The 55,441-nt window shown below is 70.1% G+C and carries 56 protein-coding genes and 1 riboswitch (2 of these 57 running past the window's edge); of the genes, 30 read left to right on the plus strand and 26 right to left on the minus strand.

From position 1 onward, the window contains the following. On the minus strand, positions 1-429 hold the 5' portion of the coding sequence (locus H6900_06030) for a FliI/YscN family ATPase (protein ID MCC0072832.1). Its footprint begins 882 nt before the window's first position; the window shows 429 of its 1,311 coding nt (coding positions 1-429); it begins with the start codon at positions 427-429; the stop codon falls past the left edge of the window. 101 nt (positions 430-530) lie between these two features. Between H6900_06030 and H6900_06035 the strand changes: the two genes are divergently transcribed. Genes H6900_06035 through H6900_06075 form a run of 9 tightly spaced genes read left to right on the plus strand, consistent with a single transcriptional unit; the run spans position 531 to position 5,041 of the window. Further along, positions 531-878, plus strand: a complete 348-nt coding sequence (locus H6900_06035) for a flagellar biosynthesis protein FlgB (protein ID MCC0072833.1) — start codon at positions 531-533, stop codon at positions 876-878. Between the two features lie 12 nt (positions 879-890). Next, positions 891-1,292, plus strand: a complete 402-nt coding sequence (gene flgC, locus H6900_06040) for a flagellar basal body rod protein FlgC (GenBank protein ID MCC0072834.1) — start codon at positions 891-893, stop codon at positions 1,290-1,292. 12 nt (positions 1,293-1,304) lie between these two features. Continuing rightward, positions 1,305-1,598, plus strand: coding sequence for a flagellar hook-basal body complex protein FliE (gene fliE, locus H6900_06045; protein MCC0072835.1), 294 nt, complete (start codon positions 1,305-1,307; stop codon positions 1,596-1,598). Then, on the plus strand, positions 1,598-1,864 hold the full coding sequence (locus H6900_06050; GenBank protein ID MCC0072836.1) for a flagellar biosynthetic protein FliQ: 267 nt from the start codon (positions 1,598-1,600) through the stop codon (positions 1,862-1,864). Before fliE ends, H6900_06050 begins: the two co-directional genes overlap by 1 nt. Before the next feature lie 3 nt (positions 1,865-1,867). Continuing rightward, positions 1,868-2,584, plus strand: coding sequence for a flagellar hook-basal body complex protein (locus tag H6900_06055; GenBank protein ID MCC0072837.1), 717 nt, complete (start codon positions 1,868-1,870; stop codon positions 2,582-2,584). 9 nt (positions 2,585-2,593) lie between these two features. Continuing rightward, complete coding sequence (flgG, locus tag H6900_06060) at positions 2,594-3,379, plus strand: flagellar basal-body rod protein FlgG (protein MCC0072838.1); 786 nt, start codon at positions 2,594-2,596, stop codon at positions 3,377-3,379. Continuing rightward, positions 3,379-3,792 (plus strand): flagellar basal body P-ring formation protein FlgA, encoded by a 414-nt coding sequence (gene flgA, locus H6900_06065; GenBank protein ID MCC0072839.1) that lies wholly within the window; start codon positions 3,379-3,381, stop codon positions 3,790-3,792. Before flgG ends, flgA begins: the two co-directional genes overlap by 1 nt. Before the next feature lie 11 nt (positions 3,793-3,803). Continuing rightward, a complete protein-coding gene (locus H6900_06070) occupies positions 3,804-4,520 on the plus strand; it encodes a flagellar basal body L-ring protein FlgH (GenBank protein MCC0072840.1) in 717 nt (238 codons plus the stop codon). A gap of 11 nt (positions 4,521-4,531) precedes the next feature. Next, on the plus strand, positions 4,532-5,041 hold the full coding sequence (locus tag H6900_06075; protein MCC0072841.1) for a flagellar basal body-associated FliL family protein: 510 nt from the start codon (positions 4,532-4,534) through the stop codon (positions 5,039-5,041). Between the two features lie 218 nt (positions 5,042-5,259). Here the strand turns inward: H6900_06075 and carB are convergent, their stop codons facing one another. The 5 genes from carB to H6900_06100 form a co-directional block, all read right to left on the minus strand. Next, the gene (gene carB, locus H6900_06080) at positions 5,260-8,589 is read right to left on the minus strand and encodes a carbamoyl-phosphate synthase large subunit (GenBank protein ID MCC0072842.1); all 3,330 of its coding nucleotides are present in this window, start codon (positions 8,587-8,589) and stop codon (positions 5,260-5,262) included. A gap of 136 nt (positions 8,590-8,725) precedes the next feature. Beyond that, on the minus strand, positions 8,726-9,310 hold the full coding sequence (locus tag H6900_06085; GenBank protein ID MCC0072843.1) for a hypothetical protein: 585 nt from the start codon (positions 9,308-9,310) through the stop codon (positions 8,726-8,728). A gap of 97 nt (positions 9,311-9,407) precedes the next feature. After that, positions 9,408-10,766, minus strand: coding sequence for a glutamine synthetase (locus tag H6900_06090; protein MCC0072844.1), 1,359 nt, complete (start codon positions 10,764-10,766; stop codon positions 9,408-9,410). Positions 10,767-10,952: 186 nt separating this feature from the next. Continuing rightward, positions 10,953-11,762, minus strand: coding sequence for an N-formylglutamate amidohydrolase (locus H6900_06095; protein ID MCC0072845.1), 810 nt, complete (start codon positions 11,760-11,762; stop codon positions 10,953-10,955). A 49-nt stretch (positions 11,763-11,811) separates the two neighbouring features. After that, positions 11,812-12,597 (minus strand): prepilin peptidase, encoded by a 786-nt coding sequence (locus tag H6900_06100; protein MCC0072846.1) that lies wholly within the window; start codon positions 12,595-12,597, stop codon positions 11,812-11,814. Positions 12,598-12,684: 87 nt separating this feature from the next. Here H6900_06100 and gspG point away from each other — a divergent pair, with 87 nt between their 5' ends. The 8 genes from gspG to H6900_06140 are packed head-to-tail and all read left to right on the plus strand — an operon-like array spanning position 12,685 to position 17,416. Beyond that, a complete protein-coding gene (gene gspG / locus H6900_06105) occupies positions 12,685-13,152 on the plus strand; it encodes a type II secretion system major pseudopilin GspG (protein MCC0072847.1) in 468 nt (155 codons plus the stop codon). Continuing rightward, positions 13,121-13,630, plus strand: a complete 510-nt coding sequence (locus tag H6900_06110; GenBank protein ID MCC0072848.1) for a GspH/FimT family pseudopilin — start codon at positions 13,121-13,123, stop codon at positions 13,628-13,630. The genes gspG and H6900_06110 overlap by 32 nt, the downstream gene beginning before the upstream one ends. Continuing rightward, positions 13,621-13,977, plus strand: coding sequence for a prepilin-type N-terminal cleavage/methylation domain-containing protein (locus H6900_06115; protein MCC0072849.1), 357 nt, complete (start codon positions 13,621-13,623; stop codon positions 13,975-13,977). The genes H6900_06110 and H6900_06115 overlap by 10 nt, the downstream gene beginning before the upstream one ends. Beyond that, entirely contained in the window at positions 13,977-14,492 is a 516-nt protein-coding gene (locus tag H6900_06120) for a prepilin-type N-terminal cleavage/methylation domain-containing protein (protein ID MCC0072850.1), read from the plus strand. The genes H6900_06115 and H6900_06120 overlap by 1 nt, the downstream gene beginning before the upstream one ends. Further along, a complete protein-coding gene (locus H6900_06125) occupies positions 14,489-15,337 on the plus strand; it encodes a general secretion pathway protein GspK (GenBank protein ID MCC0072851.1) in 849 nt (282 codons plus the stop codon). The genes H6900_06120 and H6900_06125 overlap by 4 nt, the downstream gene beginning before the upstream one ends. Then, entirely contained in the window at positions 15,337-16,461 is a 1,125-nt protein-coding gene (locus H6900_06130) for a hypothetical protein (protein ID MCC0072852.1), read from the plus strand. The genes H6900_06125 and H6900_06130 overlap by 1 nt, the downstream gene beginning before the upstream one ends. Next, positions 16,458-16,952 (plus strand): type II secretion system protein M, encoded by a 495-nt coding sequence (locus H6900_06135; GenBank protein MCC0072853.1) that lies wholly within the window; start codon positions 16,458-16,460, stop codon positions 16,950-16,952. Before H6900_06130 ends, H6900_06135 begins: the two co-directional genes overlap by 4 nt. Continuing rightward, positions 16,949-17,416: a hypothetical protein gene (locus H6900_06140; protein ID MCC0072854.1), complete on the plus strand. Its 468-nt coding sequence runs from the start codon at positions 16,949-16,951 to the stop codon at positions 17,414-17,416. Before H6900_06135 ends, H6900_06140 begins: the two co-directional genes overlap by 4 nt. On the opposite strand, the gene H6900_06145 is transcribed toward H6900_06140, so the two are convergent. The 4 genes from H6900_06145 to H6900_06160 form a co-directional block, all read right to left on the minus strand. After that, complete coding sequence (locus H6900_06145; GenBank protein ID MCC0072855.1) at positions 17,406-18,611, minus strand: type II secretion system F family protein; 1,206 nt, start codon at positions 18,609-18,611, stop codon at positions 17,406-17,408. The genes H6900_06140 and H6900_06145 overlap by 11 nt on opposite strands. Further along, positions 18,608-20,047 (minus strand): type II/IV secretion system protein, encoded by a 1,440-nt coding sequence (locus H6900_06150; GenBank protein ID MCC0072856.1) that lies wholly within the window; start codon positions 20,045-20,047, stop codon positions 18,608-18,610. Before H6900_06150 ends, H6900_06145 begins: the two co-directional genes overlap by 4 nt. 3 nt (positions 20,048-20,050) lie before the next feature. Continuing rightward, positions 20,051-21,973: a type II secretion system protein GspD gene (locus H6900_06155; GenBank protein ID MCC0072857.1), complete on the minus strand. Its 1,923-nt coding sequence runs from the start codon at positions 21,971-21,973 to the stop codon at positions 20,051-20,053. Positions 21,974-22,046: 73 nt separating this feature from the next. Further along, the gene (locus H6900_06160) at positions 22,047-22,781 is read right to left on the minus strand and encodes a hypothetical protein (protein ID MCC0072858.1); all 735 of its coding nucleotides are present in this window, start codon (positions 22,779-22,781) and stop codon (positions 22,047-22,049) included. A 102-nt stretch (positions 22,782-22,883) separates the two neighbouring features. Between H6900_06160 and H6900_06165 the strand changes: the two genes are divergently transcribed. The 3 genes from H6900_06165 to H6900_06175 all read left to right on the plus strand — a co-directional run bounded on the left by H6900_06165 (position 22,884) and on the right by H6900_06175 (position 24,542). Continuing rightward, on the plus strand, positions 22,884-23,417 hold the full coding sequence (locus H6900_06165) for a hypothetical protein (GenBank protein ID MCC0072859.1): 534 nt from the start codon (positions 22,884-22,886) through the stop codon (positions 23,415-23,417). Between the two features lie 92 nt (positions 23,418-23,509). After that, complete coding sequence (locus H6900_06170; GenBank protein ID MCC0072860.1) at positions 23,510-24,028, plus strand: hypothetical protein; 519 nt, start codon at positions 23,510-23,512, stop codon at positions 24,026-24,028. 10 nt (positions 24,029-24,038) lie between these two features. Next, positions 24,039-24,542, plus strand: coding sequence for a hypothetical protein (locus tag H6900_06175; GenBank protein MCC0072861.1), 504 nt, complete (start codon positions 24,039-24,041; stop codon positions 24,540-24,542). A 45-nt stretch (positions 24,543-24,587) separates the two neighbouring features. Here H6900_06175 and H6900_06180 read toward each other — a convergent pair whose 3' ends face one another. The 11 genes from H6900_06180 to H6900_06230 all read right to left on the minus strand — a co-directional run bounded on the left by H6900_06180 (position 24,588) and on the right by H6900_06230 (position 35,432). After that, complete coding sequence (locus H6900_06180; GenBank protein ID MCC0072862.1) at positions 24,588-24,812, minus strand: formate dehydrogenase subunit delta; 225 nt, start codon at positions 24,810-24,812, stop codon at positions 24,588-24,590. Beyond that, the gene (gene fdhD / locus H6900_06185; GenBank protein ID MCC0072863.1) at positions 24,802-25,623 is read right to left on the minus strand and encodes a formate dehydrogenase accessory sulfurtransferase FdhD; all 822 of its coding nucleotides are present in this window, start codon (positions 25,621-25,623) and stop codon (positions 24,802-24,804) included. The genes H6900_06180 and fdhD overlap by 11 nt, the downstream gene beginning before the upstream one ends. Further along, positions 25,620-28,505: a formate dehydrogenase subunit alpha gene (gene fdhF, locus H6900_06190; protein MCC0072864.1), complete on the minus strand. Its 2,886-nt coding sequence runs from the start codon at positions 28,503-28,505 to the stop codon at positions 25,620-25,622. Before fdhF ends, fdhD begins: the two co-directional genes overlap by 4 nt. A gap of 106 nt (positions 28,506-28,611) precedes the next feature. Next, positions 28,612-30,138 (minus strand): NADH-quinone oxidoreductase subunit NuoF, encoded by a 1,527-nt coding sequence (locus H6900_06195; protein ID MCC0072865.1) that lies wholly within the window; start codon positions 30,136-30,138, stop codon positions 28,612-28,614. Beyond that, the gene (locus tag H6900_06200) at positions 30,138-30,617 is read right to left on the minus strand and encodes a formate dehydrogenase subunit gamma (GenBank protein MCC0072866.1); all 480 of its coding nucleotides are present in this window, start codon (positions 30,615-30,617) and stop codon (positions 30,138-30,140) included. Before H6900_06200 ends, H6900_06195 begins: the two co-directional genes overlap by 1 nt. Before the next feature lie 98 nt (positions 30,618-30,715). Further along, positions 30,716-31,594, minus strand: coding sequence for a LysR family transcriptional regulator (locus H6900_06205; protein ID MCC0072867.1), 879 nt, complete (start codon positions 31,592-31,594; stop codon positions 30,716-30,718). Positions 31,595-31,633: 39 nt separating this feature from the next. Continuing rightward, entirely contained in the window at positions 31,634-32,716 is a 1,083-nt protein-coding gene (modC, locus tag H6900_06210; protein ID MCC0072868.1) for a molybdenum ABC transporter ATP-binding protein, read from the minus strand. Then, positions 32,713-33,408, minus strand: coding sequence for a molybdate ABC transporter permease subunit (gene modB / locus H6900_06215; GenBank protein ID MCC0072869.1), 696 nt, complete (start codon positions 33,406-33,408; stop codon positions 32,713-32,715). Before modB ends, modC begins: the two co-directional genes overlap by 4 nt. Further along, positions 33,408-34,154, minus strand: coding sequence for a molybdate ABC transporter substrate-binding protein (gene modA, locus H6900_06220; protein MCC0072870.1), 747 nt, complete (start codon positions 34,152-34,154; stop codon positions 33,408-33,410). The genes modB and modA overlap by 1 nt, the downstream gene beginning before the upstream one ends. A gap of 61 nt (positions 34,155-34,215) precedes the next feature. Next, positions 34,216-34,569, minus strand: coding sequence for a LysR family transcriptional regulator (locus tag H6900_06225; protein MCC0072871.1), 354 nt, complete (start codon positions 34,567-34,569; stop codon positions 34,216-34,218). Beyond that, positions 34,566-35,432 carry a 2-oxo acid dehydrogenase subunit E2 gene (locus H6900_06230; GenBank protein ID MCC0072872.1) on the minus strand — a complete coding sequence of 289 codons (867 nt, stop codon included), beginning with the start codon at positions 35,430-35,432 and terminating at the stop codon, positions 34,566-34,568. Before H6900_06230 ends, H6900_06225 begins: the two co-directional genes overlap by 4 nt. Before the next feature lie 112 nt (positions 35,433-35,544). Here H6900_06230 and H6900_06235 point away from each other — a divergent pair, with 112 nt between their 5' ends. From H6900_06235 to rnd, 3 genes are all read left to right on the plus strand, one after another. Next, positions 35,545-37,662 carry an MMPL family transporter gene (locus tag H6900_06235; GenBank protein ID MCC0072873.1) on the plus strand — a complete coding sequence of 706 codons (2,118 nt, stop codon included), beginning with the start codon at positions 35,545-35,547 and terminating at the stop codon, positions 37,660-37,662. Next, positions 37,659-38,126: a hypothetical protein gene (locus tag H6900_06240; GenBank protein MCC0072874.1), complete on the plus strand. Its 468-nt coding sequence runs from the start codon at positions 37,659-37,661 to the stop codon at positions 38,124-38,126. Before H6900_06235 ends, H6900_06240 begins: the two co-directional genes overlap by 4 nt. A 79-nt stretch (positions 38,127-38,205) precedes the next feature. Beyond that, positions 38,206-39,363 carry a ribonuclease D gene (gene rnd, locus H6900_06245; protein MCC0072875.1) on the plus strand — a complete coding sequence of 386 codons (1,158 nt, stop codon included), beginning with the start codon at positions 38,206-38,208 and terminating at the stop codon, positions 39,361-39,363. 104 nt (positions 39,364-39,467) lie between these two features. On the opposite strand, the gene H6900_06250 is transcribed toward rnd, so the two are convergent. Beyond that, positions 39,468-39,848, minus strand: coding sequence for a GFA family protein (locus H6900_06250; protein ID MCC0072876.1), 381 nt, complete (start codon positions 39,846-39,848; stop codon positions 39,468-39,470). 4 nt (positions 39,849-39,852) lie between these two features. Then, positions 39,853-41,799, minus strand: coding sequence for a lytic transglycosylase domain-containing protein (locus H6900_06255; GenBank protein MCC0072877.1), 1,947 nt, complete (start codon positions 41,797-41,799; stop codon positions 39,853-39,855). A gap of 134 nt (positions 41,800-41,933) precedes the next feature. On the opposite strand from H6900_06255, the gene H6900_06260 reads away from it, so the two are divergent. Beyond that, positions 41,934-43,595: a thiamine pyrophosphate-binding protein gene (locus H6900_06260; protein MCC0072878.1), complete on the plus strand. Its 1,662-nt coding sequence runs from the start codon at positions 41,934-41,936 to the stop codon at positions 43,593-43,595. Here H6900_06260 and H6900_06265 read toward each other — a convergent pair. After that, positions 43,579-44,601, minus strand: a complete 1,023-nt coding sequence (locus H6900_06265; protein ID MCC0072879.1) for a zinc-binding dehydrogenase — start codon at positions 44,599-44,601, stop codon at positions 43,579-43,581. The genes H6900_06260 and H6900_06265 overlap by 17 nt on opposite strands. Before the next feature lie 184 nt (positions 44,602-44,785). Here H6900_06265 and pobA point away from each other — a divergent pair, with 184 nt between their 5' ends. The 4 genes from pobA to H6900_06285 all read left to right on the plus strand — a co-directional run bounded on the left by pobA (position 44,786) and on the right by H6900_06285 (position 51,375). Next, positions 44,786-45,955, plus strand: coding sequence for a 4-hydroxybenzoate 3-monooxygenase (gene pobA, locus H6900_06270; protein ID MCC0072880.1), 1,170 nt, complete (start codon positions 44,786-44,788; stop codon positions 45,953-45,955). A gap of 64 nt (positions 45,956-46,019) precedes the next feature. Then, positions 46,020-46,733: an alpha/beta fold hydrolase gene (locus tag H6900_06275; protein ID MCC0072881.1), complete on the plus strand. Its 714-nt coding sequence runs from the start codon at positions 46,020-46,022 to the stop codon at positions 46,731-46,733. A gap of 162 nt (positions 46,734-46,895) precedes the next feature. Then, complete coding sequence (locus H6900_06280; GenBank protein MCC0072882.1) at positions 46,896-48,074, plus strand: aminotransferase class I/II-fold pyridoxal phosphate-dependent enzyme; 1,179 nt, start codon at positions 46,896-46,898, stop codon at positions 48,072-48,074. A gap of 7 nt (positions 48,075-48,081) precedes the next feature. Further along, positions 48,082-51,375 carry a DNA translocase FtsK 4TM domain-containing protein gene (locus tag H6900_06285; protein MCC0072883.1) on the plus strand — a complete coding sequence of 1,098 codons (3,294 nt, stop codon included), beginning with the start codon at positions 48,082-48,084 and terminating at the stop codon, positions 51,373-51,375. Here the strand turns inward: H6900_06285 and H6900_06290 are convergent, their stop codons facing one another. Together H6900_06290 and H6900_06295 are read right to left on the minus strand one after the other, a co-directional pair. Further along, on the minus strand, positions 51,376-52,296 hold the full coding sequence (locus H6900_06290; protein MCC0072884.1) for an alpha/beta hydrolase: 921 nt from the start codon (positions 52,294-52,296) through the stop codon (positions 51,376-51,378). Positions 52,297-52,510: 214 nt separating this feature from the next. Then, a complete protein-coding gene (locus tag H6900_06295) occupies positions 52,511-52,945 on the minus strand; it encodes a hypothetical protein (protein MCC0072885.1) in 435 nt (144 codons plus the stop codon). A gap of 178 nt (positions 52,946-53,123) precedes the next feature. Beyond that, a riboswitch (SAM riboswitch) is annotated at positions 53,124-53,200 on the plus strand. Positions 53,201-53,266: 66 nt separating this feature from the next. Between H6900_06295 and metZ the strand changes: the two genes are divergently transcribed. Both metZ and H6900_06305 read left to right on the plus strand, forming a co-directional pair. Continuing rightward, complete coding sequence (gene metZ, locus H6900_06300; GenBank protein MCC0072886.1) at positions 53,267-54,460, plus strand: O-succinylhomoserine sulfhydrylase; 1,194 nt, start codon at positions 53,267-53,269, stop codon at positions 54,458-54,460. A gap of 105 nt (positions 54,461-54,565) precedes the next feature. Then, a protein-coding gene (locus H6900_06305; GenBank protein ID MCC0072887.1) for a GTP cyclohydrolase I FolE2 crosses the window boundary here: on the plus strand, positions 54,566-55,441 show its 5' portion. It continues 231 nt past the right edge of the window; the window shows 876 of its 1,107 coding nt (coding positions 1-876); the start codon lies at positions 54,566-54,568; the stop codon falls past the right edge of the window.

Genomic DNA, 55,441 nt, shown 5'->3' on the forward strand with positions numbered 1-55,441 from the left:
GGACAACCGCCCGCCCAGCCGCTTGCGCCGCGTGGGCGAGGGTGGGGGCATCCGCAACGCGCGGGGGCGCGCGCCCTGTGCCAGCGGGCGGCCGTCCAGTGGCGTGCCATAGGGGTCGATGACCCGGCCGATCCAGCTGATGTCGGGCGCGATGGTGTTGCGGCCCAGGTGTTCGACCCGGTCGCCGATGGCCAACCCCTCGACCGGCGATTCGGGCAAGACCTCGGCCCCGTCGCGGTTCAGCGCCAGGATCTCGCCCCCGATCGCGCGGCCGTGCGGGTCCGCGATCATCACCCGGTCCCCCAGGCGCGCGCGCTTGGACAGGCCCTGCGTCATCAGCGTGGCGGCGTGCAGGGTTGTGACCTGGCCGAAATGGCGGACCGGGCGGACCTCGGCCAGTTCGGCCATCAGGGTTTCAAACACGGTCATGGGGCCCTCCTGGCGCAACGGGCGTTCTGGTGACGCTCGATTACGGTTTCTAAACGAATCACCCTTAAAGCTTCGTGTAGGCCAGCCGAGGGAGAAGCCCCATGTTTCAGAGCCTGGACATACTGCGCATGGCGCAAGCCTATGCGACCCATGCCGCGACCCGCCAGCAGGCGATCGCGCAGAACGTGGCGAACGCCGATACGCCCGGTTACAGGGCGCGCGACGCCGTGCCCTTTTCCGACTATTGGCAGGCCGTGCAGCGCGGCGATCCGGATACGCAGGCGATGATCCGCGCCGATGCCACGCCGGTCACGATGGCGCCCGATGGCAACACCGTGTCGCTGGAGTTCGAGATGATGCGCGGGGTCGAGGCCCGGCAGCAGCACGAAACCGCGCTGGGCATCTATTCCATGACGCGCGACCTGATGCGCGCCGTGATCGGCCGATAAGGAGATCCCGCAATGAGCACCATGGACCGCACACTGGCGCTGTCGGCCTCGGGGATGCAGGCGCAGGCCATGCGTCTCAGGCATGTGTCCGAAAACATCGCCAACGCCGACACCCCCGGCTACCGCCGCAAGACCATCGCCTTCGAGCCCCTGTCATTGCCCGGCGACGGCATGGGCGAGGCCACCGGCGTGCGCGCGGGCCGCGTGAGCCTGGACCGCACCGACCTGACGCAGATCTACGACCCCGGCAACATTCTTGCCGACGAGACCGGCCATTACCTCGGTTCGAATGTCGATGTGATGGTCGAAATCGCAGACGCGCGCGAAGCGCAGCGTTCCTACGAGGCGAACCTCAGGATGTTCGATCAGGCGCGACAGATGTCGCAAAGCCTGATCGGACTTCTGCGCAGATAAGGAGAGACCAGAATGGACATCGCCGCATCGCTTGCCGCCCGTTCCTACGGCGCGGCCCGACCCCTCACATCCCCCGAACCCGACGTCGCCGGCGGCCCCGGCGCCAGCCTGAGCCAGGCCGCGCAAAGCTTTGCGCAGGTTCTCGACCGCGCCGACACGACCGCGCAGCAGGCAATGGCGGGCAACGCCGATCCCCATGCCCTGGTCGCCTCGCTGTCCGAGGCCCAGATGGCCGTCGAAACCGCCGTCGCGGTGCGCGACAAGGTGGTCGAGGCCTATCTCGAAATCCTCAGGATGCCGGTGTGATGACCGAGGCCGCGTTTTTCGACATCCTGCGCCAGGGCCTGTGGACCGCGGTGGTCATGTCGGCCCCGCTGCTGGGCGTTGCGCTGGTGGCGGGCGTGGTCGTCGGCCTGTTCCAGGCCCTGACCTCGGTGCAGGAGATGACCCTCACCTTTGTGCCCAAGATCCTGGCGATGTTGGCGGTCTTCTGGATCTCGATGAGCGCGATGACCGCGCTGTTGGTCGATTTCTTCCAGCGGCAGGTGATCCCCGCCATGATCGGAGGCTGACGCATGGACAACGCGGGCTACACGCAGATCACCCGGCAATCCGGTCTCCTGCGCGAATTGCAGGCGATCGCCAACAATATCGCCAACATCTCGACCTCGGGTTTCCGGCGCGAAGGGATCGTGTTCTCGGAATACGTCCGGCGCCTGGATCGGCAGGAGGACACGCTGTCGATGGCCGCCGCCAACGCGCATCAGACCTATCTGACGCAGGGCGGGCTGACGATGACCGGCGGCGCGCTGGATCTGGCGATCGAGGGCGAGGGTTTCTTCACCATCGAGACCCCGCAGGGCCAGGCCTATACGCGCGCCGGGCACTTCACCCCGAATGCCGCCGGCGAACTTGTGACGGTGGACGGCCTGCGGTTGCTCGATTCGGGGGGCGCGCCGGTCTTCGTGCCGGCCGATGCGGGCCCGGTCGCGGTGTCGCGCGATGGCACGATCTCGGCTGGCGGGCAGCCGCTTGCCCAACTGGGCCTTGTGGTGCCGGACGATCCGTCCGAACTGCGCCGCTCGACCGGCGTCCTGCACGAGATCAACGGCGAGACCCGGCCCGTGGCCGAGCCCGTCATCCTCCAGGGCTTTCTGGAGGATTCGAATGTCAACCCGATCACCGAGATGGCGCGCATGATCGAGGTCCAGCGCGCCTATGAGGCCGGGCAGAAATTCCTGGACCGCGAGGATGAGCGCATCCGCAACGTGGTCTCAACCCTCGGCCGATAGGAGAACCCCATGCGTGCCCTTCAGATTGCCGCCACCGGCATGAGCGCCCAGCAGATGCGGGTCGATACCGTGGCGAACAACCTCGCCAACATGTCCACCACCGGCTACAACGCCCGCCGCGCCGAATTCGCCGATCTGCACTATCAGCAGCACACCCGCGCCGGCACGATCAGCGCCGCCGATGGCACCATCGTGCCCACCGGCGTGCAACTGGGGCTGGGCGCGCGCCCGGCCTCGGTCGCGATGATGGTGCAGCAAGGCGTCGTCACGGCGACCGGCGGCGATCTCGATGTCGCGATCGAGGGGCGCGGCTGGCTGGAGGTGACGTTGCCGGACGGTCGCGCGGCCTATACCCGGGACGGCGGGCTGAAACGCAACGGCGAGGGGCTGATCGTCACCTCGGATGGCTACGAAGTCGCGCCCGGCCTGACGATTCCCGTCGATGCGACGCAGATATCGATCAACGCGCAAGGCGAGGTCTGGGCCTATTTCGCCGACCGCGTCACGCCGGAACGGCTGGGGCAACTGACGCTGGCCGGCTTCACCAACGAACGCGGCCTCGAGGCGCTGGGATCCAACCTGTTCGTCGAGACCGAGGCCTCGGGCCCGGCGCTGGCCTCGGTGCCCGGACAGGACGGTCTGGGCACGCTGCGCCAGGGCTATCTCGAGGAAAGCTCGGTCGATCCGGTGCGCGAACTGACCGAAATGATCAAGGCCCAGCGCGGCTATGAACTGAACGCCAAGGTCATCACCGCCGCCGACCAGATGCTGGCGGCCACCACGCAGGTGCGGTGATGCGCGTCCTGATCCTTCTGCTGGTCCTCGCCGCCCCGGCGCAGGCTGATGTGCTGCTGGCGGGCCGCACGTTGCGCGCCGGCACGTTGGTCGAACCGGCCGATGTGGTGATCGCCAGCGATTCCGCCCCACCGGGCGCCGCCACCACCCCCGACGAAGCGATCGGTCTCGAGGCCCGCGTCACGCTCTACGCCGGCCGGCCGATCCCGCTGGCCAGCCTGGGTCCGCCGGCCGTGGTGGAACGCAACCAGCTGGTCACGCTGATCTTCCGGCGCGGGGGCCTGGATATCCGCGCGGATGGCCGTGCGCTGGGCCGCGGGGCCGAGGGCGACGCGATCCGCATCATGAACCTGGGCTCGCGCAGCACGGTGTCCGGCACGGTGACCGGTCCCGGGCTGGTGAGCGTGCCATGAAAGGGCAATCCATGCGCCGCCTGCTTCTGATCCTTCCGCTCGCCGCCTGTTCGGACCTTGCCGAGGTCGGGCGCCCGCCCGCGTTCTCGCCGCTGGACCCGCAGCTCGAACACCACGCGCTTTACAACGTCCCGCTGCCCGAGGTGACCGAGCGCGCGCGCGCCGTGGACACGGCTTCGTTGTGGACGGCCAGCCAGCGGTCGCTGTTCGGCGACAGGCGCGCCAGCCAGCCGGGCGACATCCTGACCGTGGTGATCGAGATCAACGATTCCGCGCAGATTTCGAACTCCAGCCAGCGCGGGCGCAGCGGGTCGCAAAGCATGGGCGTGCCCCAGTTCCTGGGCATTCCCCAGGCGATCGACGCGCAGCTACCGACCGGCGCCAGCATGGCGAACGCGGTATCGGTCGATTCCGCCACCAACTTTCAGGGCCAGGGCAGCGTCAGCCGGAACGAACAGCTGACCCTGCGTGTCGCCACAACGATCATCGAGCGCCTGCCCAACGGTGTGCTCAGGATCGAGGGCAGCCAGGAGGTGCGGGTGAACAACGAACTGCGCGAGTTGATCGTCACGGGCTACATCCGCCCCGAAGACATCTCGCGGCGCAACGAGATCGCCTATGACCGGATCGCCGGCGCGCGCATCAGCTATGGCGGGCGCGGCCAGATCTCGCAGATGCAGCAACCCGCCTATGGCCAACAGATCGCCGACATCATCCTGCCGTTCTGAGGGGAAAGCCGATGAAAAAGCTCCTGCCCATCCTGTTGCTTCTGGTCGGTCTCGGCGCCGGGGGGGGTGTCGGATGGGTCCTGAGACCCGCGACGGATCACACCCCCGCGGCCGCCGCCCACGGCGAGACCGAAGGACACGCCGCCCAGGCCGAGAGCACCGGGCATGACGCGCCTGTCTATCAGCCCGCGCCCGCCGACACCGAGACCGTCCGCCTGCCCAACCAGTTCGTGGTGCCGGTGATCGTGGACGGGCGCGTGACCTCGATGGTGGTGATCGGCCTGGCGCTGGACCTGGCCCCGGGGCATGATTTCAACCTGTCACGGGACGAACCGCGGCTGAGGGCGGTGTTCTTGCAACTGCTGTTCGATCACGCGAACATCGGCGGCTTCAACGGCCTCTTCACCTCGGGCGAGGCGTTGCTGGCGCTGCGCCGCACCCTGATCGAGGCCGCCCGGCGCGAGATCGGCCCCGCGGTGCACGACGTGCTCATCACCGAATTGCTCAGACAGGAGAGTTGACCCACGGGCCCCGGGGCGGCGCCCCGGACCGGCACATAGGCGACCCGAGCGCGACAGACGCCCTGCACGGAAACGGACCGGCGCCGGACGCAAGCGGGCGTTCAGCCCCGTTCAGCCCCTTGGAAAAGGGCCGCGAACGGCCCCTTTCTGGTGACGGACGCGGCGGCCGATCCGCGCTTTGCCGATCCTCGCCGTGCCGACCCTCGCCCCGCGCGGCGTCAGCCCTGAAGGGTCCGCACCCCGTAGCCCTCGCGCCGGGCCAGCATCGCTGCGGTGGCGGCGATGGCGCCGGCGGCGGTGGTGAAATAGGGGATCTTGTCCATCAGCGCGACACGCCGGATGTCGCGGCTGTCCTCGACCGCCTGCGCGCCTTCGGTGGTGTTGAAAACCAGCGCGATATCGTCGTTCTTCAACCGGTCCACGATGTTCGGCCGGCCTTCGTAGACCTTGGCGACCAGGGTCGTCGCGATGCCCTCGGCGTCCAGCCATTTCGCGGTGCCGCCGGTTGCGACGATCTCGAATCCCAGCCCGGCGAGATCGCGCATCGCACCCGCCAGGGCCACCGTCTTGTCGGCGTCACGCACCGAGACGAACACCCGCCCGTCCTCGGGCAGATGCGTGCCGGCACCCATCTGCGCCTTCAGAAAGGCCAGCGCAAAGGTGCGGTCCCAGCCCATCACCTCGCCGGTCGAGCGCATTTCCGGCCCCAGCAACGTGTCCACGCCCGGGAAGCGTGCAAAGGGCAGCACCGCTTCCTTGACGCTGAACCAGGGGGTGATCGGATCGGCCAGCGTGTTCGGGTCGGCCAGCGGCATCGGGCTGTCGGGGCCCACGCCGGCGGGGTAGGGCGCGCGCAGCGGGAAGGCCGACATCGGTTCGCCAGCCATCAGCCGCGCGGCGATCGAGGCGATGGCGCTGTCGGTCGCCTTGGCGACGAAGGGCACCGTGCGCGAGGCGCGCGGGTTCACCTCGAGCACATAGATCACGCCGTCCTTGATCGCGAATTGCACGTTCATGAGGCCGATGACACCCAGCGCCCGCGCCATCTGTTCGGCCTGCCGCTTCATTTCGTCCACCAGGTCCGCACCCAGCGAATGCGGCGGCAGGCAGCAGGCCGAATCGCCCGAATGGACGCCCGCTTCCTCGATGTGTTCCATGATGCCGGCGACATGCACGGTCTTGCCATCCGACAGCGCGTCCACATCGACCTCGATCGCGCCGGACAGATAGCTGTCCAGCAGCACCGGGTTCTTGCCCGAAACATCCACGGCGGTGGTGATATAGCGTTTCAACTGATCCATGTCGCGCACGATTTCCATCGCCCGGCCGCCCAGCACATAGCTGGGGCGGATGACCAGCGGGAAGCCGATGCGCTCGGCTATGGCGATCGCCTGTTCGTCGGACGAGGCGATGCCGTTGATCGGCTGTTTCAGACCCAGGTCGTTCAGCAGCTTCTGGAACCGCTCGCGGTCCTCGGCCAGGTCGATGGCATCGGGCGAGGTGCCGAGGATCGGGATCCCCTCGTCGTGCAGCGCGTTGGCCAGCTTCAGCGGGGTCTGGCCGCCGAATTGCACGATCACCCCGTGCAGCGTGCCGTTCGACTGTTCGACGCGCAGGATTTCCAGCACATGCTCCAGCGTGAGCGGCTCGAAATACAGCCGGTCCGAGGTGTCGTAGTCTGTCGAAACCGTTTCAGGGTTGCAGTTGACCATGATCGTCTCATAGCCGGCGTCGGTCAGCGCATAGCAGGCGTGACAGCAGCAATAGTCGAACTCGATCCCCTGACCGATCCGGTTCGGACCGCCGCCCAGGATCACCACCTTCTTGCGGGTCGATGGGCGCGCCTCGCATTCGACCTCGCCCATCGCGGGCATTTCATAGGTCGAATACATATAGGGCGTCTGGGCTTCGAATTCGGCGGCGCAGGTGTCGATGCGCTTGAACACGGCGGTCACGTTCGCGGCCAGGCGCGCGCGGCGCACCTCGGTCTCCGACTTGCCGGACAACGCGGCCAGCCGGGCGTCGGTGAAGCCCATCATTTTCAACGCGCGGATGCCGTCGGTGTCGGTGGGCAGGCCGTTGGCGCGCACCGTGTCCTCGGTCTCGACGATTTCGCGGATACGGGCCAGGAACCAGGGGTCGAAGGCGGTGATTGCCAGGATCTCGTCATCGGTGAACCCGTGCCGCATGGCCTGGGCGATCACCCGCAGCCGGTCGGGCGTGGCCTTGGACAGTGCGGCCGAGATGGCGGCCCGGTCCGGCGCGCCGGGGATTGCGATCTCGTCAAAGCCCGCCAGCCCGGTCTCCAGCGAGGCCAGCGCCTTTTGCAGCGATTCGTGGATTGTGCGGCCGATGGCCATCGCCTCGCCCACGGATTTCATCGCCGTGGTCAGGTCGGGTTTCGAACCGGGGAATTTCTCGAACGCAAAGCGCGGGATCTTGGTCACGACATAGTCGATGGTCGGTTCGAAGCTGGCCGGCGTCACCTTGGTGATGTCGTTGTCCAGCTCGTCCAGCGTGTAGCCCACCGCCAGTTTCGCCGCGATCTTGGCGATGGGGAAGCCGGTGGCCTTGGACGCCAGCGCCGAGGATCGCGACACGCGGGGGTTCATCTCGATCACGACCATGCGGCCGTCTTTCGGGTTGATCGCCCATTGCACGTTCGACCCGCCGGTTTCCACGCCGATCTCGCGCAGCACGGCGATCGAGCCGTTGCGCATGATCTGGTATTCCTTGTCCGTCAGCGTCAGCGCCGGGGCGACGGTGATCGAATCGCCCGTGTGCACGCCCATCGGATCGACGTTTTCGATGGAACAGACGATGATCGCGTTGTCCGCCTTGTCGCGGACGACCTCCATCTCGTATTCTTTCCATCCCAGCAGGCTTTCGTCGATCAGCACCTGCGCCACCGGCGAGGCATCGAGGCCCGAGCGCACGATGGCTTCGTAATCGTCGCGGTTGTACGCCACGCCGCCGCCCGTGCCGCCCAGGGTAAAGGCAGGGCGGATGATCGCCGGCAGGCCGATATGGTCGAGGTCCACCATCGCCTGACGCACGCCCGCCGAAACATCGTATCTTCCGTTCGGCAGCTTGGGCGCCGCCACGATGGTCGCCTTGGGGTTTTCCAGCCCGATTCGGTCCATCGCCTCGCGGAACAGCTTGCGGTCCTCGGCCATTTCGATGGCCTCGCGGTTCGCGCCGATCAGTTGCACGCCGAACTTGTCCAGCACGCCCAGGTCCGCCAGGGCCAGCGCGGTGTTCAGGCCGGTCTGCCCGCCCATCGTCGGCAACAGCGCGTCGGGGCGTTCCTTTTCGATGATCTTGGCGACGACTTCGGGGGTGATCGGCTCGATATAGGTGGCATCCGCAAGTTGCGGGTCGGTCATGATCGTGGCCGGGTTCGAGTTGACCAGGATGACCCGATAGCCTTCCTCGCGCAGCGCCTTGCAGGCCTGGGCGCCCGAGTAGTCGAACTCGCACGCCTGACCGATGACGATGGGCCCCGCGCCGATGATCATGATGGACGAGATATCGGTTCTCTTCGGCATGTCGGACCCCGTGCGTGCGTGGGCGCGCCGGTCCCTTTTGTGGGCAGCGCGCAAATTGAGCCGGGTTATAGCCCGCGCCCCAACCGGCGCAACCCCCGAAACAACATTCGGGGATGTGTCCCGCGCCGGGGTCCGGTCAAGGGTTGGTGCGCCGAGGAACCGACCCGCAGATGCCGAGGGCTTGCTGGCGGCCGCAGTCGATGCGGTAGCGGGTGTCCAGATCGTCCTGATCGACGGTTTCGTATCGCCCGCCGGCGCTGCCGCTGCACCCGTCATCGCCGGTGATGCCGTAGCGCACCCGCACGTGGACCACGTCGAAGCGGCGGGTCGGGCAGCAGGCCTCGCGGCGGATGCGGTCCACCAGGCTGTTCGGGCCATGCGGCAGATTCGGCGAGATTCCGACCCAGCGGGTCCAGTTCATGCGCCCGCTCCCGCCCATGCCGGTCTGGCAAGCGGCGGGGATTGCGTGGTTGCCGCGCCCCACCCACAGCGCGCCGATGCAGGCCCTGAGGGTCTGGTGCGCGCGCAGACGGCACTGGTTCGGTTGCGTGCGGCGACAGGTGCCGCTGGCGTCCATTTCGATCAATCGCTGGAGGTTCGCGGTGATCTCGGGCCCCATCACCATGATCGAGGCGCGGCAACCGCGGGTGATGTCGGCGCGCGCCGGCGAGCCGAGGGCAAGGGCAAAAAGCCCCAGCAGCAGCAGCGGGAAACGGGTCATGATCTCCATCCTCGGTTGTGCCCGGACGGGGCTCCAAGGGCCCCAGCATAGCAGGAAATGCCCCCAGAACCCAGCCGCACGGGCCGGGTCGGCCGGTTCAGGCCCGCTCCAGCCCGCGCTTGAGATCCCAATCGGTGACGGCGCGGTCGGCTTCGGCGATTTCCCAGCGCGCCGCGTGGACGTAGTGATCGACCACGTCATCGCCCAGCGCGCCGCGCAACCAGTCCGACGCGTCGGCAATTCCGGCCGCCTCGCGCAGGGTGGCGGGAATCTCGGGGACGCCTTGCGCGGCATAGGCGTCGCCGGTCTGCGCGGGGCCCAGCGGCAGGCGCCGCTCGATCCCGTCCAGCCCCGCCGCCAGCAGGGCGGCCAAGGCGGTATAGGGGTTCAGGTCCGCGCCTCCGATCCGGCATTCCACCCGCACCGCGCCGGTTCCGGCCCCGCAGACCCGGAACCCTGCGGTGCGGTTGTCCACCGACCACACCGCCTTTGTCGGCGCAAAGAGCCCGGGGCAGAACCGTTTGTAGCTGTTGACATAGGGCGCCAGGAACAGGGTGATGTCCGCTGCATGGGCCAGTTGCCCGGCCAGAAAATGCCGCATCACGCCGGACATGCCCAGCGGCGCGTCGGGGTCGCGAAACGCGGGCCGCCCGTCCAGCGTCCACAGCGATTGATGGACATGCGCCGAAGACCCTGCCCGGTCGGTCGCATATTTCGCCATGAAAGTTACCGATTGGCCCTGCGCATGGGCGATTTCCTTGGCGGCGGTCTTGGTGATCGCATGGTGATCGGCGCAGGTCAGGGCCTCGGCATAGCGGATGTTGATCTCGGCCTGGCCGGCCTCGGCCTCGCCCTTGGTGTTCTCGACCGGGATCCCCGCCCCATAGAGCCCGTTTCGCAGCGCGCGCATCAGCGGCTCTTCCTTGGTCGTCTGGAAGATGTGGTAATCCTCGTTGTAGCCCGAGATCGGCACCAGCCCGGTGGGGCCCCGGTCGCGCAGCGCGGCATACGGGGTCTCGAACACGAAGAATTCAAGCTCGGTCGCCATCATCGGCTGGAACCCCAGCGCCCTCGCCCGCGCGATCTGACGCTTCAGGATTGCGCGGGGGGATTGCGCGATGTCGGCGTGCGTGGCGGGGTCCATGAGATCGGCCAGCACCAGCGCCGTGCCGGGCAGCCAGGGCAGCGGGCGCAGCGTGGCCAGATCGGGTTTCACCAGATAGTCGCCATACCCCTTGTCCCAACCGGCGGCGGCATAGCCTGGCACCGGGGTCATCTCCATGTCCACGGTGAGCAGATAGTCGCAGCAATGGGTTTCCTGCCAGCCATGGTCCAGGAAATGGGCTGCGTGGAACCGTTTGCCCATCAATCGGCCCTGCATGTCCACGGCAGCGACCACGACGGTGTCGATCGCGCCCGTGTCAAAGGCCGCCTGCAATCCCTCGAGTGTCAACATCGACCGCGCCCTTTCCTTTGTGCCCGAACTTTCCCCCGGGGGTGCCCAGGGGGTTTCCCAAGGGGGTGGACCACCCCCTTGGGGCAGGGGGTGCGGGGGGCGGCAGCCCCCCGCCGGCCCCGTCAACCCGGCCCCGTCAACCCGGCCCCGTCAACCCGGCCCCGTCAACCCGGCCCCGTCAACCCGTCATCCGGCGAGGGCGCGCGCCAGAACCGGCGCCAGCCGATCCGCCATCGCCTCCTGCGCGGCCGGGGTCGCGATCAGGTCGTTGCGCACCTCGATCATCGTGTTGGCCAGCCGCATCGGCACGGCGTGCAGGCGAATGGTGTGGGTGACCTCGCCCGCCGCCGCGTAGGGTTCGTTCAGCCGCGTGTCCAACCCGCAGCCCCGCGCGGCGTCCATCACCGCCAGGCTCAGGCGCGGGTCCTCGTCGGGAATCACGCCGAATTCGACGCTGCGACGCGCGCCGAAATAGACCGGCGTGAACGAATGCACCGCGATCAGCGCGGGCCGGCGGCCCAGCGCGACCAGTTGCGCGATCTCGGCGTGCAGCGTGGCGTGAAAGGGCAGGCAGACCGCCTGGGTCCGTGCCAGGCGCTGTGCCGCTGTCAGGTCGCGGTTGCCGGGAATGTCGTAGACCTCCGAGCGGGCGGGCATCGCGCCCGGATGATCGGGCGCGCGGTTCAGGTCATACACCAGGCGCGAGAGCGGCGCATGCACCAGCACGGCGCCCTGCGTCGCGGGGGCCAGACGCCGTGCCAACCCGCGCGCCAGCCCCAGCGCGCCGATATCCCAGGCCGCGTGCGAAACCCGCGTGGCCGCGTCGATACCCAGATCGCCGCCCAGGTCGGGCCGGTCGATCGCAAGCGCGTTCGAACCATGCTCGCAGATCAGGACCAGTCCGGCCGGGCGGTCGTCGCGCCCGGCACCGCCGTCCGCCCCCCAGGCTTCGACATGGGCGGGAAATCGGTCGGCGGCGAGGCGTGCGGTATCCATGGCCGGAAGGGTGAGCGCCGGTTGCAGGCCTGTCAAGCACCAATACCCGTTAAGGCATTGTTCCAAATTGCACAAATTCCCCAAAAAGCGCCATCAGCACGGCCGCGAGCGCCAGCGAGGCGCCAAACGGCACACGGCCCAGCCGGTGCAGGGGGCGCGACCGGCGCCAGGCGCGCAGGCCGGCCAGCGCCAGCGCGCTCAGGGCTGCCAGCAGCACCGTCATCGGCAGTCGCTCGGGGCCCAGGCCCAGGCCCAGAACGCCCGCCAGCAGAACGTCGCCCATCCCCATGCCGTCGCGTCCCGTGCGCCAGCGATAGAGTCTGCGCACCAGCCAGAAGGCCCCGCCCCCGCAGGCGGCGCCGGCCAGGGCCCAGCCCAGACGTTCGGGCCAGGCCGGCCAGCCGCTGCCGTCGCCCGCCAGGGCCAGGGCCAGGGCCAGCGCCGCGGCCACCAGCAGCAGCGCGTCCGGCAGACGAAAGCGCCTGAGATCGGCCACCGCCAGCGCCAGCAGCGCCCAGCACCAGCCTGCCAGCAGCAGCGCGCGCAGCGGGTCGGGGGCCATCAGGCCCGCCGCGGCCCCCATCGCCGCGCCGACCAGTTCCGCCTGCCACAGCGCCGGCGGGATGCGCGCGCCGCAGTGCCGGCAGCGGCCGCGCAACAGCGGATAGCCGATCAGCGGGACCAGGTCGCGCGCGCCCAGCACGGTGCCGCACGACCGGCAGCGCGAGCGGTCCCACAGCACCGCCTCGCCGCGCAGCAACCGTTCAGCGGCCAGCGCGGCGAAAGATCCCGCCGCCGCGCCCGCCAGCGTCATCAGCACCACCAGGCTCAGCACCCGCGCCCCCCGGCCCGAGGTTGTGCGGCGGCGGGCTTGGCGGTAGTCTGGACGCGGGGCAAAACGGGGCGCAATGCGGGGCAGGACATGACGACAAGTATTCGCAGGGCGGCGCGGCACGCGCAAGCGCGGCGGCTCAGGCGCGACGCGGGGCTGACGCTGATCGAACTGATGGTCGTGGTGGTGATTCTGGCCCTTCTGGCGGTGGTCATCGTGCCGCGCGTCATCGACCGCCCCGATCAGGCGCGCGCGGCGCGGGCGCAGTCGGACATCGCGGCGATTGCCTCGGCGCTGAACCTCTACCGGCTGGATACGGGCGCCTACCCCAGCACCGAACAGGGGCTGGCGGCCCTGGTCACCCGGCCCAATCCGGCGCCCGCGAACTGGGCCGACGGCGGCTATCTCGAGCGCGTGCCGCAAGATCCCTGGGGCCACCCCTATCTCTACCTCGCGCCCGGCGTACACGGGGCTTTCGACATCGTGAGCCAGGGCGCCGACGGCGAAAGCGGAGGCAGCGGCGCGGATGCCGACATCACAAGCTGGCAGGCGGACTAACCCGGCCCCGGGGCGCGCCACGGCAGGGTTCACCCTGATCGAACTGCTGGTTGTCGTGGCCATCGTGTCGATCCTGTCGGTGGGCGTCGGCCTGACGGCGGGCGGCGCGTTCCGTGCGGGCACCGATCCGGCCGCGCAACTGGCCGCGACGGTCGAGCGCGCTCGTGACCGTGCCCTGCTGGGCCAGCGTTTGATCGGGATCGAGCCGCGCGCCGATGGCTGGCAGTTGCGCCAGCGCGACGCGCAGGGGCTGTGGCAGGATCTCGGCGTCGCCGAACGGACGCGCGGGCTGACCGTCGGCTGGCAGATCGCCGGACGCGCCGCGCCGGCGCGTCTGACGCCACCGGGAACCGGCCAGCCGCCGCCTATCCTGTTCGCGCCCGACGGCGGCAGCACGCCCTTCACGGCGGTTCTGGTGACCGGCGCGGGCCGGCGCGCCTGCGCCGCGCCCGCCGCGGGGGCGCTGACATGCGGGTGAGGGCGGGCTTCACGCTGATCGAACTGGCCGTGGCGGTGGCGATCCTGGCCATCGGCACCATGGCCGCCTATCGCAGCTTTGACGCGGCCCAGCGCGGCATCGGCGGGCAACTGGACCGGGCCCTGGCGACCGAGGTCGCGCTGAACCGTGCCGCCGAACTGCGGCTTCAGGGGATGCAGGCGGGGCGCGGCCTGCCGCCCGTGGTGTCGCAGGGGGGGCGTGACTGGGCCGTTTCGGTGACCGAGTCCGCCATGGCCGGAGGCCTGATCGAGGCCACGATCGCCGTAACCGCGCCCGAACGCCCCGGCGCACGGCTGGTCGCCGCCGTGCCGGCACGGGGGTCGTGATGCGCAAGGGCTTCACCCTGATCGAACTGCTGGCGGCGATGGCGATCCTTGCCGTGGTCTCGGTCATGGCGGTGCAGGCGCTGGGCGGGGTGTTCCACCAACGCGCCGTTCTGACCCGCCATGACGACCGCGACCGCGCGGTGATCCGCACGCTCAGCCTGCTGCGCCTGGACCTGGCGCGTGCGGTGCCGATGGACCCGGGCGCGCGCACGCCGACCGGGGGCCTGCTGATCGACGCGACCGGCGTCACCGTGCGGATCGGGGGGGTGGTGGCCGTGGCCGGCGGCGCGCCCGCGCGGGCGGGCAGCGGCCTGGCGACGGTGACCTGGCAGGTGCGCGACGGCACGCTCTTTCGCGCGCTCGACGGCGCTGCGCAGCCGGTTCTGACCGGGGTGCGCGCGCTGTCGGTGACACCCCTTCAGCCCGACGACGATCCCTGGTCGCTGGCCGCCGGGTTCGAGGCGCTGGTGCAGACCGACGATCCGGGGCCCCTGCGGCTGGTGGTCGCGCGATGAGCCGGCAGCGGGGCATGGCGCTGATCCAGGCGCTGCTGATCGTCGCCGCGCTGGCCGCCGTGGCGGCGGCGCTGATGCTGCGGGCGGGGCAGGCGACAGAACGGCTGGCGCTGCGCCAGCAGGCGGTGCAGGCCTCGGTCTATCTGGACGGCGCGGTCGAACAGCTGCGCGCGACATTGCCACGGGACGGTCCGGTCACGACGCGGCAGCCCTGGGCGCAGCCGCGCGCCGGTGTGCGGATCGGCGATGCCACGCTGTCCTGGCAGGTCGAGGATCTGCAAGGCCGGTTCAACCTGACCGCGCTGCTGACCGATCCGCAAGAGGCCTGGCGCGACGCCTTCGTGCGTCTTGCGCGGGGCGCCGGGCTGGCGGGCAGCGTGGCGCGGCGCGTGGCGGCGCGGCTTGCGGCGATGCCCGCGCTGTCGCCCGCGACGCCCTGGGCGCTGACCGAGGACACCGAAACGCGACAGGTCTGGTCCGACCTGCAACCGCTGATCGCCGCGCTGCCCGACGCCGAGGGGTTGAACGTCAACACCCTGTCCCCCGCGGTGCTGGCCGCCCTGGCGCCCGCCCTGTCCGGGGGCGATCGCGACGCGCTCTTGCGGCATGTCGCGACCGAACCGGCCAGCGAGATCGCGGCGCTGATCGACTGGGCTCGGCGCAGCCTGGGCGACGGACCGGCGGGGGTGCTGGCGGTGTTGCCCCTGACCACGGGATCGCGGTGGTTTCTCGCCCGGCTGGAGGTGCGGCTTGACAGCCTCGTGCTGCGCCGGTCTGTTGTGCTCAGATCCGGCGGTCCCACAGGGCGCTTTGCCGTCATCCTGTCCATGCCCGAGTTCGACTGATGCGCAAAGCCCCGCCTTCTTCTACCCCGCTCGCGTTCTGGCGGATCGGTGACGGCGCGCCGCCCGCCGGGCCGTTCGTGGCGCTGGCGCCGGGGGCCGATGCGCCGCTGCTGACCCTGACGCTGCCCGCGACGCTGAAGGGCCCCGCGCGCGAGGATGTCGCGCGGCGCCAGATCCGTGACCGGCTGGGCCCGGGGCTGGACCTGCGCCCGCTTGGCGCCGAGGGCTGGACCCGCGCCGCCGTCGCGCATCGCGCCGATGTGCTGCGCTGGCGCGGCGCGCTGGGAACGGCGGCGGCGCGCTGCCGGGGGATCCTGCCCGACTATCTGGCGTTGCCCACGGCGCCCGGGCTCTGGTCGGTGCAGGCCGGGCGCGACGGTCTGGTCGTGCGGCTGGGCCCCGAGGACGGCTTCACCGCCGAGCCGGACCTGGCGCGGCAGATGCTGCGCCAGGCGTTGGCCGGCCCCGGCCCGGCGGCCGTGCTGCGGCTCGGCGCGGATGCGGCGCTGGACGCCCTGTTCGACGGGCTTGCGCAGGCAACCGATCCCGCCGAGCTGCCCGCCGGGATCGTCCCGCGCCCCCTCGCCGCCGCCGATCTGGCGGTGGACTTTGCGCGCGACCCCCACGCCGATGCTGCCGGGATCGAGACCCGTCTCAGGCGGGCGCTGTGGCCGGCCGCGCTGGTCGTCCTGGGGGCGCTGGGCTGGGCGGGGTCGCAGGCCGTGACGATCCGCGACGACCGCGCCCAGGCGGCCGCGATCCGGTCCGAGACCCTGTCGGCCGTGCGCCGCGACCTGCTGCCCGCGGGGCCGATCCTGGACCTGCAAGTCCAGGTCACGCGCGAGATCGACCGCCGGACCCGCGATGCCCGGCCCCGGGCCGCGCCGCTGGGACCCCTGGATCTGCTGCGCCGCGCCGCGCCGGTGCTGGCCGAGGGCGCGCAGGTCGGCACGCTCACGCTGGGCGGGGACCGGGTGCAGGTCGATGTGGCGTTGCCCGATTTCCGCGCTCTCGACGCGCTGATCGCCGGGCTGGCGCAGGCCGGCATCCGTGCCGGCACCGCGCGCTCGGGCATCGACGCCGGCGGCGTGGCCGCGACCCTGACGCTGGAGGAGGCGCCGTGATCGCCGCGCTTGCCCATCTGCTGGCCGGCCGCAGCCCCCGCGAACGGGGCCTTCTGGCGCTGCTGGTGTTGCTGGCGCTGCCCGTCGCCTTTGTCGGCCTGGTGGCGCTGCCGCTGATCGACGCGCGCGCCGCGGCCCGGGCAGACCTGGAGACCGCGCAGGCCGAAAACCTCTGGTATCGCGCCCGTCAATCCCAGATCGCGGCGCTGCCCGTGGCCGGCGAACCGGGCCCCGCGGCGCATCCCGCGCCGATCGGTCCCGGCGGGATCGAGGGGCGGCTGATCGACGCCGGATTGCGCCCCGCGGTGCGGCTGTTGCAGAACGCGCCCGGCGGCGCGGTGTCCATCGAACTGGGGGCCGTGCCGTTCGACGCGCTGATGGCCTGGCTCGATCAGGCGGCGCCAATGGGCTACGCGATCGGCACGCTCGGGCTGACGCGCGCCGGTCCCGGGCTGGTCGATGCCGCGCTGACGCTGGAGCCGCTGCCATGACCCGGACCCTCGCGGTGATCGTCGGCCTGTTGTTGGGGCTGGGCCTGGCCGCCGCCGTGGGCGGGCGGGTCGGGCATCTGCGCGCGCTGCGTCTGGCCCCGGCATGGATGGCGAACATGTCGCCCGACGCGGGCCTGCCCGAGGGGCGGGGCACGCTGGCCGGGGCGGCGCTGTCGTGGCGTTGGCACGGGCTGGACGGCTGGACCGTCACGCTGCGCGGCGCCGACTGGCAGGCGCAGGCGCAGGCCTGGCCGGGCAACGGGGGGCTGGTCCTGTCCGACCTGCGCGGGGTGCTGCCGCTTTCGGTCCTGGAGGCGGGCACCGGCGCGCTGGCGGTCGAGGGCGGCGCACTGACGCTGGATTGGGGCGGGCGGACGGTCGCGGGCGACATCGACGGCCGCACGCAGGACGGCCCGCTGCATCTGCGCTGGATTGGCGACCGCTGGACGCCGGTTACCCCGTGACCAGCGACTGCATGTCGAAGATCGGCAGCAGGATGGCCAGCACGATCGTCAGCACCATGGCGCCCACGATCACCATCGAGGCCGGCTCGATGATGACCGACACGCGCTTGCGTTCCGTTCTCAGCCAGCTTTCGGCCAGCACGGCGGCGCGTTCGGTCATCGGCCCCAGCCGTGCCGAGGCCTCGCCCGCCTGCACCAGTTGCCGCGCCACCGGGTGCAGGAAGGGCAGCCGCGCCAGCGCCTGCGACAGGCTTTCCCCGCGCCGCAACGCCTCGCCCGCGTCGTCGGCCAGGCGGCGGTAGCGCGCGATTTCAAGCACGCCGGCCGAATAGCGCAGCGCCTCGGGCAGGGGCAGGCGGGCGTTGATGACCACCGCCATGGTGCGCAGGTATTGCGCGGCTTCGGCCATGCGCAGGAACCGCCCGATCAGCGGCAGGCGCAGGAACAGCCCGTCGCGGCGGTCGCGCAGCGCGGGGGTGCGCGCGACCCAGATCCAGCCGGCAACCGCCAGCGCCAGCAGCACCAGCAGCAGCCCCCAGTCGTCGCGCACCCAATCGACGATGGCCATCACCGCCACCGTCAGCGGTGGCAGCGGCCGGCCCGAATCCTGGAACATGGCGACGATCTGCGGCGCTACGGTGGTCATCAGGATCGCGCAGACGACGACAGCGACGACGGTGACAAAGGCCGGGTAGACCAGCGCCGAGGCAATGGCCGCGCGGTCGCCCGCGCTGGTTTCCAGGTGGTCGGCCAGGGTGTCGAACACGGCGGTCAGATCGCCCGACTGTTCGCCCGCGCGGATCGCGGCCGCATACCAGGGCGGCAGCGCGCCGCCCGCGCGGCCCAGGGCCTCGGCCAGGGGTTCGCCCTCGGTCAGGCCGGCGCGGGCCTCGGCTGCCAGGCGTTCGATGCGGGCGGCCCCGGCGGCGCCCTGCACGGCCTCGAGTGCGGCTTCGGCGGTCAGGCCTGCGCCCAGCAGAACCGCCATCTGGCGGGTGAACACCGACAACAGGTCGCGGTCGATGCGGCGCTCACGCCGCCGCGCGCGCACCGGGCCGGACTGAGGTTCAACCGTTGACGGCATCAGCCCCAGCGCCGCGACCCGGGCCGAGGCATCGCTTTCGTCCTCGGCCACCACCACGCCGCGCCTGCGTTTGCCCTGCGGCGTGTAGGCGGTATAGGCGAAGGTCCTCACGGCGTGTCGCCCATGACGCGGCGGACCTCGGCGAGGGTGGTTTCGCCCGCCGCCACCCGCATCAGGGCCGCCGCCATCAGCGACGGGCGCTCGCCCGCGGCCTGGCGCAGACGCAGCTCCGAGGCGTCGGTGTCGATCGCCGCTTTCAGCGCCTCGTCGATTTCCAGGATGTCGAACACACCCAGCCGGCCGCTGTAGCCGGTGTTGTCGCAGGCCTCGCAGCCGGTCGCATGGGCGGTTTCGGCGGGGCGGGGCAGGCCATGGGCGGCAAAGGGCGCGGCCTCGATGTCGGACAGGGGGGCGGTGCGCGCGCAGTGCGGGCACAGGCGCCGCACCAGCCGCTGGGCGATGACGCCGCGCAGCGTGGCTGCGATCAGATACCCTTCGACCCCCAGTTCGCGCAGCCGCACGATGGCCGACAGCGCGGTGTTCGCGTGCAGCGAGGAAAACACCAGATGCCCGGTCAGCGCGGCCTCGCTGGCCACTTGCGCCGTCTCGCCGTCGCGGATTTCGCCCACCAGGATCACGTCCGGGTCCTGGCGCAGGATCGAGCGCAGACCGCGCGCAAAGGTCAGGCCGATGTCGGGGTTCACCGGGGTCTGCGAGATGCCGGGCAGGTCGTATTCGACCGGGTCCTCGACCGTCAGGATCGTGCGTTCGCGCCGGTCCGCCAGCCTGAGCAGCGAATAAAGCGTGGTGGTCTTGCCCGACCCGGTGGGCCCGGTCGCCAGGATGATGCCGTTGGGCAGCGCGGCCAGCCGGTTCAGGCGTTGCGCGTCGGCGTCGGACAGGCCCAGCCGGTCCAGTGCCATCAGCCCGCCCGAACGGTCCAGCAGGCGCATCACCACCCGCTCGCCGTGGTGGCCGGGCAGGGTGGACAGGCGCACGTCGATGGCCCGCCCCCCCAGCCTGAGCGCGATGCGCCCGTCCTGCGGCAGCCGCGTTTCGGCGATATCCAGCCCCGCCATCACCTTCAGCCGCGACACCACCCGCCGCGCGGGCACGTCGCGGCGGTCAAACACGGTCTGCATCGTGCCGTCGATGCGCATCCGCGCGCGCAATCCGTCCTCGTGCGGTTCCAGATGCAGGTCCGAGGCCGCGCCGCGCACCGCCTGGCGCAGCAACTGGTTCACCAGCCGGATGACGGGCGCGTCTTCGGGGTCCTCCAGCAGATCGCGGCCGGTTTCGGCACGCGCCTCTTCCAGGTCAAAGGCGACCTCGGCGGCCGCGTCCTCGGTTCCGCCGTCATAGAGCTGCGCCAGACGCGCGGGAAACCCGTCAGAGTCCAGCACCGCGACCTCCAGAGGGCGCCCGGCGATCAGCCGGGCGGCACGCAGGCCGTTGGCGCTGGCCTCGGGGCCGATCAGCAGCGTGCCGTCCTCGATCGCGACCTGATTGTCGCGGGCAAAGGCAAAGGGCAGGCGCGCGCCGCTCATGGGCTACTGGCCCACATCCACATTGAGCCGGGGCGGAAGCGCCGGGAACAGCCGCTCGCGCACCGCCTGATCGACATAGGTTTCGTCGAACGGCTGGTTCAGGTCCACGCCATCGAACGGGAACCCGGTGCGGCGAACCTGCGGATAGAGACTGTCGTTGTTGCGCGGCGCGATGCGGCGGCTCAGGGTTTCGGATTCGCGGGCGATCTGACGGGTCAGCACGGTGGCCTCGCGTTCGGTGCTGACGACGCGCGGGCGCAGCATGACCAGCAGCACGCGCTGCCCCTCCTGCACGCTGCGGCCCCGGAACAGCTGCCCGATCACCGGCAGGTTGCTGAGCCCCGGCACGCGCTGGTTCTGCGCGTTCGAGCTGTCCTCGATCAAGCCGCCCAGGATGATGACCTCGCCGTTGCCGACCAGCGCGTTGGTGCTGAGCCGCCGGCGCGCCGTCACCTCGCCTCCGGCGGCGGCGGTGGTGCCGGTCAGGTTCGACACCTCCTGCGCGATGGACATGCGCACGGTGCCGTCCTCGGTGATCTGGGGGCGCACCGTCAGGGTCAGGCCCACGTCCTGGCGCTCGATCGTCTGGAAGGGCTGGTTGGGCACCGGGCTGGTGCCGACGGTGGAATAGCTGCCGGTGACGAAGGGCACATTCTGCGCCACGACGATCTCGGCCTCCTGGTTGTTCAGGGTCAGGACCGCCGGCGTGGACAGCAACCGGGTGGTGCGTTCGCGCGCGATCGCGGTGATCAGCGCGGCAAAGTTGCCATCCGACGCGGCGATCGTCCCGCCCGTTCCCGGGTCCAGGCTGTTGCCCGCCATGGCCGCCGAAATCAGCGTGATCAGGCTGCTGCGCCCGTCCAGCGCGAACGAGGTGCCGCCCCCGATCGCCTGGTTCAGAAGCCCGCCGAACTGCACCGACAGGTCGCTGAAATTCTCGGCGCTGATCTCGAAGATCACGGCCTCGATCAGCACCTGCGAGGGGCGGATGTCCAGCGCCCGCACCGCCTGCGCGATGGAATCGAGCCGCTCTTGCGGGGCGGTGATGAGGATCGCGTTGGACTGCGGTTCGGCCACCACCGTGACGGTGGATTCGCCTTCGCCGGTCACACCCAGGGACTGGCGCAGGACCTCGGCCAATTCGGGCGCCTGGGCATAGTTCAGCCGCACCACGCGCGAGGTCGGGCGCACCTGCGGCTGATCCAGCTCGCGTACGATCGCGCGCACCCGGTCGCGGTATTCCGACGGACCCGACACGACGATGCTGTTCGCGCCCGTGTCCGCCGCCAGGCTGGCGCCGTTGATCGCGGGCGTCGCGCTTTGCAGCACCGTCAGCAATTCGGCGGCATTGGCGTGGTTCAGGCGGATTGCCTCGACCGACCGGCTCGAGGCCTGCGTCAGCCGCTGCACCAGCGATTCGATGCGGGCGATGTTCTCGTGCCGGTCGGACAGCACCAGCAGCCCCGCCGAAGGGATCGGCGTCAGCATCGCATCGGGGGCGATCAGCGGCTCGACCACGTCGTAGATCTCGTTCAGGTCGGCGGCGGGCACGGGGATCGCACGGGTCTCGTAGGCGCCGCCCTGTCGCGCGCCGGGCGCGCCGGACGCCAGCCCCGCGGCGGCGTGCATCGGCACGATGCGGTCGATGCCCTCCCCCTCGACGATGGTCAGGCCGTTCATTTCCAGCACGTTGAGAAAGATCTCGTACATCGCCGCCGGCGTGACCGACACGGGCGCATAGACCGACACCTGGCCCTGAATCTCGGGGTCCACCAGGAAATTCCGCCCCGTCTGTTCCGAGACAAGCTGGATGAAACTGCGCAGGTCCACGTCGCGCAGATCGAGACGGATCTGCGCCGGCGCCGCGCCGGGCGATGCCAGCACGAGGCCGAGGCTGAGGACCAGAAAGGCGACGATGCGGATCATGGGGCGATTGTTTCCGTTTCGAGCACAAGGTCAACTGCGGCGCAGTCAAAGGCAGGCGGGCAGGGAAGGGCCGTCATCGGTTGCTCCCGGTTGTCGGTTGGCCCGCGCGCGCGCCCTGGGGCGTCGTTCGGGGGGGCGGGCCGCCGATCTGTGGCGGGCTGGGAACATAGGGCGCGAGGGCGCCGAACATGCCGCGCGGGGCGGGTTCGACGGGCCCCTCGTCGCGCGCCGGGGCCCTTTGCCGAACCGGGCGGGCGGGCTCGTCCAGCGGCCCCTCGACCGAGCGGTCGTCGGTGGGCGGTGGCGCGGTCTCGTCAAAGGTGATCGCGAAAAGCTGGTCGTCCAGCACCACCTCGATACCTTCCGGGTCGATGGTGACGATCTCTGCGCCATCGGCCAACCTGTCGCCGACGCGGCCCAGGACCGCCCCCTGGGGCGTGTCGATCAGCGCGATGGAGCCCTGCGCATCCACCACCACCCCACGCAGCACCAGGGTGCCGGGGTCAAAGATCGGGCCGGTTTCGGCGACGGGCTCAGGGTCGCGCGGCGCCGAAACGGGGGCCGGCGCGGCCTGCGGAGCGGGTGTTCCGAACAGGGGCGGCCAGGCCACGCGTGCCGCGCGCTCGGGCGCGTCGGCGGGACGGTCGGCGGCCAGCGCGCTGACCGGCGGCAAGGGCGTGACAGGGGGGGCGGGCGCCGTCACCGCCAGCCCGGCCAACCCCAATCCAAAGCCCGCCACCGCGGCTGCGGGCAGCAGCGCGAGCGGTCGGGCGCGGTCGGGCGCACGAAACGGTGCGGCAAGGGTCATGCGCGAATGGGCCTCGGGGTGTTTTTCTGGACATTATCTGTCGATAATCCTAAATTGAAAAGAAAAAAGCCCATAACAACCAATAAACCGAAGGTGAGAGCAGTGATCCCTTCCATCCTGTCCGGCGGCCGGCGACTGGCCGTGGTTTCGCTTGTGCTGTTGACATCGTGCGAGGCCGCCGGAACGCTGGCCGGCGGGGGGGCGCAATCCGACTATCTGGTGGCCCGCCAGGCGCTGGAGACCGGGAACTATGACCTGGCGGTGCAGCGGTATGGGCGGCTGATGGGGTCGCTGGACAGCGGCAGCGCCTCGCGGGTGCAACTGGAATACGCTCACGCCCTGCTGCGCGCGAACCGCTACGACGATGCCATCGCCGCCGCCGATCCGCTGATCGCGGGCCGGGACGGCAGCATCCAAGCCTCGGCCCTGGCGGTGCGCGGCACCGCCCGGCACGAGGCGGCGCGTGCGCGGCTGACGCAGGGCCAGGCGGATGCCGCGACCCGCGCCTTGCTGGAGGGCGCGCGCGAGGATCTGACGCGCTTCACCCGCGAGAACGGCCCCCTCGATACCGCCGGCAGCATGCGGGCGCGGTTGCAACTCATTGATGCCGATTTGGAAACACTGGGGCGGGGCTGATCCGGGCTTCTCGCAAAAAGACCCGATCCGTTCCGCAATTCCGCCGTTTTGTCTGGTCAGAAATTGCCGACAATTTGTAACGAATGCGGAGTATGGCGATGTTCACCACGGTGACGGAGAGGCCCGAACCGCGCGGCACGGCACGGGGTCGGGCGGCGGCGGCGACCTTGGCGGCCTGCGTGGCGACCGCGACGGCACACCCGACGCTGGCTGCGACGGAATTCTTTGGCGGCGGCTACATGTATGCATGGTCGGACGGCTGCGCGACCATCGGCTGGACGGGAACGCACCAGATCCTGGCGCGCTGGGCCCCGCAGGGAACGCCTGAAAACGCGTGGAACACCTCGCATATCACGCTGCTGCTGCCGACCGGCACGATCTCGTTCGGGTTCGACACGTCGCAGCAACGGCGCGAATTCCAGCCCTTGCCGACGACGCCCTCGTATATCTGGAACGATGTCTGGACCCCGACCAACCCGCGCATGCAGATCGTCATCGGCGAGGGGCCGAATCCCTGGGTCGATCAGACCGAAATGGTCTTTGGCCTGACCCATTTCAGCGAATCCGATTCCTGCGAAATGCGGGTCGTGCTGACCATGAGCAAGCTTTGAGGACCGGATCATGACCCGTATTTCGATGCGATCGACGCTTCGTGCCGTGCTGGCCCCGCTGGCGCTGACGACCCTCGTGCTGGGCGCGCTGCCGGCGCAGGCGGAATGGCTGGGCGGTGGCACGGTCCACAGCCCGCAGGGCTGCGAACGCTACGGCTGGCCGACGGGCCCCGAGATGGTCCGCGTGCGCGTGCGCAACGGCGCCGACCAGGGCGAGCGCAACAGCCACATCACGATTGCCTTCATGGTGGGCGGGATCAACACCTACCGCATTCCGAACGCGCTGAACGCGACCGCATGGTTCCGCGCGGCGACCGCGCGCTCGGTCTGGGACCGCATGTATTGGCTCGGCGGCAACCCCCGGGTGCGGGTTGTGGACTGGCGGGCGAACGACACGCGGTCCGGCCAGGGCGGCAACTCGCGCTATGGCGAGTTCCTGATCCGCAATTTCAACGGCGAGGTGGGCTGCACCGTCACGCTGACCGCGGTTCTGCGCAACGCGGCCGCGAACTGAACCGCAGACCCCGGGGCGGCGTCGTCTGCCCCGGCGCCTGCCCCCTCAGGCGGCCGCGGCCGGCCGGCGGATCAGCGCGGCGGCGTCCAGCACCAGCGGCTTCAGCCCGGCCCCGCCCGCGTCGAGGATGTCGAACAACTGGCGGCGCATCCGGGGTTCCCAGAAATCGTTGATATGCGCGGCGAGACCCGCGACGCCCTCGGCGTGAGGTTTCGATTCCATGAAGGTGGCGATCTGGTTCGCCATGCGGATCAGTTTTTCAGCGGACATTCTGGGGCTCCGAGGTGATGCGGTCGGAATGGGTGAAGACTTCGAACCGGTCGTGCCGGGCCTGGGCGATCAATGTAAGGCCGGCGGTCTCGGCGAGATCGACGGCGTCGGCGGTGGGCGAGGACAAGGCGACGATCGCCGGCGCCCCCAGTGCGGCGACCTTTTGCACCAGATCGATCGACACGCGCGAGGTCAGGATCACCGCGCCCTGCGCAGGGCGGACGGGATCGCCCGACTTGCCCGACACCAGCGCCCCGACCAGCTTGTCCAGCGCATTGTGGCGGCCCACGTCCTCGCGCGCGGCAATCATCCGCGTGCCATCCCAGAAGGCCGCGCAATGCACCGACCGGGTGGCGTCATGCAGCGTCTGCTGCCCGGGCAGGGCCGCGACCGCCGCCATGACCTGCGCCGGTGACAGGCGAAACGGGCCATGGGGCACCGCCGGCACCGCGCGCAGCGCCTGCTCCAGGCTGTCGATGCCGCACAACCCGCAGCCCACCGGCCCCGCCATGGTCCGGCGTCGGGCCTTGAGCCGGGCCTCGGCCGCGGCCGACACCCAGATCTGCACGTCGAGCCCGCGCGCGGTGTCCACCACGTCCAGGCTTTCGATCTCGTCGGGCCGCGCCAGCCCTTCGGTCAGGGCGAAACCATAGGCGAAATCCGCCAGGTGGTCGGGCGTCGCCATCATCACCGCCTGCGTGGTGCCGTTGAAGGTCAGCGCCACCGCGACCTCTTGCGGCAGCACGCGCTCGCCCGGCGCGATCGCCGCGCCAAAGGCCAGCCGGGGACGGGGCGCCGCGCCCTGCATCATTCCGCCGCGGGCAGGATGCGGCGGGACTGGTTGGCCTGGGCGGTGTAATCCTCCTGCCAGGCGCTGGGCCCGTTCGAGGGCGCGACCTGCACCGCCGTCACCTTGTATTCCGGGCAGTTCGTCGCCCAGTCCGAGAAATCGGTGGTGACGACGTTGGCCTGCGTGTCGGGGTGGTGAAAGGTGGTATAGACCACGCCGGGCGACACCCGGTCGGTGATCGTCGCCTTGAGCGTCGTCTCGCCCGCGCGCGAGGTCAGCCGCACCATATCCCCCTCGCGGATGCCGCGATTTTCGGCGTCGTGGGGGTGGATTTCCAGCAGGTCCTGATCGTGCCAGACGGTGTTCGGGGTGCGCCGCGTCTGCGCGCCCACGTTATACTGGCTGAGGATGCGCCCGGTGGTCAGCAGCAGCGGGAAGCGCGGCCCGGTCCGTTCGTCCGTCGCGACATAGTCGGTGCGGATGAATTTGCCCTTGCCGCGCACGAACCCGCCGACATGCATGGTCGGCGTGCCCTCGGGCGCCTTTTCGTTGCACGGCCACTGGACCGATCCCATCTCCTCGATCAGATCGTAGCTGACACCGGCGAAGCTGGGGGTCAGCAGGGCGATTTCGTCCATGATCTGGCTGGGGTGCGCATAGTTCCAGTTCGCGCCCATCGCGTTGGCCAGCATCTGGGTGATTTCCCAGTCCGCATAGCCGTTCTTCGGCGCCATCACCTTGCGCACCATGTTGATGCGCCGCTCGGCGTTGGTAAAGGTCCCGTCCTTTTCCAGGAATGTCGAACCCGGCAGGAACACATGCGCGTAATTCGCCGTCTCGTTCAGGAAGAGGTCGTGCACGATGACGCATTCCATCGCCGCCAGACCGGCCGCGACGTGGTGCGTGTCGGGGTCGGATTGCAGGATGTCCTCGCCCTGGCAATAGAGCGCCTTGAAGCTGCCCTCGACCGCGGCGTCCAGCATGTTGGGGATGCGCAGGCCCGGCTCGGGGTCGATCGCGGTGCCCCAGACGCCCTGGAACAGCGCGCGCACATCGTCGTTCTTGACGTGGCGATAGCCCGGCAGTTCATGCGGGAAGCTGCCCATGTCGCAGCTGCCCTGAACGTTGTTCTGGCCCCGCAGCGGGTTCACGCCGACGCCCCGGCGGCCGATGTTGCCGGTCAGCATGGCCAGGTTGGCGATGCCGATCACCGTGGTCGAGCCCTGGCTGTGTTCGGTCACGCCGAGTCCATAGTAGATCGCCGCGTTGCCGCCGGTGGCGTAAAGCCGGGCGGCCTTGCGGACGGTGTCGGCGGGAACGCCGGTCAGGGCCTCGGTCGCCTCGGGGCTGTTGCGCGCTTCGCTGACAAAGGCGGCGTAGTCCTGGAATTCGTCCCAGTCGCAACGCTCGCGGATGAAGGTCTCGTTCGCCAGCCCTTCGGTCACGATCACATGCGCCAGCGCGGTGACCACGGCGACGTTCGTGCCGGGGCGCAAGGCCAGGTGGTGCGCGGCGCGGATATGGGCGCTGTCCCGCACCAGTTCGGTGCGGCGCGGATCGACGACGATCAGCCGGGCCCCGGCGCGCAGACGCTTCTTCAGGCGGCTGCCAAAGACCGGGTGCGCGTCCGTCGGGTTGGCGCCAATGATCATGACGACATCGGCCTCGTCCACGGAATCGAAATCCTGGGTGCCGGCCGAGGTGCCGAAGGTCTGCCCCAGCCCGTAGCCGGTGGGCGAATGGCACACGCGGGCGCAGGTGTCAGTATTGTTGTTGCCGAACACCGCGCGCGTCAGCTTCTGCACCAGGAAGGTTTCCTCGTTGGTGCAGCGCGACGAGGTGATGACCCCGACCGACTGCCGGCCGTATTCGGCCATCAGCCCCTTGAGCCGCGCGGCGGTAAAGCTCAGCGCCTCGTCCCACGAGACTTCGCGCCAGGGATCGGTGATCTTGTCGCGGATCATCGGCGACAGGATGCGGTCCTTGTGCGTCGCATAGCCCCAGGCGAAGCGGCCCTTGACGCAGCTGTGGCCGTGGTTGGCCTTGCCGCTCTTGTGCGGGACCATGCGGACGAGCTGGTCGCCGCGCATTTCGGCCTTGAAGTTGCAGCCGACACCGCAATAGGCGCAGGTGGTGACGACGCTGCGCGCGGCGGTGCCCAGTTCGACCACCGACTTTTCGATCAGGGTCGCGGTCGGGCAGGCCTGCACGCAAGCGCCGCAGCTGACGCAATCCGACGACAGGAAGGTGTCGCCCTTCATCCCCGCCGAGACGCGGCTGTCCCAGCCCCGACCCTGGATCGTCAGCGCAAAGGTGCCCTGCACTTCCTCGCAGGCGCGCACGCAGCGCGAGCAGACGATGCATTTGGAGGGGTCATAATCGAAATAGGGGTTCGACTGATCCTTGGCCATCCATTGCGGGTTGGCGTGGCCGTTCTGGCGCGGGCGGAAATGGGTGTCGATCGCGTCGTAGCGCACGTCGCGCAGACCCACCGCCCCGGCCATGTCCTGCAATTCGCAATCGCCGTTGGCGGCGCAGGTCAGGCAGTCAAGCGGGTGGTCCGAAATGTAAAGCTCCATCACCCCCTTGCGCAGTTGCTGCAAGGTGTCGGTCTGGGTGTGGACCGTCAGTCCCTCGGCCACCGGGGTGGTGCAGGACGCGGGGGTGCCGTTGCGCCCCTCGATCTGCACCAGGCACAGCCGGCACGAGCCGAAGGCCTCGACGCTGTCGGTCGCGCACAGCTTGGGAATGTCGATCCCGGCCAGCGCCGCCGCGCGCATGATCGAGGTCCCCTCGGGCACCGTCACCGCGAAACCGTCGATGGTCAGCGACACCTGCCTGGTGGATTTCGACGCGGGCGTGCCATAGTCGCGGTCATCCCAGGGAATGATGAAGTCCTTCATTTCGTGGTCTCCCCTCGGGGCTGGGCTTTGGGCTGGGTGCAGCGGTCGATCAGCTCGCTGCGCAACAGGGTCAGCAGGTCGGGCGCGGGCGCGGGCCGGGAGGCGGTCATTCCGCCGCCTCGCGCGCACGGGCGAAATCGTCGGGGAAATGGGTGACGGCGGACATCACCGGATAGGGGGTGAACCCCCCCAGCGCGCAGAGCGAGCCGGCCTTCATGGTGGTGCACAGGTCGGTCAGCAAGGGCAGCGCCGAGGCATCGCCAGCCGCCACGCGGTCCAGCGTTTCCACGCCGCGGACCGCCCCGATGCGGCACGGCGTGCACTTGCCGCAGCTTTCGATGGCGCAGAATTCCATGGCGAAGCGGGCCATGGCCAGCATATCCAGGCTGTCGTCGGCCACCGTCAGCCCGGCGTGGCCGATCAGCCCGTCCTTGGCCGCGAAATCCTCGTAGGTGAAGGGCGTATCGAACAGCGCGGGCGGAAACCAGGCGCCCAGGGGGCCGCCGACCTGCACCGCCTTGACCGGCCGGCCCGTCGCCGTGCCGCCGCCGATGTCGTTCACGATCTCGCCCAGCGTCAGGCCAAAGGCGGCCTCGAACAGGCCGCCGCGCCGGACGTTGCCCGCCAGTTGCAGCGCCATCGTGCCGCGCGACCGGCCCAGGCCAAAGTCCTGATAGAACGCCGCGCCCTTGTCCAGGATCACCGGCACCGAGGCCAGCGAGATCACGTTGTTCACGACCGTCGGCTGCCCCAGGAACCCCTCGAGCGCGGGCAGCGGCGGTTTCGCGCGGACCACGCCGCGCTTGCCTTCGAGCGAGTTCAACAGGCTGGTTTCCTCGCCGCAGACATAGGCGCCAGCGCCGACGCGGACCTCCATGTCAAACGCGTGGTCCGACCCCAGGACGCGCGCGCCCAGCACCCCGGCGGCCCGCGCCACCGCGATCGCCTGGCGCATCTGGTCGATCGCCACGGGATATTCCGACCGCGTGTAGACATAGCCCCGCGTCGCGCCGACGGCGATGCCGGCGATCACCATCCCCTCGATCAGGGTCAGCGGATCGCCTTCCATCAGCATCCGGTCGGCAAAGGTCGCGCTGTCGCCCTCGTCGGCGTTGCAGACGATGTATTTCTGCGCCGCCCGGGCATCGAGCACGGTCTTCCACTTGATCCCCGTCGGAAAGCCGGCGCCCCCGCGTCCGCGCAGGCCCGAGGCGGTCACGTCCTGCACCACCTGAGCGGGGGTCATCGTCAGGGCGCGTTTCAGCCCGTTCAACCCGCCGTGCGCCTGGTAGTCGTCCAGCGACAAGGGATCGGTCAGGCCCACGCGGGCAAAGGTCAGCCGGGTCTGGCGCGCCATCCAGGGCAGCTTGTCGGTCAGGCCCAGCGCCTTGGGGTGGGCGGCCGCGTCGTCGAACAGCGCGGGCACATCGGCCGGGTCCATCGGGCCAAAGGCCAGGCGGCCGGCGTCGGTCTCGATCTCGACCAGCGGTTCCAGCCAGACCATCCCGCGCGAGCCGTTGCGCACCAGCGTCAGCGCAACGCCGCGCTTGTCGGCTTCGGCGCGGATGGCAGCGGCGACATCGTCGGCGCCCAGCGCGACAGCGGCGGAATCCATGGGAACATAGAGTTTCATCACCGCACCTCGTCCAGAATCGCGTCCAGTTTCGCCGCGTCCGCGCGGCCCACCAGCTTGCCGTTGACCATCGCCGCCGGACCGCAGGCGCACAGCCCCAGGCAGAACACGGGTTCCAGCGTCACGGCGCCGTTGGCCGTGGTCTCGTGCCAGTCGATGCCCAGCTTGCCGCGCGCGTGATCGGCCAGCGCGTCGGCGCCGACCGATTGGCAGGCCTCGGCGCGGCACAGTTTCAGCACCGTGCGCCCGGCCGGTTCGCTGCGGAAATCGTGATAGAAGGACATGACGCCATGGGCCTCGGCGCGGCTGATCGCCTGATCTTGGGCGATCACCGGCAGCGCGGCCTCGGGGACATGGCCAAAAGCCGCCTGCACGGCATGGAGGATCGGCAGCAAGGCGCCTTCCATCCCGCGATGGGCTTCGAGGATTTCGTGCAGGGTCTGCTCCTGGGCGGTGCCGAGGGACGGGGTGGCTGACATCTGGCTTCTCCGATCGGTTGGCGCCGGGGTAACGCCAAGTCGATTGACAATCAAATTATGATTTCCGTTGTTTGATAGATTGCATCTATCGAAACGGCTCAGGCCAGACATTCCACGAACGCATCCAGCAACAAGGTGCGGCGACCGACCGGCGGCAGAATGAAAGCGACATTCGCGATGCCCGCGACGCCGCCCGTCAGGGGGATGCAGGCCAGCCCGCGCCCCTCGGCAAAGAAGGCGGCGGTGCGGGCGGGCAGGATCGTGGCGGTGTGTTTCTCGGTCACATGGCTGACCAGCGCGACGATCGAACTGCTTTCGATTCGCGGCGAGGCGACGATTCCCACCTTGGCAAGATTGCGGTCGATGATCCGCCGGTTCTGCATGTCGGGGGTCAGCAGGCCCAGTTCGAACCCGCCCAGATCCGCCCAGGTCAGCGTCTCGGGCAGGTCGGGGTCGGCGGGCGTCACCAGCGCGTAATGCTCCTCATAAAGCAGCAGCGACTTGAAGCCCGGCAGCCGGTCGCGCGGATTGTCGGCGGTGGCATAGCTGAGCCCGGCGTCGATCTCGAAATCGGCCAGACGTTCCAGGATCTCGTGGCTGTTGAGCGAGTCGATCCTGAGCCGAACGCCCGGGTGGTCATCCAGAAAGGGCCGCGTCAGGTCGTGCACCGCCGCCAGCGCCGTCGGGATCACCCCCAGCCTGAGCGTGCCCGACAACCCCCTGCGCGCGACCGCGACATCGGATTTCAGCGCGCGCGCCTCGGCGACGATGGCCTTGGCGCGGGCCAGCACGCGCTCGCCCTCGGGCGTCAGGCCGATGAACCGGGCGCCGCGCTGGACCAGTTGCACGCCAAGGTGCTCTTCCAGCGACTTGATCGCCGAGCTGAGGGTCGGCTGGGTCACGTTGCACGCCGTGGCCGCGCGGCCAAAGTGGCGCTCGCGGGCCAGGGCGATGAGCATTTCCAGCTTGTCGATCATGGTGCCACAGTGCCGCGTCTCGTGACCCGGCGGAAGGGGTCAGCGGCCGATATCCTCGGGCGCGACGGCGACCGTCTTGATGACCGCGTGGCAGGCGACGCCTGGCGCCAGGCCCAGCGCCAGCGCCGAGCGTTGCGTGACCCGGGCCAGCACCCGCCCCGCCGCGGTATCGAGCGACACGATCGCCCCGGGCCCGCCCCCCGGGCGGACCTCGTGCACCACGGCGGGCAGGATGTTCAGCGCGGACAGTCCCTGCGGGCGCTCGCGCGACAAAAGCACGTCATGCGCGGCGATGCGCAGGCGCAGCGCGGTCCCGGGCGCCTGCGGCACCCGCGGCAGGAACAGCGGCAGGCCGCCGGCGTCCAGTTCGCTCAACCCGTCGTCATGGTGGCGGCGCACGCGCGCCTCCAGCACGGCGCCGGCGGCGCGCGCGCCCAGGGGCGTCACCCCGGGATCGCCCAGAACCTCGGCGGCGGGGCCCTGCCGCACCACCCGCCCGCCGTCCAGCACGACCACGGTCGTTGCCAGGCGCGCGACCTCGGCGGCGGAATGGCTTACATAGAGGATCGGCACCCGGGTTGCGTCGCGCAGACGCTCGAAATAGGGCAGGATTTCCGCCTTGCGCGCCTCGTCCAGGGCGGCGAGGGGCTCGTCGGCCAGGATCAGCCCGGGCGCGGCCAGAAGCGCCCGGCCGATCGCGACGCGCTGCTTTTCGCCGCCCGACAGCGCGGCCGGACGGCGGTCCAGCAAGCCCTCGATGCCCAGCATCGCAACCACGCGCGACAGGTCCTCGGCGCGGGCGCCGCGGGGGGCGAACCAGCGGCCATAGAGCAAATTCTGGCGCACGCTCAGGTGGGGAAACAGCCGCCCCTCCTGGAACACATAGCCCAGCCGGCGGCGGTGCGGCGGCAGGCAAAGCCCGCGGTCGCTGTCGAACAGCACGCGGTCCCCGACCGCGATGCGCCCGGCATCGGGCCGGATCAGCCCGGCCAGCGCGTTCACCAGCGTCGTTTTGCCCGACCCTGAGCGCCCGAACAGAACCGTCAGGCCGGGCGGCGCCTCGAACGCGGCGTCCAGGGCAAAGGCACCCTGCCGGTGGTGCAGGCGGACCGACAGCGTCATGCGCCGCCCACCCGTTTCGCGACCCGCCGCGCCAGCCATTCCGACAGCGCCAGCGCCCCCATGGCGATGCCCAGGGACACCGCGACCAGCCGCAGCGCCGCCGCCTCGCCGCCCGGCACTTGAAGGAAGGCGTAGATGGCCGAGGGCAGCGTCTGCGTCTGGCCCGGGATGTTGGACACAAAGGTGATCGTCGCGCCGAATTCGCCCATCGCCTTGGCGAAGGCCAACACCGCGCCGGCCAGCACGCCGGGCAGGATCAGGGGCAGGGTGACCGTCAGGAACACCCACCCGCGCGAGGCGCCCAGCGTGGCGGCGGCCTGTTCCAGGCGCGGGTCCACGGCCTCGATCGACAGGCGGATGGCGCGCACCATCAGCGGAAAGCCCATCACCCCCGCCGCCAGCGCCGCCCCGGTCCAGCGAAAGGCCAGAACGATGCCGATTTCGGCCAGCCAGCCACCGACCGGCCCGCGTGTGCCAAAGGTCAGCAGCAACAGGTAGCCGGTGACGACGGGCGGCAAGACCAGGGGCAGGTGCACCAGCCCGTTCAGCAGCGCCTTGCCGGGGAACGACCAGCGCGCCAGCGCGTGCGCGCACAGGATGCCCAACGGCAGCGCGATCAGCGTCGCCCAGACCGAGACCCTGAGCGACAGGGCCACGGCGCGCCATTCCTCGGGTCCAAGCCAGTTTGCCATCAGGGGATGCGGAACCCCTGCGCGGCAAAGATCGCGCGGGCCTCGGGCGATTGCAGCCAGGTCAGGAAGGCGCGCGCGGCCTCGGGGTCGGCGGCATCGCTGAGGACGGCGGCGGGATAGGCGATCGCGGGATGCGTGCCGGCCGGAAAGGTGCCGACGACGCTGACCCGGGGTTCGGCCACGGCGTCGGTGGCATAGGTGATGCCCAGGGGGGCCTCGCCGGTCGCCACCAGCGCCAGCGCGGCGCGGACGTTGTCGGTTTGCGCGACCATCGGCGCCACGCGGTCCCAAAGGCCCAGCGATTGCAGCGCCGCCTTGCCGTAGATTCCGGCGGGCACCGCATCGACCAGCGCCATCGCCAGATGCCCGCCGTTCAGCATCGCGGCCAGGTCGAGGTCAGCGTCCAGCGGCACCGGATCGGCGGCGCCATGGGCGATCAGCACCAGCGTATTGCCCAGCAGATCGACGCGGCTGTCCGGGTCGATCTGCCCCTGGGATTGCAGGCTGTCCATCCAGGCCTCGTTCGCCGAGACGAACAGATCGGCGGGCGCGCCGGCCTCGATCTGGCGTGCCAGCGCCGAGGACCCGGCGAAGGACAGCACCGTGTGCGCGCCGGTCGCGCCCTCATAGGCCGCAGCGGCGCGGGTCAGCGCGTCGTTCAGGCTGGCGGCGGCAAAGACCGTGATGTCGCGGGCCTCGGCGGCGGCGGGCAAAAGCCCGAGGATCAGGACAAAGGTGCGGAGCATGGCGGACCCTCTGGATATGTTCTTGCAAACATATCGCAGGGCGGCGACGGCGAGGCAACCGTTATTTCTCATCGGGAATATCGCTCAGCATTGCGGCGATCGCGTCGATGTCTTGCGCGCCTGCGCGCTCGGCCTGCGCGACCACCCGACGGTAATGCGCCAGCACCGCCGCGCCGGCCTCGGTCAGGCGCGCGCCGCCGCCGTGCGCGCCGCCGCGCGTGCTGTCCACCAGCGGGGTGCGAAAGGCGGTGTTCATCTCCTCGACCAGCATCCAGGCGCGTTTGTAGCTCATGCCCATGTCGCGCCCCGCCGCCGAAATCGAGCCCCCCTCGCGGATGCGCTCCAGCAATTCCGCCTTGCCGGGGCCGAACCGCACACCGCCGAGATCCAGCCGCAGCCGCAGGCGCAGCGTCATGGGGCGGGCGCCCCGGGACCCGCGTCCTCGGGCGTTTCCAGCCGCCAGGGTTGTTCGGCCAGCGTTTGCAGCAGATCGAGACTGCGCGCGGCATAGAACCCGTCGGCGATCCGTTCGTCAAAGGCGTAGCGCAAGATCACCCCGGGCCGAACCGCCAGCGTGCCCTCGGCGGTCACAAAGGGCATGGGCGCGGCCTTGCCCACGGCCATGAACAGCGACAGCGTGCCGTGTTCGTACAAGTGATGCCAGGCCGCGTCGATGCCGATGGACCCCAGGTTGGTGACCAGAAGCGAGGCATAAAGCGGGTCTTGCCGGATCAGGCTGGCGGGCAACAGGTTCCAGTGGTCCGCCCAGCGTTGCAGGCCGACCAGAAAGGACAGCACCGCGCGCGGCAGGCGGGTGACCAGATCCACCTCCTTCTCCGAGGCGGTGGGGACGGGGCTGCGGCCGGTGGCGGTGTTGTCCTCGATCCGGGCGCGGGTGGCGGTCAGGCCCAGCCCGGCGGGAAAGTCCTTTTTCACCACGCTCAGCCTGGCGTCGTCGTCCTTGGCCTTGATGACCGACACCGCGATTTCGACCGCGTTGCGCTGCCAGACCCGGCGCCCGGCGATGAAGCGGTTCATGCGCGGACGCTCGTGCAGGGTGCGCGCGACCGCGGCCAGAAGGATGTGGAACAGCGTCAGGCGTGGCCGCGCCGGATCGGCGTTCCAGCGCGCCAGGTAATCCTGCGCTGCCTCCAGATCCAGGCGCTGCTCGAAATAGACGACCGCCTCGGCGCGCCGGGGCATGATGAAGGGCATGATGCGCCGCAGGCGAGGCAGGTCCTTGACACGGGTGCCGTCTGGCCGGTCTTTCAGGAACATGGGACCCCTCGTTGCGTCTTCGTTCCGGGCTAGCACCGGTGCCGACGCCGGGCAAGCGTTCTGCGGGCGAAACGGCATTTACGCCGCCCGCCCGCGTGCTAAGGTCCCGCCCATGCGTGCACAGGAAGACAGGAACAGCCGGGCGATGTTGATGCGGTTTTTCAATCGCTTGCTGTCCCGCCCGCTGTGGCCTGCGCTGCTGCTGGTGCTGGTCACGCTGCTGGCCGGCTGGCAGGCGACGCGGGTGCAGGTTGCCGTCAACCTGTCGGGGCTGATCGGCGAAGGCACCGAGGGCGCGCAGGCGATCCGCCGCTATGAGACCCGCTTCGCCCCCCTGCGCGCCGAAGAGGTGCTGCTGGTGCAGGCGCCCAGCTTTGCCACCGACCAGGCGCTGGGCGCGCTTGAGGATCTGGTGCTGGAATTGCAGTTCGTCGATGGGGTCGAGAACGTCATCAGCCTGGCCTCGTTGCCGGCGCCGGGGCGCGAAGGGTCCTGGCTGACGGGCCCCGAACTGGCCGATCTGCCGCCGGCCGAACGGCTTGAGACCATGCGCCGGCTGAACCCGCTGGCCCGACAGTTGATCAGTGCCGACATGACCGCCGCCATGATCGCCGTGGTGCCGGAACCCGGCCAGGCCGGCGACGCGCTGGCCGACCGGGTGCAGACCGCCGCCGACGGGTTCGAGGGGTTGCACGTCACCCATGTGGGCCTGCTTGCGGTGCAGCGCGCCATTTCGGTGGAACTGATCCGCGATATCGAGGTTCTGACCCCCGCCGCCATCGGCCTGTGCCTGATCCTGTCGGTGGTGCTGTTCCGGTCCGCCCGGGCGGTGGCGGTGATCGCCCTGCCGCCGATTGCCGGGCTGGTGTGGTTCTTTGGCTGGCTGGGCGCGACGGGCACGCCGATCGACCCGCTGATGGGCTCGCTGCCGGTGGTGCTGATCGTGCTGGCCTTTTCCGACGCGATCCACGTCTATCACGCGGCGATCCAGGCGCTCGACGCGGCGGCCGACCGCCGCGCGGCCCTGTCGCGCGCCCTGGCCGAGACCGCGCCGGCGGCGGCGCTGACCTCGCTCACCACGGTGATCGCCTTCGCCTCGCTCGCCTGGCCGGATTCGCCGTCGATGAACACCATGGCCTGGGCCGGGGGCGTCGGCATGGGGCTGTGCCTGCTGTCGGTGCTGTGGATGATGCCGGTCCTGATGTGGGCGCTGGGCGTCCCCCGCGCCGGCGGGCGCCCGCCGCGCCTGTTCGCCGGTGTCGTGCCGCCCGCGCGGCGCGTCGCGCGCTGGACCCGCGCGGTGCCGCTGATCGCGGTGCTGGTGCTGCTGGGGGCGCTGGCGCTGCAAAGCCAGTCGCGCCTGGGCTTCCGCTATGCCGACTACTTGCCGCGCGGCGCGCCGGTGACGCGCGCGCTGGCGCAGATGGATGCCGCCGGGCTGGGCTCGGACCGGATGCTCGCCATTGTCGAAACCGACCCGGCCGCGCCCCTGGACCGGGTGACCCGCGCCGCCGCAGCGATCTGGGGACCCGAGGGTTCGGACTGGGCCCGCAGCCCGGCGGGTCAGGCGATGCTGGCGCGGATGGCGGCGACGGACGGCAGCGCCCACGCCTTGCCGCTGCAACTGCCGATCTCGGCCCGCGACGTGCCGGCGGACCACGCGCTCAGTACCGTGATGGCGGCGTTCGACGCGGCCGGCCTTGGCGGGCAGGTGCAGGTCATCGGTCCCGGACAGGCGCTGATCACCGAGGGCCCCAAGCTGGTCGAGAACCTGCGCTGGGGCCTCTATTCCACCATCCTGGCGATCACGCTTCTGGTGGCGGCGGTGCATCGCTCGTGGCGCCTGGCGCTGGTGGCGCTGGTGGTGAACCTGATCCCCATCCTGGGCGTCGAGGCCTGGCTGGTCGTGCAGGGCCGCGAACTGACGATCATGAACATGATCGCGCTGACCGTCGCCTTTGGCATCGCCGTCGATGACACGTTGCACTTTCTCAACCGGCTGGCCCTGGCGCGGGGCGACACGGCGGCGCGGGTGGACCGCGCCCTGACCGAGGCCGCGCCGCCCATGGCCGCGACCACCGCGATCTTGCTGGCGGGGCTGGTCGTGACGCTGTTTTCCACCCTGCCTGGGCTGGCGGTCTATGGCGGGCTGATCGCGCTGGCGGTGGCGCTGGCGCTGGCCGCCGACCTGTTCCTTCTGCCCGGCCTGATCCGATGGAGCCTGAAATGATGCTGCGTCTTGTTCCGCGTCTTGCCCTCTGCCTGCTGCTGGCGGCGCCCGCCGGGGCGCTGACCCTGGACACGATGCAGGGCCGTTGGCGCGGCGAGGGCGACCTTCGGCTGGGCGACGAGCCCGCGCAACGGTTCCGCTGCCAGATCCGCCTCAGGCCCATCGAACCGGGGCAGAGCTTCTTCTCGGGCCGGTGTGCCACTGCCCAGGCCGCGCAGAGCTTTACCTACATGCTGTTCGAAGGCGCCGACGGCGCGCTCAGGGCGGAAAACCGCGCCGAGGGCGACAGCGAACTGCCGGCGGTGATGCAGGGGCGCGCCGCGGAGGGGCTGCTGCGGTTCGAGGGCGGCGAGGGCGCGCTGTTCGAGTTGCGCCGGGACGGCGGCACCTTGCGATTCGTCCTTGCCGGCACCGACAGCCGCGGCCCGGCCCGGGGCGAAGCGGTGCTGACACCGCAGGAGTGAGCGGGCTTTCCATTCCGGCAAGCGGCGCTTATAGGGCTGACCCATGACAGCGGGACGACCCCGCGACCTGCGAGGCCCCATGAAGATCATCACCACGACCGAGGCCCTGGCCGCCCTGTGCGACGAGGCGGCGAACGAACCCTACGTCACCCTCGACACCGAATTCCTGCGCGAGCGCACCTATTACGCCAAACTCTGCCTGGTGCAAATGGCGCTGCCGGGCAAGGGCCCCGAGCGGGCCTATGTCATCGACCCGCTGGCCGAGGGGCTGTCGATGGAGCCGCTGCTGGCGCTGATGCGCAATCCGGCGGTGGTCAAGGTGTTCCACGCGGCGCGGCAGGATCTGGAGATATTCTTCGTCGATGGCGGGGTGATCCCGAACCCGTTGTTCGACACCCAGATCGCGGCGATGGTCTGCGGCTTTGGCGAACAGGTCGGCTACGAGACGCTGGTCAAGAAGATCTGCAAGGCGCCGCTGGACAAGGCCTCGCGCTTTACCGACTGGTCGCAGCGCCCGCTGACCGAGGCGCAGTTGCGCTACGCGCTGGACGACGTGACGCATCTGCGGCAGATCTACGAGCACCTGCGGCGCGACATCGACAAGAGCGGTCGGGCCGATTGGGTGGCCGAGGAAATCGGCACGCTGACTTCGCCCGAAACCTACATCACCCGCCCGGACGAAGCCTGGCAGAAGATCCGCACGCGCGGCCAGTCGGGCAAGTTCATGGCCATCGTGCGCGAACTGGCCCGCTTCCGCGAGGATTATGCCCAGACCCGCAACGTGCCGCGCTCGCGCGTGTACAAGGACGATGCGCTGCTGGAACTGGCCTCGACCAAGCCCGACAGCCTGGAGGCGCTGGGCCGCTCGCGGCTGCTGTTGCGCGAAGCCCGGCGCGGCGAGATTGCGGACGGGATCCTCGAGGCGGTGCAGGTCGCGCAGGCGATGAAACCCGAGGACTGGCCGAAACCCGAAAAGGACGAGGCGCCGTTGCAGGTGAACCCGGCGCTGGCCGATCTGCTGCGCGTGCTGCTGAAGGCCAAGGCGGATGAATCGGGAGTGGCGCAACGGTTGATCGCGCCGACCTCGGAGCTGGACGCGATCGCCGCGGGCAAGCGCGACCTGCCCTGTCTGAAGGGCTGGCGCGGCGCGCTGTTCGGCACCGACGCGATGCGGCTGTGCGACGGTGAACTGGCTCTGGCGGCGAAGGGTCAGCAGATCCGTCTGATCGAGCTGTGAGCAGGCGTCGGGGGGCTGCCGCCCCCCGAACCCCCCGCCCAAAGGGGGCCTTCTGCCCCCTTTGGAAACCCCCGAGGATATTTGACGCACAAAGAAGGCGGGCCTCAGTGCTGCGGCAGGCCGTCATTCAGGGCGATCCAGGGCAGGTGTTCGGCGGCGTGGAAATGCAGCGTGGGCGTGACGGCGCCCGGGTTGTCGAGCAGGGCGGCGTAGAAATGCCGTTCGCCCGGGTAGCGGTCGGATTCGTAGAACATCGGCGAGCCGCAGACCGGGCAGGAGCCGCGCCGCGTTCCCGGGCTGCTTTCGCGGCAGGTGGGCGGGGTGCCGGTAAAGCGCCAGTGCCCGTCCGGCTGGCCGATCCAGGTGGTGAAGGGCGCGGCGGTCGCGCGCCGGCAGCTTTCGCAATGGCAATGGCACACGAAGCGCGGCGGACCGTCCAGTTCGAATGTGCAGGCCCCGCACAGGCAATGACCCCGAAGCAACATCGTATCAGTCCCGTCCCCTGAGAATGTCGGTCAGCCGGATCGGCCCGGTATGGCCGGCCAGCCGCGCGCGGTAGATCACCACCGCCTCGGTCACCCGCATGACATAGTTGCGGGTTTCGGTGAAGGGGATCATCTCGACCCAATCGACGGGATCGGTGGCGGTTTCGCGCGGGTCGCCGTTCTCGGCCGCCCAGCGGCGGGGGCGCCCGGGGCCTGCGTTGTAGCCGGCCGAGACCAGCGACAGCGTGCCACCAAAGAGGTCGGAAAGTTCCTGGAGATACCCCGCGCCCAGCGTGGCGTTATAGGCGGGGTCGGTGGTCAGGCGCGCCTCGTCGAAGGCGATGCCCAGGCGGCGCGCGGTATGCGCCCCGGTCGCCGGCAGCACCTGCATCAGGCCGCGCGCATCGGCGTGGCTGGTGACGCGAAAGTCGAACTCGCTTTCGCGCCGGGCGATGGCCAGCGCCAGGTCGGCGGGCACGGCCAGCGGCTGGGTCGCCAGATCGGTCACCGGGAAATAGGCGTGTGGCAGCACGAAGCCGCGGGTGATCGCCTCCTTGGCGATCTTGAGGGCCAGATGCGGCTCGCCCCGGTCCAGCCACAGCTGCGCAAGCGCGCCGAACTCGTCCTCGGTGTCGAGCTGTTCGGCCAGTTGCAAGGTGAAGCGGCGCGCCTCGTACCAGTCGCCGGCGGCGTGCAGCAGCAGCGCCGCCTCCAGCAGATCGGATTGTGCGAAGGGCAGGCTGTGCCAGTCGGGATAGGACGGGTCGGAGATCAGCGCGGGGTCCAGGTCCATGCCCAGACGTTCGGCCGCCAACTGGCCGTAGAACGCCGTCTGGAAGCGCGCGCCGAAAGCATAGGCCGCCCGCGCCTCTTGCGGCTGGTCGAGGGCGTCGTGCGCGCGCCCTTCCCAATAGCCCGCGCGGCTCAGGGTGATGGGGCTGGTCGAACGCTCGCGCAGGCGGGCGAAATGCGCCAGCGCGTCGGCGGGGCGATTCAGGAACCGGAGCGCGACATAGCCCGCCAACCATTCGAGATCGGCCATATCGGTGCCGTTGTCGTCGAGTCCGTGGTTCGCCGCCAGGTCATAGGCGAACTGGGCCTGCCCCGCGGCCATCGCCCGCCGCGCCAGGCGCGCGCGCTGCCCGGCCCAGCGGTCGGGCTGACCCAGGCGATCGGGCGGCGTGTCGTGCATCAGTTGCGCCGCCTCGTCCGTCATGCCGCGGTTGAGGCGCCAGCGGAACCGGTCATAGGCCAGCCCCGGGTCGCCGGCCTGCGCGGCCGGCACCGCGGCGACCAGCGCATCCACCCCGTCGGCCTGCGCCTGCAAGGCCAGCCGGGCCCGCGCCAGCGCGGCCGGCCCGGCGCCGACGCGCGGGATCATGCGTGCGACCGCATCGCGCGCGCCGCGCCACAGCAGGGCGTCCAGCCGCCGGTCGTTCAGGGGCCGCAGCAAATCGCCGTGCCGGGCCAGCAGGTCGTCCTCGATCGCGGCGCCGAGGTCCTGATCGAGCCAGAGCGCGCGCAGCGTGTCCGTGGGGTCCTGGCCCGTCGCCTCCTGCGCGGCCAGCAGCGCCAGGGCGCCCTCTTGCGTCTGCACCGGGCGGGTCGCGAACCAGTCCAGCACCGCCTGTGCCGGTTCCCCCGCCATGCGCGATTCGGCCCGGCGGCGCAGCAGGTCCATGCCCGGCCAGCCGGCGTGGTGGCTGTCGAAGAACGCGTAGGTGGACAGGTCGCCCGCGATCCCCTCGCGCAGGATGCGCCAGGTGGCGATGCGCACGCCGATCGGCCCGGCGGCTTCGCGCAGCGCGGTAAAGGTCGCCGCGTCCCCGGCACGGACGGCGTTGACCAATGCCCCGATGGCCCCGCCCGCGCGGGGCGGGGGCGGGCCGTCCCAGGCCAGGGCCGGGCCGCTCAATAGCATCAGGATCAGGGCCGCGGGGCGGGGGGTCATGGACGGACGCGCAAACACATGGTGCCGAGTCTACCGGCCCGGTGGCGCGGTGCAACACACAAAGGGGTCATGCGGCGGCTTGCAACGGCGCGCCGCTTGCGCCACCTTCGCGCGGCATTTCAAAGGAGCCAGACATGCGGCACGGCGGGCAAATCCTGGTCGATCACCTGAAGGCCGAAGGGGTGCGGCGCGTCTTTTCGGTGCCGGGCGAAAGCTTTCTGGCGGCGCTGGACGGGCTGCATGACAGCGGTGTGCAGAACATCGTCTGCCGGCACGAGGGCGGGGCCGCGATCATGGCCGAGGCCCACGCCAAGCTGACCGGCGAGGTCGGCATCGCCTTTGTCACGCGTGGTCCCGGAGCGACGAATGCCTCGGCCGGGGTGCATGTGGCGCGGCAGGATTCGACGCCGATGATCCTGTTCGTCGGTCAGATCGATACCGCCCACCGCGACCGCGAGGCGTTTCAGGAGGTGGACTATCGCCGCGTCTTTGGCGGGCTGGCCAAATGGGCGGCCGAGGTCGATGACATCGCGCGCCTGCCCGAATACCTGTCGCGGGCCTTTCATCTGGCGCAGTCGGGGCGCCCCGGGCCGGTGGTTCTGGCGCTGCCCGAAAACATGCTGTCGGCCCGCGCCGAGGTGCCCGCGATCGCGCCGCGCCGCGCGCCTGTCGCCGCGCCCGCGCCGGCACAGGTCGGGGCGATCTGGGATGCGCTCATGGGCGCGCGCAAGCCCCTGGTCGTGGTCGGCGGCCCGCACTGGTCGCGGCAGGCGGCGGCCGATCTGGGCGATCTGGCCAGCGCCACCGGTCTGCCGGTTGCCGTGACCTTTCGCCGGCAGGACCGAATGGACAACCGCCATCCACACTATGTGGGCGACCTGGGGGTCGGCATGAACCCCAAACTGGGGCGCCGCTTGCAAGAGGCCGACCTGGTGCTGATCCTGGGCGCCCGGATGGGCGACACGGCGACCAACGGCTACACCTTGATGGACCCGGCCGCGCCCGGCAGGACGGTGCTGCACGTCCACGCCGACCCCGACGAACTGGGCCATGTCTGGCGCCCCGATCTGGCGGTAGTGTCGCAGGCGCCGGCGATGGTCGCCGCGCTGGGCGCCAGCGTGCCGCAGGGCCTGCCGGACTGGAGCGCCTGGACCGCCAGCGCCCGCGCGGACTACGAGGCCTTTGTCACGCCGCGGGAAACCCCCGGCGCGGTCAAGCTGGAATCGATCATGCGCTGGCTGTCGGACCATGTGCCCGACGACGCCATCGCCACCAACGGCGCGGGGAATTACGCGGCCTGGATGCACCGCTATTTCCGCCCGCGCGCCTGGCCCGGGCAACTGGCGCCGACCTCGGGCAGCATGGGCTACGGCTTTCCGGCCGCGGTCGCCGCGTCACTGGAATGCCCGGACAAGGTTGTGCTGTGCTTTGCCGGCGACGGCGATTTCCAGATGACCCTGAACGAACTGTCCACCGCCCGCCAGTATGGCGCGCATCCGGTCGTCATCGTCGCCAACAACGGCCGCTACGGCACGATCCGGATGCATCAGGAGCGGACCTATCCGGCGCGTGTCTCGGGCACCGATCTGTTCAACCCCGATTACGCGGCGCTGGCGCGCGCCTATGGCGGCCACGGCGAAACGGTGACCCGGACGCAGGATTTCCCCGACGCCTTTGCCCGCGCGCTCGACGCCGGCACGGTCGCGGTGATCGAACTGATACTGGACCCCGAGGCCCTGGCACCGGGGCAAGAGTTGCACGCCGCCCGCGCGCAGGGGCTCAAGGCCGGATCATGACCTTGCCGCTGCTGGTCGCATAGGCAGGCAGGATGCCGTCGATCGCCTGATCGAGGCTCAACTCTGCCGCGACCCGCGTCGCCCATTGACCGCTGGCAAAGCGCGTCTGCACCTGCCGGACCACCGCCGCCTGCCGGTCGGCGGGGGCGGCGGGCAGCCAGCGGCTCAGCCAGAAGCCTTCGATGGTCTTGGCCATGAAGATGAACTGGCCCATCTGGTTCAGGCTGGGGGCGTCGTCGCTCATCTTGCCATAGCTGACCCAGGCCGCGCCCGCGGGCATGGCGAAGAACAGGTCCGCCGTTGCCTGGTCGCCCACCGCGTCCAGCAGGACGCGCGGTTTCAGCGCCTTGATGGCCGCCCCCGCCTGCGCATGGAAATCCGGGGCCGAGGTGACCAGAACCTCGGCCGCGCCCAGGGCGCGCAGGGCCTCGGCGTCGTCGGGGCGACGGATCACGGCGATGGGGCTCAGCCCCTCGTCGCGGGCAAGCCCCAGCATCAGCCGCCCCAGTTGCGACCCGGCGGCGTTCAGCACAAAGGCGTTGCCGCCCTGGCGCGCGCGCTCGACCAGGGCGACGGCGGTCAGCGGGTTCACGATCAGCGCCGCGCCGTCCACATCCGCCACAGCGTCGTCCAGCGGGATGCACAGCGCCGCATCCGCCACCGCATGTTTCGCCCAGGCCCCCGTCCCGGTGCCCAGGAACGAGACCCGCCGCCCCACCAGCCTTTCGGCCCCGTTGCTGGCGATGACCCGGCCGACGCCCTCGAACCCGGCCGCCTGACCCTGCACCCGGGGCTGGCCATAGCCCCCCTGAACGAAGAACAGGTCCGACGGGTTCACCGGGCTGAGGGTCACCGCGATCAGCACCTGCCCGGGGCCAAGCGGCGGCAGCATCACCTCGCGCAGTTCGAGATGGGGCGCCATGGCGTGCGGCACCTGCGGGGTGGGAGCCTTGGCAAAGCCGCCTTCGCGCAGCGCCAGGGCCAGGGTGGTGGTGGGGTGAGTCATGGGATCCTCCGTTTGGGACAGTCTATCCGCGCGGGGATTTGCGGCAAGGGTGCCGGCCCGACGATGGCGCGACGTCAGGCGCGCGTTCGAATCGTCCAAGTGTCCGCTCGGCCCGTCCCTGTAAAATATGCATCGCGCATCTATCATAAGCCCCGCCACGCGATACCGGGAGGGGATCACACCCATGCGCACGCAGGTCGCCATCATCGGCGGCGGGCCCTCGGGCCTGCTGCTGTCGCAATTGCTCATGCGGGCAGGCATCGACACCGTTGTGCTGGAACGCCAGAGCCGCGACTACGTCCTGGCGCGCATCCGCGCCGGCGTGCTGGAACAGGGTTGCGTCAACCTGTTGCGCAAGGCCGGCGTCGGCGCGCGCATGGACCGCGAGGGGCATGTGCACGACGGCACGAACCTGTCCACCGCGCACGGCATGTTCCGCATCAACTTCAAGGAACGCTGCGGGCAAAGCGTCCTGGTCTACGGCCAGACCGAGGTTACGCAGGACCTGTATCAGGCGCAGGATGCGCTGGGTGCGCGGATCGTTCATCAGGCGGCGAACGTGCAACTGCACGACGTCACCGGCACGCAACCCTTCGTGACCTATGACACGGACGGCCGCAGCCACCGGCTGGATTGCGACTATATCGCCGGTTGCGACGGGTTCCACGGGGTCAGCCGCCCAACCATCCCCGACGGCCTGCGCAAGGATTTCGAACGGGTCTATCCCTTTGGCTGGCTGGGGGTGCTGTCGCGCACCGCCCCCGCGGCCGAGGAATTGATCTATGCCAATCACCCGCGCGGCTTTGCGCTGGCTTCGATGCGCAGCGCCCGTCTCAGCCGGTATTACATCCAGGTGCCCTTGACCGACGAGGTCGCGCATTGGTCGGACCAGGCGTTTTGGGACGAGTTGCGCCGCCGCCTGCCGGCCCAGGTCGCCGAGTCGATGGAAACCGGCCCCGCGATCGAGAAATCCATCGCGCCGCTGCGGTCCTTTGTCAGCGAGCCGATGCAATATGGCCGGCTGTTCCTGGTGGGGGACGCGGCGCATATCGTGCCGCCGACGGGCGCCAAGGGGCTCAATCTGGCCGCGTCTGACGTGCATTACCTCTATGAGGCCCTGCGCGCGGCGGTGCTGGACCGCGACCCGGCGGCGCTGGGCCAATACGGTCCGCGCGCCCTGACCCGGGTCTGGGCCGCGATGCGCTTCAGTTGGTGGATGACCACGCTGATGCATCGCTTCCCCGACCAGACCGATTTCGACCAGAAGATCCAGGAGGCCGAGCTGCACCAGCTGGAATGGATGGTCAGCGCGCAAGAGACGATGGCGCGCAATTACGTCGGGTTGCCGTATTGACTGGGCCGTTGCCAGTCCGCGCGCCCCGGGGCAGGATGACCCCGCGAGGCAAGCGGAGGGGCACATGGCACGCATCATCCTGATCCACGGCGCATGGGGCAATGCGCTGAACTGGGTGTCCGTCGCCCCCGTGCTGAAAGCCGCCGGCCACACGGTCGAGGCCCTGGACCTGCCCGGCCACGGCGCCAACGGCGCGGCATCGGGCGCGATCGGTCAGAGCACCTATGCCGATTACGTCGAGGCCCGCCTGCTGGACGGCCCGCCGGCGATGCTGGTCGGGCATTCGATGGGCGGCATGGTGGTCGCGCAGGTCGCCGGCCGACAGCCCGGGCATGTGACCAAGGCCGTGTTCGTCACCGCCCTGTTGCCACGCGATGGCGAAAGCCTGCTGGGGCTGATCCGGCAGCAGGACGCGCCGGGCGTGCAGGCCGCCGTGCGCCCGGGGCCGGTGCCGGGGACGACGGTGCTGGACCCTTCGGCCGCCGCCGCACTGTTCCCCGAGGCCACGCCCAAGCTGGCGGCGGCGGCGATGGCGGCCATGAGCCCGCAGTCGAACAAGGCCCAGATGGACCCGGTCCAGATCGCGCCCGGCTTTGCCCGCGTGCCGCGCGCCTACGTCTTTTGCTCACAAGATCTGGTGGTGGTGCCCGCGCTGCAACGGCAGATGGTGGCGGCGACCCCGTGCGAGGCCACGGTGACGATGGACTGCGGCCACGTGCCCCAACTGACCCGCGCGCAGGATCTGGCGGAGATCCTGCTGGGGTTCGCGGCGGCCTGAGGGGCGCGGCTGGGGCGCCTTTGCGCCGCCCGGATCGCGGCGCAAAAGCCACAGGCGGCCGTGACAACCGGCGGGAATGCTTTCGTTTTTCTGGACCTGCGCCGATCCACAGGCTATCGTCGCACGAAACGGGGCGTTACGACCCCGATGGATGAGGCAGTCATGGCATTTCCTGAGCGGTTCTCGAACCTGCCGGAATACGCATTCCCGCGCCTGCGCGCTTTGCTCGATCCCCACCCGGCGGGAGGCGAGCCGATCGCCATGACCATCGGCGAGCCGCGCCACGCGATGCCGCCCTTCGTGGCCGAGGTGCTGAACGACGCCTTGGCGGGGTTTGGCCGCTATCCGGCGAACGACGGCACGCCCGCGCTGCTCGACTCCATTTCCCGCTGGTTGCAGCGCCGCTATGGCACCCTTGTGACGCCCGACCGCCTCATGGCGCTCAATGGCACGCGCGAGGGGCTGTTCAACGCCGCCGTCGCCCTGTCGGCCGAGCGCAAGAACGGCGCGACCCCGGTGATCCTGACACCGAACCCGTTCTATCAGGTCTATGCCATCGCCGCGCTGACGGTCGGGGCCGAGCCCGTCTATGTTCCCGCCACCGCCGCGACCGGGCACCTGCCGGATTACGCCAGCCTGCCGCCCGCGCTGCTGGACCGGGTAACCATCGCCTATCTGTGTTCGCCCGCGAACCCCCAGGGCGCGGTCGCCAGCCGCGACTATTGGGCCGAACTGCTGGCGCTGGCGGAAAAGCACGATTTTCGCATCTTCGCCGATGAATGCTACGCCGAGATCTACCGCGACGCACCGCCCCCCGGCATTCTCGAGGTGGCGCAGCAGGTCGGCGCCGATCCCGAGCGGGTGCTGTCGTTCCATTCGCTGTCGAAACGTTCGAACCTGCCCGGCCTGCGGTCCGGCTTTGTCGCCGGCGGCCCCGCGTCGATCAAGGCGATCCGCCAGCTCAGGGCCTATGCCGGGGCGCCCTTGCCCGATCCGTTGCAAGCCGTCGCCACCGCCGCCTGGAACGACGAGGACCACGTCGCCCATAGCCGCGCGCTGTATCAGCGCAAATACGCGATCGCCGATCAGGTCTTTGGCGGGCTGAATGCCTACATGCCCCCGGAAGCGGGGTTCTTCCTGTGGCTGCCGGTCGCCGATGGCGAGGGGGCGGCCCTGAAACTCTGGCGCGAAACCGGCGTGCGCGTGCTGCCGGGCGCTTACCTGTCACGAGACGTGAACGGCGAGAACCCCGGAGCGGGGTATGTCCGCGTGGCCCTGGTTGCCTCGGAAGAGGAAACCCTGCGCGGACTGACGCTGTTGCGCAACTGCCTTTATGCGTGAGGACCCGATGGCCAGCTATCCCAGCCCCCAACGCGAACCGCTGATCGACTCTCGCTTGCAAGAGATCCTCTCGCAGCGCGGCAAGGAACTGATCGGTCTGGGCCTGATCGGCGCGGGATTGGTTCTGGCGTTGATCCTGGGCTCGTATTCGCCCGAGGACCCCTCGTGGATGGCCGCGACCGACGCTCCGGTCCACAACGCGCTGGGCCGGCTGGGCGCCGCACTGGCCGGGCCGCTCTACACGATCACCGGCCGCGGGGCGTGGGGGCTGGTGCTGGCGCTGTGCATCTGGGGCCTGCGGCTGGTCATCCACCAGGGCGAACAGAACATCCTGGGCCGCAGCCTGTTCGTGCCCGTCGCGGTGGCGATGGGGTCGGTCTGGCTGGCCTCGCTGGTGCCGGGCAACAACTGGGTGCTGGATTTCGGCTTGGGCGGCATGTTCGGCGACACGGTTCTGGCGGCGGTTCTGACCGCGCTGGGCATGTCCAGCTTTGTCGCCAACCTGTTGACCTTGCTCACCTTTGCCGCGACCGTGGGTCTGTATCTCTACGTCCTGGGGTCCTCGATCCCCGAGGTGCTGCGCATTTCCGGCTTCCTGCTGTCGGGGCTGATCCTGTCCTATCACGGGCTTTTGTCGCTGCTGGGCATGACCGCGCGCGGGGCCGGGGGGCTGGCGGTGCGCAGCCACGACCAATGGCAACATCGACGCGAGACCCGCGCCCAGGCCCGGGCCGCGGCCGAACAGGCGCTGGCCCAGCATCAACCCTGGACCGAGCCGCACTGGACCGAGTCCGAGCCCGCGCCCGCAGCCTATGGCCATCCCCAGGCGCCGCGCCCGGCGCCGCGCATCTACCGGCCTGAACCGCCGATGCACCACGCCGCGCCGCCGCTGTCGGCCCCGCGCGCGCCCGCGCCGCGGGATTGGCAGCCCGACCCCTACGCCGATCCCTACGAGGACACGGCCCAACCCGTGCCGTCCGCGCACCACCGCACGCCGGCGCCCGCATCCCCGCCCGTCGCGCCGCACCCTGTCGCGCCGCAGTCCCCGCAATCCTGGGCCCGCCCGGCGGAAAAGCAGGGTCTGCTGGGCCGCGTCGCGGCGCTGGGCCGCCGTCAGCAAGATCTCGACCCGCAGGATTGGGCGCTGCCCGATGGCGAGTTGATCGAACCCGACCTTGCGCCGCAGGCCCGCACCGCCGCCGCACCGCCGCCGGACCGCGTGCGCTCGCGCATCGCCGAACTGATGACCGGGCGGCAGAAATCGAAACCCGTGCTGCGCTTCAACCCTGAGGAATACCCCAATACGCCGCCGTCGATTGTGCCCGGCGCGCATGTCGAGCCGCCCCTGACCGCCGCGCATCGCCCCGCCCCCGCTGCACCGCAGCCCGCCCCGGCGCAGGCCGACCCCGGCAGCTATTCCTACAGCCATGCCTTCGGGTTTCAGCCGACGCAGACGGTCTATCCGGGCGCCATGCCCGCCAGCATCGATGCGCCCGCCGCCCCCCCGGCGCCGGGCCGCGCCCCGGCCACGCCGCAACCGCGCGTGCTGACACGCGCGCGCGCCGAGCCGGTGTATCAGGACGATGACGACGATTTCGGCGGGTTCGACGACGATGACGACGCGGACGACGACCGCTATGACGCCCCGCCGCCGCCCCCGCGCGCCGCCGAGCCGCGTGCGGGCGTGCTGAACCGCCGCGTCGTTCAGACCCCCTCGCGCCGGCCCGTCCCCTCGCGTCAGGCGCAGGCCGAGGCCCAGCCGCGGCTGCCCCTCGAACCGGCGGCGCCGGCGTTCGAACTGCCGCCCCTCTCGCTGCTGCGCGACCCCAAGCTGGAAAAGCGTGTCGAGGTTCCGAACGAGGCGCTGGAAGAAAACGCCCGGATGTTGGAAAGCGTGCTGGAAGACTACGGTGTGCGCGGCGAGATCCTGTCGGTGCGTCCCGGCCCGGTGGTGACGATGTATGAACTGGAACCCGCGCCGGGCCTCAAGGCCAGCCGCGTGATCGGTCTGGCCGACGATATCGCGCGCTCGATGTCGGCCCTGTCGGCGCGCGTGTCCACGGTGCCCGGACGGTCGGTCATCGGCATCGAACTGCCCAACGACTACCGCCAGACCGTGGTCCTGCGCGAGATCCTGTCGGCGCGCGATTTCGGCGATACCACGATGCGCCTGCCGCTGGCGCTGGGCAAGGACATCGGCGGCGAGGCGGTGGTCGCGAACCTGGCCAAGATGCCCCACCTGCTGATCGCGGGCACCACGGGTTCGGGCAAGTCGGTGGCGATCAACACCATGATCCTGTCGCTGCTCTACAAGCTGACACCCGAGGAATGCCGCCTCATCATGATCGACCCCAAGATGCTGGAACTCAGCGTCTATGACGGCATCCCGCATCTGCTGTCGCCCGTCGTGACCGACCCGAAAAAGGCGGTCGTCGCCCTGAAATGGGTCGTCGGCGAGATGGAGGAACGCTATCGCAAGATGTCCAAGATGGGCGTGCGCAACATCGAGGGCTTCAACGGCCGCGTGCGCGAGGCCCTGGCCAAGGGCGAGATGTTCAAGCGCACCGTGCAGACCGGCTTTGACGACGAAACCGGCGATCCCGTGTTCGAGACCGAGGAATTCGCGCCCGAGTTGCTGCCGTTCATCGTGGTGATCGTGGACGAGATGGCCGACCTGATGATGGTCGCCGGGAAAGAGATCGAGGCCTGCATCCAGCGCCTGGCGCAGATGGCACGGGCCTCGGGGATCCACCTGATCATGGCGACGCAGCGCCCCTCGGTCGATGTCATCACCGGCACGATCAAGGCGAACTTCCCCACGCGGATCAGCTTTCAGGTCACGTCCAAGATCGACAGCCGCACCATCCTGGGCGAACAGGGCGCCGAGCAACTGCTGGGCATGGGCGACATGCTGTATATGGCGGGCGGGGCCAAGATCACCCGCGTGCACGGGCCCTTTGTGTCCGACAGCGAGGTCGAGGAGGTCGTGCAGCACCTGAAGAGCTTTGGCTCGCCGGACTATGTCTCAGGGGTGCTGGACGGGCCGGAAAGCGACCGCGAGGCGGATATCGACGCGGTGCTGGGGCTGGGCGACGGCAGCGGCGGCGACGACGCGCTCTATGACCAGGCGGTGGCGATCGTCGCACGGGATCGCAAATGCTCGACCAGCTACATCCAGCGCAAGCTGGGCATCGGCTACAACAAGGCCGCGCGCCTGGTCGAACAGATGGAGGACGAGGGCGTCGTCAGCCCCGCGAACCATGTCGGCAAGCGCGAGATCCTGGTCCCCGAGGTGCAGTGATCAGGCCGGCCGCAGCGCCATCAGCCGCGTCCAGCGCGGCTGCGGCGGCTGCGACAGCGCGGCGCGCAGCACCGGCAGGCTCAGCCGCGCGCGGTCGTGGATCAGCGCGCGATACAGCCGGAACGTCCCGGGCCTGAGGTAGACGGACCAGTGGCAGACCCGCGCCCGGGGCCGCGCCAGCGGCAGGCCCAGCGATTTCAGCGCGGCGGCGGTGGCCGGGTGGTCGATCTGGATGTCCAGCCAGTTCGCCGCGCCCGGCAGCCCACGCCCCAGGGCCGCGCGGGGCGCAAAGGGCGCCAGCGCGCGTTCGAACAGAAAGTCGTAGAGATCGTTCTCGCGCGTGGTGATGTTCACGAACTCGGCCGCGCGCCCGGCCGGACTGGTCAGCGCGGCCGCCGCGCGGCCGGTGAAATCGGCGCCCGCCAGCAGGATCACCCGACCCAGCATCCCCGCCGCCAGCAGCGGCACCGCGCCCAGGATCACCCGCGCGCCCAGCGAATGGCCGATCAGGTCCACCCGACGCCCCGGATCGATGCGGCGAATCGCCTGCACCAGGCGCGCCAGCATCGGCGCGGTGCGGTCGGCGGCGCGGGTCGCGCGCCAGACGCTGCCCGCCGAATCCCAGCCCAGCCCCAGGCACAGGCCCAGCGGCCGGCGCGGGCCGGGCAGGGCAAAGCCCAGCCGGCGCGGCCAGGACACGAAGCGGCTGGCGCCATGGCCGCCGCGCGGGGCGAAGATCAGGGAATGGGGGCAGACCTGGGGCTGACCGGGCCGATAGCCGCGTCCGTGCACCATGATGACCACCGGCGCGCCGGGCGGCAGATCTGCCATGGCACGGGCGAGCGCCCCCTCGGGCGTGACCCCGGTGCCTGTGCCCAGGCACAGGCCGGTGCGCGTTGCGGTGATGGGGATCAGCGTCATGGTGGCGTCTCGCGGTTGGTCAGGGCACGGGTCGGGTCCTTGTTGTCCGGTATGGCGGGTTTCATCCCGGTGACCGGGGCGTTCGGTGGTGGTGGGTCGGTCGAACCGTCCCCTGCGCTCAGCCTGAGCCGAGTCGGTGTCGAAAATGTGAAAGCCGCGCGGCGGTTTCCCGGCGCGCGGCGTTCTGTCCGTCCCTGACCCCGGGACCGTGGGGTCAGAGCACCAGTTGATAGGTCGTCAGCATTTCGCCCGCGCTTTCGGTGCCGGCGGGGCGGCGCAGGTTTCGCAGGCCCAGCTCGGCCTCGGCCAGCAGCGCGTAATCGACCAGGGCGCGCGCCACGGACAGGTCGTCCTGGCCGATATACTGGCGGAAGGTCGCGTGAATGCGGGCATAGGTGACGCGCAGGGCGTCATTGGTCATGCCATGCAAGGCGGCCTCCACCTCGGCCCGGGCCGCGGCGGTCATGCGCAATTCGCTCAACGGCAAGGTCAGCGAGATTTCCGTCTGCAACGCGGTCTGCGCCCGCGCCTGTTCAACAAAACGGCCCGCTCCGAACAGACTGGCACCAAAGACCGAGGCCGCCAGAGCAAAGGCATTGAGGGGAACACCCCCGAACTCGTCACGCACACAGATTAGGATCGGTTTCATGGGTTCGGCATCCTGCCTGACATTGCGATGCAGATGTTCTCGGGTCGAATCGGGGCGATTCAGGGGCAGGGTCTGGACGATTCAGGGACCATTCGGGGACCTTTCGTCGGCACGCTCAGGTTGTGCGGACGCCCCGGGGCCCTGCTGGCGTTGACCTCGGATCGCGTTTGGCATAAGCCCGGGCCAGCGTGGGGGTTTGTGCCGGCTTGCGGCCCACGGAAAAGAAACCGCTAAAGAGGCTGTGTCCCGTCCCCCAATGGCGGGCCGCCCCTGCCGGTTTCGGATCCGCGGTCGCGTGCCGCGCAGTGAAGGGGCAAACACATGGCCGAGTATCCCGGGAACCTTTGGAAGGGTCGCACGATCGCCGTGCATGGTGGCGCGCGGCGCAGCCAGTATGGCGAGATGGCCGAGGCCATCTATTTGACCCAGGGCTTTGCCTATCCTGACGCGGAAAGCGCCGAGGCGCGGTTCCTGAAATCGGGGCCCGACGAATTCATCTATGCCCGCTACGGCAATCCGACCGTCGCCGCCTTTGAAGACCGCATCGCCGCCATCGAGGGGACCGAGGCCGCCTTTGCCACGGCCTCGGGGATGGCGGCCGTTTCGGGCGCGTTGACGGCGCTGTGCCGGGCCGGCGACCGTATCGTCGCCAGCCGGGCGCTGTTCGGCTCGTGCCTCTATGTGCTCGAGGATGTGCTGGCCCGATTCGGGGTCGAGGTCGTCTTTGTCGATGGCACCGATCTGGCCCAGTGGCGCGCGGCCCTGGCGGATGGCGCCAAGCTGGTGTTCCTGGAAAGCGTGTCGAACCCCACGCTCGAGGTGATTGACCTTCAGGCCGTCTGCGAACTGGCCCATGCCGCCGGTGCGGTGGTGATCGTGGACAACGCCTTTGCCACGCCGGTCTTTTCGCAGGCGGTGGCGCAAGGCGCCGACATCGTCGTCTATTCCGCAACCAAGCATATCGACGGGCAGGGCCGCTGCCTGGGCGGCGTGATCTGCGGCAAGCGCGACGTGGTGCGCGGCCCGATCGAGGCCTACATGAAACACACCGGCGGGGCGATGAGTCCGTTCAACGCCTGGGTGCTGCTGAACGGGTTGACCACGCTGGACCTGCGCGTCCGGGCGCAGGCTGCGACCGCCCAGCGCCTGGCCGGGGCGCTCGAGGGGCATCCCGCCGTCGCGCGGGTTCTGTTCCCGGGCCTGCCCAGCCACCCGCAGCACGATCTGGCGCGCCGGGTCATGGCCGGGCCCGGCACCGTCGTGACCTTTGATCTGGCCGGTGGCAAGGCCGCGGCCTTTCGTTTCATGAACGCGCTCAAGGTGGTGCTGATCTCGAACAACCTGGGCGACGCGCGTTCGATCGCGACGCATCCGGCGACGACGACGCACCAGCGCCTGCCCGCCGACCAGAAGGCGCTGCTGGGTATCACCCCGGGCCTGATTCGCCTGTCGGTCGGGCTGGAGGACGCCGACGACCTGCTGGCGGATCTGACGGGGGCGCTGAATGCGATCTGAGGTCGCGCCCAAGTGATCCGATCGCCGCGCGATGTCGTAGAACCGTTGAATGCGCGCGATAAGGGCTTACCTTACAGGCCTGCGCGCCAACCGGAGGGCGAAGCGATGAACATGCAACGGACCGTCACGGGCCAGGACCCCGATCGCACCCAGGCCGAGGCGGCGCTGGACACGCTGCGCGCCTGGGCCGCGCGCGCCAGCGAGGCCGAGATCGCCGCGTTGGATCCCGCCGTGGCCCGGCTGCTTCCCGGCGTGCCCGATCCCGCCTATCCCGTGCTCAAGCGCGACTATCCCGCCGATTTCGTGCCGGACGCGGCCTACAAGCGGTCCATGCCCGACCTTCAGAACGGGCCCTCCAGTCTGATCCGGGGCGCGCACGCGCCGATCCAGCACGTCGGGATCTCGAATTTCCGCCTGCCGGTCCGGTTTCGCACCCGCGCCGACGATCCGGGTGAGGTGACACTGCACGCCTCGGTCACCGGCACCGTCAGCCTGGATGCCGACAAGAAGGGCATCAACATGTCGCGCATCATGCGCAGCTTCTACCGCCACGCTGAAAAGCGGTTCAGCACGGCGGTGGTCGAGGCCGCGCTTGACGATTACAAGGCCGATCTCGGCAGTTTCGATGCCCGCATCCAGATGCGGTTCCAGTTCCCGTTGCAGGTGGACAGCCTGCGCTCGGGGCTGAGCGGCTGGCAGTATTACGATATCGCCATCGAGCTGGTCGAACACGACGGCGTGCGCCGCCAGTTCATTCACCTCGATTTCGTCTATTCCTCGACCTGCCCCTGTTCGCTCGAGCTCAGCGAACACGCGCGCGCCGGGCGCGGGCAACTGGCGACACCGCATTCGCAGCGGTCGGTCGCGCGTCTGTCGGTCGAGGCCCTGCCGGGCGCGGTTCTGTGGTTCGAGGACCTGATCGACATGTGCCGCGCCGCCGTGCCGACCGAAACCCAGGTCATGGTCAAGCGCGAGGACGAG

The sequence above is a fragment of the Rhodobacter sp. genome, assembly GCA_020637515.1.
Taxonomy (GTDB): domain Bacteria; phylum Pseudomonadota; class Alphaproteobacteria; order Rhodobacterales; family Rhodobacteraceae; genus Pararhodobacter.

Coding starts and splice junctions, on each gene's coding strand:
- H6900_06090 (MCC0072844.1), bottom strand. CDS start 10,766: ATGTTGACACTCGAGGGATTGCAGGCGGCCTTTGACACGGGCGCGATC.
- H6900_06035 (MCC0072833.1), top strand. CDS start 531: ATGTTTCAGAGCCTGGACATACTGCGCATGGCGCAAGCCTATGCGACC.
- H6900_06055 (MCC0072837.1), top strand. CDS start 1,868: ATGGACAACGCGGGCTACACGCAGATCACCCGGCAATCCGGTCTCCTG.
- H6900_06160 (MCC0072858.1), bottom strand. CDS start 22,781: ATGACCCTTGCCGCACCGTTTCGTGCGCCCGACCGCGCCCGACCGCTC.
- H6900_06120 (MCC0072850.1), top strand. CDS start 13,977: ATGCGCAAGGGCTTCACCCTGATCGAACTGCTGGCGGCGATGGCGATC.
- H6900_06240 (MCC0072874.1), top strand. CDS start 37,659: ATGATGCTGCGTCTTGTTCCGCGTCTTGCCCTCTGCCTGCTGCTGGCG.
- H6900_06075 (MCC0072841.1), top strand. CDS start 4,532: ATGAAAAAGCTCCTGCCCATCCTGTTGCTTCTGGTCGGTCTCGGCGCC.
- H6900_06110 (MCC0072848.1), top strand. CDS start 13,121: ATGCCGACATCACAAGCTGGCAGGCGGACTAACCCGGCCCCGGGGCGC.
- gspG (MCC0072847.1), top strand. CDS start 12,685: ATGACGACAAGTATTCGCAGGGCGGCGCGGCACGCGCAAGCGCGGCGG.
- H6900_06180 (MCC0072862.1), bottom strand. CDS start 24,812: ATGTCCGCTGAAAAACTGATCCGCATGGCGAACCAGATCGCCACCTTC.
- H6900_06235 (MCC0072873.1), top strand. CDS start 35,545: ATGCGTGCACAGGAAGACAGGAACAGCCGGGCGATGTTGATGCGGTTT.
- H6900_06290 (MCC0072884.1), bottom strand. CDS start 52,296: ATGACGCTGATCCCCATCACCGCAACGCGCACCGGCCTGTGCCTGGGC.
- fliE (MCC0072835.1), top strand. CDS start 1,305: ATGGACATCGCCGCATCGCTTGCCGCCCGTTCCTACGGCGCGGCCCGA.
- H6900_06155 (MCC0072857.1), bottom strand. CDS start 21,973: ATGATCCGCATCGTCGCCTTTCTGGTCCTCAGCCTCGGCCTCGTGCTG.
- fdhD (MCC0072863.1), bottom strand. CDS start 25,623: ATGATGCAGGGCGCGGCGCCCCGTCCCCGGCTGGCCTTTGGCGCGGCG.
- flgG (MCC0072838.1), top strand. CDS start 2,594: ATGCGTGCCCTTCAGATTGCCGCCACCGGCATGAGCGCCCAGCAGATG.
- H6900_06230 (MCC0072872.1), bottom strand. CDS start 35,432: ATGTTCCTGAAAGACCGGCCAGACGGCACCCGTGTCAAGGACCTGCCT.
- H6900_06265 (MCC0072879.1), bottom strand. CDS start 44,601: ATGACTCACCCCACCACCACCCTGGCCCTGGCGCTGCGCGAAGGCGGC.
- H6900_06050 (MCC0072836.1), top strand. CDS start 1,598: ATGACCGAGGCCGCGTTTTTCGACATCCTGCGCCAGGGCCTGTGGACC.
- H6900_06085 (MCC0072843.1), bottom strand. CDS start 9,310: ATGACCCGTTTCCCGCTGCTGCTGCTGGGGCTTTTTGCCCTTGCCCTC.
- fdhF (MCC0072864.1), bottom strand. CDS start 28,505: ATGAAGGACTTCATCATTCCCTGGGATGACCGCGACTATGGCACGCCC.
- H6900_06140 (MCC0072854.1), top strand. CDS start 16,949: ATGACCCGGACCCTCGCGGTGATCGTCGGCCTGTTGTTGGGGCTGGGC.
- H6900_06250 (MCC0072876.1), bottom strand. CDS start 39,848: ATGTTGCTTCGGGGTCATTGCCTGTGCGGGGCCTGCACATTCGAACTG.
- H6900_06125 (MCC0072851.1), top strand. CDS start 14,489: ATGAGCCGGCAGCGGGGCATGGCGCTGATCCAGGCGCTGCTGATCGTC.
- H6900_06115 (MCC0072849.1), top strand. CDS start 13,621: ATGCGGGTGAGGGCGGGCTTCACGCTGATCGAACTGGCCGTGGCGGTG.
- carB (MCC0072842.1), bottom strand. CDS start 8,589: ATGCCGAAGAGAACCGATATCTCGTCCATCATGATCATCGGCGCGGGG.
- H6900_06280 (MCC0072882.1), top strand. CDS start 46,896: ATGGCATTTCCTGAGCGGTTCTCGAACCTGCCGGAATACGCATTCCCG.
- H6900_06130 (MCC0072852.1), top strand. CDS start 15,337: ATGCGCAAAGCCCCGCCTTCTTCTACCCCGCTCGCGTTCTGGCGGATC.
- H6900_06295 (MCC0072885.1), bottom strand. CDS start 52,945: ATGAAACCGATCCTAATCTGTGTGCGTGACGAGTTCGGGGGTGTTCCC.
- metZ (MCC0072886.1), top strand. CDS start 53,267: ATGGCCGAGTATCCCGGGAACCTTTGGAAGGGTCGCACGATCGCCGTG.
- rnd (MCC0072875.1), top strand. CDS start 38,206: ATGAAGATCATCACCACGACCGAGGCCCTGGCCGCCCTGTGCGACGAG.
- H6900_06195 (MCC0072865.1), bottom strand. CDS start 30,138: ATGAAACTCTATGTTCCCATGGATTCCGCCGCTGTCGCGCTGGGCGCC.
- H6900_06255 (MCC0072877.1), bottom strand. CDS start 41,799: ATGACCCCCCGCCCCGCGGCCCTGATCCTGATGCTATTGAGCGGCCCG.
- H6900_06175 (MCC0072861.1), top strand. CDS start 24,039: ATGACCCGTATTTCGATGCGATCGACGCTTCGTGCCGTGCTGGCCCCG.
- modB (MCC0072869.1), bottom strand. CDS start 33,408: ATGGCAAACTGGCTTGGACCCGAGGAATGGCGCGCCGTGGCCCTGTCG.
- modA (MCC0072870.1), bottom strand. CDS start 34,154: ATGCTCCGCACCTTTGTCCTGATCCTCGGGCTTTTGCCCGCCGCCGCC.
- H6900_06170 (MCC0072860.1), top strand. CDS start 23,510: ATGGCGATGTTCACCACGGTGACGGAGAGGCCCGAACCGCGCGGCACG.
- H6900_06070 (MCC0072840.1), top strand. CDS start 3,804: ATGCGCCGCCTGCTTCTGATCCTTCCGCTCGCCGCCTGTTCGGACCTT.
- pobA (MCC0072880.1), top strand. CDS start 44,786: ATGCGCACGCAGGTCGCCATCATCGGCGGCGGGCCCTCGGGCCTGCTG.
- modC (MCC0072868.1), bottom strand. CDS start 32,716: ATGACGCTGTCGGTCCGCCTGCACCACCGGCAGGGTGCCTTTGCCCTG.
- flgA (MCC0072839.1), top strand. CDS start 3,379: ATGCGCGTCCTGATCCTTCTGCTGGTCCTCGCCGCCCCGGCGCAGGCT.
- H6900_06200 (MCC0072866.1), bottom strand. CDS start 30,617: ATGTCAGCCACCCCGTCCCTCGGCACCGCCCAGGAGCAGACCCTGCAC.
- H6900_06205 (MCC0072867.1), bottom strand. CDS start 31,594: ATGATCGACAAGCTGGAAATGCTCATCGCCCTGGCCCGCGAGCGCCAC.
- H6900_06225 (MCC0072871.1), bottom strand. CDS start 34,569: ATGACGCTGCGCCTGCGGCTGCGGCTGGATCTCGGCGGTGTGCGGTTC.
- H6900_06285 (MCC0072883.1), top strand. CDS start 48,082: ATGGCCAGCTATCCCAGCCCCCAACGCGAACCGCTGATCGACTCTCGC.
- flgC (MCC0072834.1), top strand. CDS start 891: ATGAGCACCATGGACCGCACACTGGCGCTGTCGGCCTCGGGGATGCAG.
- H6900_06150 (MCC0072856.1), bottom strand. CDS start 20,047: ATGAGCGGCGCGCGCCTGCCCTTTGCCTTTGCCCGCGACAATCAGGTC.
- H6900_06095 (MCC0072845.1), bottom strand. CDS start 11,762: ATGGATACCGCACGCCTCGCCGCCGACCGATTTCCCGCCCATGTCGAA.
- H6900_06260 (MCC0072878.1), top strand. CDS start 41,934: ATGCGGCACGGCGGGCAAATCCTGGTCGATCACCTGAAGGCCGAAGGG.
- H6900_06275 (MCC0072881.1), top strand. CDS start 46,020: ATGGCACGCATCATCCTGATCCACGGCGCATGGGGCAATGCGCTGAAC.